Below are 57671 nucleotides of genomic sequence, written 5' to 3'. Positions count from 1 at the left end.
TCCCTATACGACAGACGATCTGATCGTCGCCGGGCGGCTGCTGGAAGCGGGTTGCGAGGTTTTGATGCCATGGTGCGCGCCGATCGGCTCGGCTCTCGGACCGCTCAATATGCACGCACTGCGTTCATTGCGGGGCAATTTCCCCGACGTTCCGATGATCATCGATGCGGGTCTCGGGCGGCCATCCCATGCCGCGACGGTCATGGAACTCGGATTTGATGCCATCCTGCTTAACACGGCCGTGGCGAAGGCCGGCGATCCGGTGGCAATGGCCGGGGCTTTTGCCAAAGCAGTTGATGCGGGGCATGAAGCCTTTCATGCGGGCATGCTCGAGCCTCGCGACGTTGCCGTACCGTCAACGCCCGTGATCGGCAGGGCGGTATTTACGTGATAGCCTGAGGCTCTTAGCTGTCGAGCAGTTCAGCGACCTTGGCATTGCCGCCGTAAATGAGGCAATCGGCGATTGTCGTCTTGTCCAGGACCGCACGGGTGACATTGGCGACTTCATTGAAGACGTGGCGTATCTCGCATGTCGCTTCGTCCTGGCAATCCTCGCAGCGGCGATAGGCGATCTTGCTCAAGCAAGGCAAAGGGGCAATCGGACCATCAATGAGGCGCAGCACCTCGCCGAATGTAATTTCTTCGGCCGGCTTTAGCAGCAGATACCCGCCCATCTTGCCGCGACGGCTCATCACGATACCCTGGTGCTTCAGATCGAGCAGTATCTGTTCGAGAAACTTCTTCGGAATATTCTGTTCTTCCGCGATATCCGAGATGAAGAGAGCTTTCTCGGCGTCTGCCCTGGCCAGAACGACAAGCGCCCGTAGAGCATATTTGGCCTTTTGCGATATCATTTCTTCTTTGCCTGACTACCAGTGTGGTGCAGTCATAGTCCCTCGCACTACATTTTCTAGTGTAAAAATGTTAAAAAATGAGTTTTTTTACGGCGGCGAAATGTCTTAAAAATGGTGTGTAAGGCGCTGAAAAATAATAATTCATTAAGAATTTGCTGCAGACGGCGGTGCGGGAACGGTGAATCCAATACACGATTAAATCGGTAGAGATTATTGACAAATGATTTCAAGGCGTCATCATTAGCTAACTCTGCAACCGGATTGTTTGATGGAGGTCGCAATGTACAGTGAAGTATCAGGCATATTTAACCGGGCAGAACGCCTGTGGCGGGATGTTTTTGTAGCTGAAACTCTCGACCGGAATGCCAGCGATCCCAAGCAGCGTGATCGCGAAGAAGCTGCGGCCAAGAAAAACCGCAACTGGACCGAGGAGGATTTCCTCTGGTGCTGGCAGCATCGCGGATTTTGGTGAGTGCCGCTAGAGCATTTCAGGTTTTGGCTGAAACGCTTCTCCCTCGCCGTCATCCTCGGGCTTGACCCGAGGACCTAAATTTTATTGAAAAACAAGAACCACGCCGTGCTGTTCAACGTTCCGATGGGTCCTCGGGTCAAGCCCGAGGATGACGGAAAGGTGGCCGAGGGGATGGCGGAGAAGTGAACGAAATCGGCAGCTGATCACGCTGCTCGTTGAGCGCGAAAATCCTGTCGGGGTCTACGCATTGAATCGGCCAGAATATGGGCTTCCGGCCATGAGCCGAAGCCGCTTTCAATGTTGATGTGTCCAGCGTTTTTCATATCGACAAAGCCTGAGCCCCAAACCTGCGCCAGAGCTTCTGCCTTGTTGAATGACATATAGGGATCGTTGCGGCTGGCAACGACAATTGACGGAAAGCCGAGCTTGTGGCGTGGCAGGGGTGCAAAGCTGCGAAATTTGGAATCCTGAACGGCCATACGTTCAGCGTCGGCTGGCGCAACCAGAACCGCACCCGCGATATGCGCTGCCGATGGACGGCTGGCGAGATGCGTAACGAGTACGCAGCCGAGGCTGTGCGCAACGAGGACTGCACCGGGTGTTTCGGCAAGGGTTGCTTCAAGAACGTGAAGCCATTGGCAAAGGACCGGATTGTCCCAATCATCCTGTTCGACAAGGCGCGCCGTTTCATCCTTCAGCAGCCATTGCTGTTGCCAGTGGCCTTTTTCGGACCCGCGATATCCCGGAATGATCAATGTCGTCATGCGCCACCACTCCTTTTGTGCCATTGCTTGGAGAAGAATTCGTATGTGGCCTCAAAATAGGGTGGTTGCGCAGATCCATGAAGGAACAGCGCACTAAACTCGGTCAGAAATGGAAAATATTCCCTGCGCGAATTGTGGCTATCGTAAAATGACCCGTCAAGTATCGCTATCTTTCTTGTACCAGCGCAACAGCAACTGCGAGCGTTCAAAATAAAGGACTACAAGCAGCGAAAGGGCAAATGGAATCAACAGGTAGAACAAGCGGAAAATAATCAGTGCCGCCAATACGTCGGCCTGATTCATATCGGGCAAACCGGTGAGGAAAACCAGTTCCAAGACGCCGAGGCCGCCGGGCGCATGGGAGATCAGAGCCGCGGAAAAGGATACGAGAAAGATCCCGAGAATAATGAGAAAGCCGGGATTGCCTGCTGTCGGGAGCGTAAAATAAATGATGGCGGCGGCACCGATGAGCTCCAATGGTCCGACGATCAGCTGCTGGGCGACGACCGGCAAACGTGGATATTCGAGCGTGAAGCGCCGGATGCGAAGCGGCCTGAAATGCAGCCAACTGCCGAACACATAGAGCAACACGATTGCCAAGGCACCGAAACCCAGCACGTAGCTCAGGGAAGGCGGCAGTTCCGCGTTGAAACGCTGAAGGAGATGCGGCTCGATGAGAAGAACGACTGCACTCAGCGTCAATACGCCCAAAATGAAAGTGAATGAACAGAAAGCGATGAGCAGCGCAATTTCAGGGCCGCTCATGCCTTGCGAGGAATAGGCGCGATAGCGAACCACGGCTCCAGAGAGGACCGAGGCGCCGATATTGTGCGAAAGTGCGTAGGTGGTGAACGAACAGAGCGCGATGAACAGCCAGGAAATCTTGCGGCGCAGGTGCAGTAGCGCAATGCGATCATAGCCGGCCAAGGCGGCGTAGGCGACGAGGGATGCAAAGCCTGCCAGGATCCAGCGGTGTGCAGGAATGGCATAAAGGCTGTGGATCACGTCATCCAACGAGATGCTCCGCAGCTCCTTGTAAAGGAGCCATACGGAAATCCCGACGGCGGCCAGCCCAACAACCGGCCATACGTAATCCTTCAATTTCATGCTTTTTCCCGCTCGCCCATTCTGACTCTATACCGCTTTTGTTGCTTCTATACGGTTCGATTTCTCCGGCTTGGGGTCTTCAAGATCAAGGATGTGGGCGACGATTCCGCGCGCTATTTCACGTTCACCCATGATAACCGCGTCCGCACCGAGATCCTGCAAATGCTGGACCTCCGCATCCGAGTGAGCTCGCGCCAAAATGCTGATGACCGGGTTTGCGGCGCGGGCCTTGACCACGATCTGCCCGGCTTCAAATGCGTTCGGGATGGCGATGATCAGTTGACGGGCCTGGGCGAGATTGGCGGCGGCGAGGATATCGCCATTGGCTGCGTTGCCGACGATCGTTTCAATGTTTTCCTCATGCAATTTCGCTACAGTTTTGTCGGCGTCCTCGATAACGAGAAATGGCTTGCCGACTTCTTTAAGCGCCTCACCAACAAGACTGCCGACACGGCCATAGCCGACGAGAACGGCATGGTCAGTAAGTGTGGTCGGGCGAATTTCCACATCGGGTGTTTCAATTGCTACCAAATCTTCGGTCGAGGGTTCTTCGGTTGGCACACGCTTTTCGAGCCGCGGCTTAAGATACGTAACCCCCGCGAACACCAATGGGTTGAAAAGTATCGACAGGATGGCACCGCCGAGAATGAGGTCGCGGCCCTCCTCGGGCAACATTCCCAACCCGACGCCAAGCTCGGCGAGAATGAAAGAGAATTCACCGATCTGCGCCAGGCTGGCTGAAATGATCAGGGCGGTGCCCGTTGGATAACCAAACGCGCGGACGATGAAAAATGCCGCGAGCGATTTGCCAACGACGATGATTGCGAGCGTTGCAAGCAGCGGCAAGGGATCATTGACGATTGTCATTGGATCAAACAGCATGCCGACCGAGACGAAAAACAGCACTGCAAAGGCGTCGCGCAACGGCAGGGATTCTTCCGCTGCGCGGTGGCTAAGTTCGGATTCGCTCATGATCATGCCAGCGAAGAACGCGCCGAGCGCCAGCGACACGCCGAACAACTTGGCCGCACCGAAGGCGACGCCTAATGCGATCGCCAGCACAGCCAGGCGGAAAAGCTCGCGCGATCCGGTATGTGCGATCGCATGCAGGGTCCAGGGGATTACCCTGCGCCCCACGATGAGCATGACTGCAACGAAAGCTACAACCTTGCCAAGTGTCAGCGCGATGACGCCGCCGATGCCAAGATCGAAATATCTGACGATTGGGTCGCTCGCGGCCCGAACCATATCGCCCGTTTCGCTACCGCCGTTGATCGCGCCGGCAATAGCTGGCAGTAGGACAAGGGCAAGAACCATGGCAAGATCTTCGACAATCAACCAGCCGACCGCGATGCGCCCCCGTTCTGTCTCGATCAGTCGCCGCTCCTGCATGGCGCGCAGGAGAACCACGGTACTTGCCACCGAGAGCGCGAGGCCGAAGACGAAACCCGCCTGCATGCTCCAACCGAGAATCCAGGCAAGGCCGGCGCCAAGCAAAGTCGCTACCAAAATCTGCACGATAGCGCCTGGAATTGCGATGGCACGAACCGAAAGCAGATCTTTCAAGGAAAAATGCAGGCCGACGCCAAACATAAGCAGAATGACGCCGATCTCGGCGAGCTCGGAAGCCAGCTCCTGATCGGCGACAAAACCGGGAGTATGCGAGCCGGCCAAAACACCGGCTACGAGATAACCGACAAGGGGAGGAATACGCAGACGATTGGCAATCGCACCGAAAATAAAGGCCAGAACCAGACCTATGACGATTGTCGCAATCAGCGGCGTTTCATGAGGCATATGTCGGCGTCTCCCTCGTAAGATGATCAATGGTTAAAATCAATGGGTCCTGCGAACAGGTGCTGTCGCAGCAGTATTGCGTACCTCCGGTGGCTTGCAAACCGATTTCATCGGCTCTGCGGCGCAGGAAACGCGATTTTTTCCCTGCGCCGCAAATAGTTAGCGTTGAACGCTAAGTTGGCAGCCGATCAGCTCTGGATGGCCGGCTTTTCGCCCGAGCCGATGCGCGAAGCATGGTTCTTTTCCCACCAGGTTCCGAGCAGCAAGAGAATCGGCGCTGCGATGAACAGCGACGAACTCGTGGCAATGACCACGCCGAAGAGCATCGGCAGAGCAAAGTTTTCCACGGCCTTGCCGCCCCAGATCGCCATGGGAAGCATGGCAAGGAACACGGTCAGCGAGGTGTAGATACAGCGCGCCAAGGTCTGGTTGATACTCAGATCGATAATCTGACGCAGCGGCATCTTCTTATGGATGCGCAAATTCTCACGCATTCGATCGTAAACCACGACCTTGTCGTTGACCGAGTAACCGATAATGGTCAGCAGAGCGGCAATGGCCGTGAGGTTGAAATCGAGCCCCATCAGCGCAAAGAAGCCGACAGTTTTCGTGGTATCGAGGATCAGCGTGGCGATTGCACCAAGCGCGAAGTGCCATTCGAACCGCCACCAGATGTAGAGCAGCATGGCAAGGCTGGCGAGGGTAACGGCGAGGACGCCGGACCGTGCAAGCTCCTGACTGACCTTTGGTCCGACGACTTCCGAACTCTCGATCTTTACACCGGGATCAAGCTGCTGGACGGAAGCCCTGACCTTGGTAACGGCCGCGGTCTGCGCTTCTTCGCCGCCGTCCTGACGCTGAACGCGGATAAGCACCTTGTTGTCGCCGCCGGCCTGCTGGAGGGCGACTTCACCGAGACCGAGGCCTTCAAGAGTCGAACGCATTGTGGCGAGGTCCGCAGGTTTGGACGTCGTAACTTCCACCTGGATACCGCCCTTGAAGTCGATACCGTAATTCAGACCGGGATGGATGAAGAGGATGATCGAAGCGATAGACAGGAAGATCGAAACGCCGATACCGAAGAAACGCGCGTTCATAAACGAGATGTTGGTGTTTTCCGGTACGAGCTTGAAGAGGTGTTCGATCCGGATCGTCTTCATCTTCCGGCGGCGGACTATCGCGGTCATCATGACACGGACGACGGTGACTGCCGTGAACATGGAAACAAGTGCACCGATGATCATGGTGATAGCGAAGCCACGTATCGGGCCAGTGCCGAAGAGGAACAGCAGTAGCGTCGCGATAAGGTGCGTGGCCTGCGAGTCGATAATGGTCGAATAGGCGAGCTTGAAGCCGCGATCGACCGCAGCCATCGCGCCAATACCCTTGCGGGCTTCTTCACGGATACGTTCGTTGATGAGGATGTTCGCATCAACAGCAAAGCCGATACCGAGGATGATGGCGGCGATGCCGGGGAGGGTCAGTGTCGCTCCAAGCAAGCTCAGTATGCCGAATGTAAGAATGACGTTGAGAGCAAGCGCCAGATTGGCAATCAGACCCCAGCCGCTATAGAGGACGAATATGAAGCCCACTACGAGCGCAAAGCCGATAAGGCCAGTGAGAACGCCCATCTTGATGACGTCACCACCAAGGTCCGGACCGACGGTACGTTCTTCGATGACGGTCAGCGGCGCCGGCAAGGCGCCAGCGCGAAGCAGCGCAGCGGTGGTGACCGTATCCTGAACCGTGAAGTTACCGGTAATCTGGCCGGAGCCGCCGGTGATGGGAACCTGGATAACGGGAGCCGTCAGAACCTTGCCGTCGAGCACGATGGCAAAGGGACGACCGACATTCTGGCTGGTGATATCGGCGAACTGACGCGCACCGACATTATCGAAGCGGAATGAAATGATCGGCTGGTTGGTTTGCTGATCGAAGGCCGCGCGGGCATCAGTCAGGCGTTCGCCGCTGAGTGCCACGCGATCTTCAACCGGGTAGGTAATGGCGGGATCTTTCGCATCCGGCAAGATGGATACGCCGGGAGGCGGCGCAGCGCCAGAATTGCGATCCGCAACCATGTGGAAGGTCATCTTGGCGGTGCTGCCGAGTAGGGCGCGCAGCTGGCTCGGATCCTGCAATCCTGGGAGCTGAACGACGATACGATCGGAACCGACGCGCTGGATGGAGGGCTCGGCAACGCCGACCTGATCGACGCGGCGACGGACGATTTCCAGACTTTGCGTTAGTGCATTGTCTAGCTTGTCCTTCATTCCGGCTTCAGTCAGCGTCAGACGTATCTGGTTGCCGTTTGTGGTGATATCGATGTCACTGACAGGTGCGGCAAACCCGACTTGTGCGACTTGAGTGGTCAGATCGCGCAGGGCTGCAACGGCTGCATCGCTTTGTGTCGCGTCCGCCAACGTTACGATGACGCTGTCACCCGCGACACGGACAGATTGCGGCTGGATTTTTGCCGTGCGCAGATGACCGCGCGTATCGTCGAGAATTGAGCGAATGCGGTCTTTCTTGAGTGCTGCCGCGTCCACTTCGAGCACGAGATAGGAACCGCCGCGAAGATCGAGGCCCAGGGCGACCTGCTTCTTGGGGAACCAGCTTGGCATAGCTTCGAGCTGCGCCTTGGTGAAAGCGTTGGGAAGGGCGAGGACAATACCCACCAGGATAATAGCAATGTAGGTCCAAAGGACCCATCTCGACGTACGCATATCTTAAATTCCGTTATGGAGTGCGGGCGCGCTGCCGAGAACTGATCTACGAGTTTGCCTGGCGGCCGCCGGATTTGTTTTCGTCGTTCCCGATTGGAAACGGTGATGTCAGGCCGCGGTCAGAGGCGGAGCGCGGGCGTGAAAAACAGAATTACAGTCTAGCGCCGGGGTCGTTCCGGACTGAACCGAAATGACGCTTTTCCTGTTTGCAATAACAAGCGCATGCCCTTGAGGCACCAAAGCATCCAGTGAGCTGCTATCGGACCCAAGTCCACTTTTGATCTTCAGGTGCAAAGCTTCAAGCGCCGCGACACGCATTGGGCTCTGCACGGGGGTGGACTGATTGTTGGTTTCGTGGGCCAAGCGCGTTTCATTGCGCGTCGGTGTACCGGCATCCTTTGCCGCAATATTGGTCTCCGCGCCGGTCACATACACCGTGCCCAGAGCGGCGCTGATCGTGGATACAAGCCAGAAAATAGAAATCAGGAGCGGAGCAGCGCTTCGCTTTCCTTTTTTGCTATTTCCGTGAACGCTCATCCTGTCATCCAATATCAATACGTCGCGGCGCAAAGCACCTCGCTGCGACTCTCTTTATGAAGTCTGAAAGCGTGAGTCACTTAAAATCGTCGCGTTTCGCCACCAATGGCTGGAAAATATGTCGTTTTGCAGGAAACGGGTGGAACGAAATGACCAAGTTGTCCACTTTGCTGAAGATTAGTTCGAAATGGAGGTCATCATGGCTGACGCAATCAGCAGCACATCGACCATTCGATGGGATACGATAGAAGCGGAACTGGACAGTTTCGGCTGCGCCATTTTGAAAGGCATTTTGTCGAAGGCACAATGCGAAGGAATAGCCGGAGGCTATCCGGACGATAACCAATTTCGCAAACGCATTGTCATGGCGCGGCATGGGTTTGGTCGGGGTGAGTACAAGTATTTCAGCTATCCTCTGCCCGATGTTATCGGCGATCTGCGCCAATCGCTCTATCCTCCCTTGGCCGGCATCGCCAATCGCTGGAACGAATTGATGGGCATCACTGTCCGGTATCCGGACCAGCATCAGGCATTCATCGAGCGGTGCCACGCCGCCGGGCAGAATCGTCCGACACCGTTGCTGCTGGAATATGGCGAAGGCGACTACAATTGCCTGCATCAGGATATCTACGGCGAACATGTGTTTCCACTGCAGGTGGCGTTTCTGCTGTCGAAACCCGGGGAGGATTTCACTGGTGGCGAGTTTGTCCTGACGGAGCAGCGGCCGCGTATGCAGTCGCGTGCGGAGATCGTGCCACTACGACAAGGCGACGCGGTGATCTTTCCGGTCAGCCAGCGTCCGGTGAAGGGTACACGCGGCTACTACCGCGTGAATATGCGCCATGGCGTCAGTCGCCTGCGCAGCGGAAAACGCCATACGCTGGGCATCATCTTCCACGATTCTCAATAGTTGCAACGCGATTCGGGTCAGGATGGCCTGCAAATGGCGCTTTTCTGCGCTCCGGTGCTCATGAACCAAAAGTTCACTCCGCTCCGGTTCTCGAAAATCACCATTTTCGTCGCGCCCTGATCCGAATCTCAGCTCACCTTTGTCTCCCCCAGTTGCGCCGATACGTGAAGAACAGCATTGTAACCTCAAGTTTCAAAATGGGGCCTCAATGGATTACCTGATCTTCTGGGAATGGCTGAGCTTCGCCGCGCGGTGGCTGCATGTGATCACGGCGATCGCCTGGATCGGCTCATCTTTCTATTTCATCGCTCTCGATCTTGGATTGCGGAGGCACGCAAATCTCCCACAAGGTGTCAATGGCGAAGAGTGGCAGGTTCATGGAGGAGGGTTCTACCATATCCAGAAATATATGATCGCGCCGCCTCATATGCCGGAACACCTTATCTGGTTCAAATGGGAATCCTATTTCACCTGGTTGTCCGGATTCATGCTGCTCTGCATCGTCTACTACGGCAGCGCCGATCTATTTCTGATTGACCGCAATGTCCTCGATGTTTCGACGCCTGTGGCTATCCTGATCTCGCTCGCGTCGATTTCAATCGGCTGGTTGATCTACGACCTTCTCTGCAAGTCTCCGCTCGAGTCCAATGATACCCTGCTGATGCTCATTCTCTATGGCGTGATCGTATTCATGGCATGGGGTTATACGCATCTGTTTACTGGACGTGCCGCACTCTTGCACCTTGGCGCATTCACTGCGACGATCATGACCGGCAACGTGTTTTTACTGATCATCCCAAACCAGAAAAAAGTCGTAGCCGATCTGATCGCGGGCAAGACACCTGATCCCAGGCTCGGCAAACAGGCCAAGCAACGCTCTACGCACAACAACTATCTGACGCTTCCGGTTATCTTCCTGATGCTATCGAACCATTATCCGCTTGCGACGTCCACCGAGTTCAACTGGATAATTGCCGCGCTGATATTCATCATCGGCGTGCTCATCCGGCATTATTTCAACTCGAGACATGCAGGAACAGGCAATCCGCATTGGACATGGCTTGCCAGTGCCATTTTGTTTATCGTTATCATATGGTTGTCGACGGTTCCCAAGGTCCTGACAGGCGAGGAGAAAGTGTCCCGCGCTGCTAAACCTTTTCTCGCTGCCCAGAATTTCGAACAGGTTCGCGATACCGTAATGGGACGTTGTTCGATGTGCCATGGAGCGGAGCCATCGTGGGAGGGCATCATGCAGCCACCGAAGGGTATTCGCCTCGATACGGATGAAATGATCGCGACCCATGCAAGCCAGATCTATATTCAGGCCGGAGCGAGCCATGCCATGCCGCCTGGCAACCTCACGCATATCACCGATGACGAGCGCGCGCTGATCGTCGCGTGGTATCGCGGTGCGACGGCTGGAAAAGCGACACCATGACAGAATTATTGCTGCGTGCCCGTATTCTGACATTTCATGATGAGCCGTTGAACGGTGAGACGAGCGCCGAGACATTCACATATCTTGAGGACGGAGCGCTCCTCATTCGCGACGGCAAGATCGTTGCAATGGATGAATTTGCAACGTTGCGGGCGGGAGACGGCCAGAACGCCGAAGTCATCGACCATCATCCGCATCTGATCATGCCGGGTTTCATCGACTGTCATATTCATTATCCGCAGATGCAGGTGGTCGGCTCCTATGCCGGTGCCTTAATGGAATGGCTCGACAAATATACATTCGTCGAAGAGCAGAAATTTTCCAATCAAGGCCATCCGGAAAAGATCGGCTCTGCGTTTTTCGATGAGTTGATCCGCCATGGTACGACAACTGCAGCAGCATATTGCTCGGTGCACAAAGCCTCGGTGCATTCATTTTTTACGGAGGCGCACCGGCGCAACATGCGCATGATTGCCGGTAAGGTGATGATGGACCGCAATGCGCCGCCGGGTCTACTCGATACGCCGCAATCCGGATATGACGATAGCAAGGCGCTTATCGCGGACTGGCATGGCAAGGGGCGTCAACTCTACGCAATCACGCCGCGTTTCGCTCCGACCTCCTCATCAGAGCAGCTGGAGATGAGTGGCACGCTGGTGCGCGAGTTTCCGGATTTGCATGTGCAGACGCATCTTTGCGAGAACACTGCCGAGATTGCCTTCGTTGCTCAACTCTTCCCGTGGAGTAGGGATTACACAAATGTGTATGAACACTATGGCCTGCTGGGGCCAAAGACGCTGCTTGGCCATTGCATCCATTTGAGCGATGCCGAGGTGAGTACGATTGCCAACAGCGGATCGATTGCCGTCTTCTGCCCGACGTCAAATTTGTTCATAGGCAGCGGATTGTTTGATCTGGCGCGCATTCTGGCGTCAAACATTCGCAACGCGATCGCGACGGATATTGGCGGCGGCACATCATACTCCATGCTGCGAACGCTGGATGAAGGCTATAAAATTCTCAATATCCAGGGGCAGCGTTACCATCCACTCCGGTCTTTTTACCAGGCAACCCTGGGCAACGCGCGGGCTCTTGCGCTGGAGGGTATTATCGGCTCGTTCGTGACAGGTGCGGAAGCTGACTGCGTTGTTCTAAATGCACGCGCCACACCTGCAATGCGCGTTCGCATGGAAACCGTCGAAACACTGGTGGAAGAACTTATGCTGATGCAGACCATGGGCGATGATCGAACAATCGCCGAGGTTTACATCGCCGGTGTCGCAGCCAAGAGTACTTTGCCGAACTAATAGCGCAGGGAACCAAAGATCGCATTCGGCCGTTCGGCTCGATCAATGCCTCGTCTCCGGGACCCTTCATGACAACACAGCATCGGAATTTGCGAACCGGCCAGCCCATCTGGCTTGGCCGACGGGCTGCAGGAGTTGAGTTCAACCTGCTACTTGAAGATATAACAATAGATATCGCGATCGTTGGCGCCGGCATCAGTGGTGCTCTCATGGCCGACAGCTTGAGTGAAGCCGGGTATTCGGTGTCCATTTTTGACAGACGAAAGCCTGTGACCGGTTCAACGCCTGCAAGCACAGCACTGCTGCAATTCGAAATTGACACACCTTTGCATCAGCTTGCGCAACAACTGGCTCGCAACGATGCCGAGCGTGCTTGGCGGAGATCAAAACTTGCGGTCGATGCACTACGCGAAAGAACCTGTGAGCTTGGAATAAACTGCGAGATGCAGAACCGGGATTCGCTTTACCTTGCGGGCGATCTTCTCGACGAGAAGGGCTTGCAGCGAGAGTTGTTGGCGCGTCGCCGAGCTGGCTTTGAAACAAAACTTTTGAACCGGGCCGAACTAAATGCCAGGTTTCATATTGATCGGCCGGCGGCGTTGATGAGTTTTGATAATATTGAAGCCAATCCGCGCAAACTGGCACTAGGTTATCTGAACGTTGCAATCTCGCGCGGCGCCAAGATCTTCGCGCCGGTTGAAATCGTGTCGGTCGAACCAAGGTCGCGCGATGTAATTGCGGCGACAAAGGAGGGGCGAAAAATACGTTGTAAATATCTGGTTTTCACAACGGGCTATGAAATACCCGAGCAAGTGCCGCAGAAAGGACACCAGATCATTTCTACCTGGGCACTGGCGACACCGCCCCAGAAGCAAAAACTTTGGCCCGAAGAATGCCTGATCTGGGAAGCGTCGGACCCATATCTTTATATGCGCACGACTCAAGACGGGCGGATCATCGTCGGTGGCGAGGATGAAGAATTCGAGGACGAGGAAAAGCGCGACGCGAAATTGCCAGCTAAGACCAAGGCAATTCTCGCAAAGCTCAAGAAGTTGTTGCCACAGGTTAACGCCGAAGCAGACTACGCCTGGACCGGAAGCTTTGGCTCGAGCACAACGGGTTTGCCCACAATTGGCGCCATCCCAAAAATGCATCGATGCTTTGCCGTCCTCGGATATGGCGGGAATGGGATCACGTTTTCCATGGTCGCGGCGCAACTCGTTCGTGGGCTAATAACCCGGACGGGCGATCCGGATGAAGACCTGTTCGCTTTCAAATAATCCTATTCCACGTGGTAGCCGACTTCCTCCGCCGCATGTCCCAACGTCTGCCAAAACGAGCGGGCAAAGGTGCGGAACACGTAAAGATCGAAAGTCTCGTCATCGATCCGCTGTATGTTGGCATGAATGTCGTGATGCAGCGTGGCACGTCCATAGGCGATCGGGAAGGCATGCTCGGAAAAGTCGATGGCGAAGAGTTTCGACAATATCCATTCCGAGCGCGGTCCGCTGATCCGAATGACGGTGCGGCCATGGGTTAGGTCAACCATCGTCCCGAGTTCCGGAGAGGTGGCGGAGCGCAACCGGGATTCGAGATCAGGTGTTGCGCTGACGACGAAATAACGACCGGGCGCAAAGCCAAAGACAGATTTCTCGCCTGCGACGCGGCCGAGCCCCGGCTTATTCTGAAGAACAAGACCCGTAGCACTGCCGATTGCAGTCAGCACGGTCGGTATCGTGTCTGGCCATGCTGTAACCTGAATGATCGAGAGGTTGTTTCGCTCGCGCAGCGTGACACCAACACCGGCAGCGGAATTGCCGTGGTCGCCTGGAGTGAAGGTTCTGCCGAGTGGAGATTGAGATTCAGCCATGCATCCGGCTTCCTTCTGGATCGAACATGTGGTGACTGACAATCTCTACTGCGCAATGTTTGTCTCGGAGCAGGTCCGTTGCAAAGGCACGATTGCCAATCATCGACGTCCCGTGTTTGACCAATGCGAGTGCGATATATTTGCCAAGCGCCGGTGAGTAACAGGCCGCTGTGACGTGGCCAAAACTGTCGGCGGGTTCGCGCGGTTTAGGGTCGGTTACGATGTGGCTGCCACCATTGATCGATTGATTGTCAAGCGCGATCAAACCCACGAGCGACAAACGGTTTTCATCCTTGAGCCCTTCACGACCGATCATGGCGGAGCCGATATAGGGCTTCTTCTTCGACAGCATCCAGTCGAGATGCAGGTCATGCGCTGTGGTTCTGCCGTCAATTTCGGCACCGGTGACATGACCTTTTTCGATACGCAGCGTCCCGAGCGCCTCGAGTCCGTAGGGGACGATGGCAAAGGGCTTACCAGCGGCGAGGAGGGCTTCCCATACCTGCGTTCCAAAACCGGCACCGCAATAAACTTCGTAAGCAAGCTCCCCCGAGAAAGACAGGCGGCAGACCATGACCGGCACATCGGCGATTTTTCCGTGAATGATCCCCATGAAAGGGAGGGTGTCATTATCAACTTTTGATCCAGTCACGCAGGACTCGAGTACAGCGCGCGACTTTGGACCAGAGATGGCCGAACCCGCCCAGACGTCAGTGACCGACGTCAGGTGGACGCGCAACTCCGGCCAAATACAGTCGAGATAATACTCCAGATGCTGCATGACAGGGCCGGCGTTGGCGGTGGTCGTCGTCATCAGGAACTGTGTTTCGCCAAGGCGCCAGGTTGTGCCGTCGTCGAAGGTAATTCCATCTTCACGCAGCATCAGACCATAACGCGCCTTACCTACCGGCAGGGTGGAAAACATGTTTGTGTAAACGCGGTCAAGGAGTTCCGCTGCATCGGGGCCTTGTATGTCGATTTTGCCGAGAGTCGAAACATCGACGATACCGACACTCTCGCGAACTGCCCGGGCCTCACGTATATATGCCTGTTCAATTGTTTCGCCGTGGCTGGAATAAATCATAGGGCGATGCCAGAGGCCCGCTTCATAGGTCTTCGCACCGTTTGCCAGATGCCAATCATGCATGGGCGTCAGACGATGCGGACGCAAGTCTCCGTATCTTTCGCCAGCCAAAGTACCTAGCGAAACCGGTGTGAATGGCGGACGGAACCGTGTTGTACCTGCTTCGGGAATCGAGATGCCGCGCACGTCGGCCATAATGGCAAGGCCGGGAACATTGGAGGTCTTGCCCTGATCGGTCGCCATCCCCAGCGTAGTGTAACGCTTCAGATGCTCGACTGAGTGAAAACCTTCGCGGTAGGCGAGGCGAATATCGTCAGCCGTGACGTCATGCTGAAAATCGACGAAGGCTTTCTGGGATTTGACCGCGGGCTCAATTTCAAACACAGGTGCAGGAGACGAGTCCAGCATCGGCGCTTCGACCGGCGGGAGAATGAGCCTGCTCTTGGCTGAACCCTTGGTTGCCGCGTCGGACATGACGCTGATCGTATCCATGTATCCGGCTGCGGAACCAGTCATCACCCAGTTCTGGTTTGGCTCCGGCGGCAGGAAAGCCTGAAGATCCGCATCCCATTCGGGCTTGCCGCCTGCCTGACTTGCAAGGTGGATGGCGGGTGACCAGCCACCCGAAACACCAAGACAATCGGTCTTGATTTCGCGAGGCGCGCCTGAAACACGGCCGGTCTCGGCGTTGAAATGCTGTACAGAGATCGAACTCAACGTCTTGCCAGCATGGGTCGCCGTAACTGCATGACCGAGAAGTAGTTCGGCGCCGGCTACACTCGCGATATCCCTGCACGTGCCGGATACGTCGGACCGAACGTCGATGATCGCGATCACATTGACACCGGCAATCGACAGCGTTCGTGCCGCATCATAAGCGCTGTCATTATTGGTAAAGAGGGTGACATTATTTCCGGCCGCAACACTATATTCGACCGCATAGCGGCGCACGGCATCGGCGAGCATGACACCTGGACAGTCATTGCCGGGGAAAACGATCGGCCGCTCGAATGCGCCAGTCGCTAGAATCACCTTGCCGGCGCGAATTACCCAATGACGCTGGCGTGGCATCCCCTTGGTCCGGTTCGGCTTGTAGTCAGTAACATGTTCGACGGCTGTGAGAACATTGCCGTCGTAGTAGCCCCAGACAGACGTCCGGGTCAGGAACCGGACATTTGATAGATTCGCCAAAGCGTCAGCCTTTTCGCGAGCCCAAACGGCAGGGTTGCGTCCATGGATCATTTCGCCGGAGCCAAGCAGTGAACCGCCGGGCAGCGGGCGTTCCTCCGCGATGATGACGCGCGCGCCGGTTGCGGCGGCCGCTTCCGCAGCAATCAGGCCGGCAGGACCACTGCCGACGACAAGGACGTCGCAAAAGGCGTTCATGCGCTCGTAACGGTCTGGGTCCGGGGCCGTACCGGCTTTGCCAAGTCCGGCTGCACGGCGGATGAATTTCTCACAAAACATCCAGAAGCGTGTGCCTTTCAGCGGGCCGATCGCCGGTCCCATGAATGTCTTGTAATAAAATCCCGCCGAGAACAGGGGGCCAGCCAATTGGTTGATGGCCATGAAATCGTGTTCCAACGACGGAAACCGATTTTGACTTTGGGTGACCAGGCCGTCAAAAATCTCAAGTTCCGTTGCCCGGACGTTCGGTTCGCGTACATCGCCGGAAAGAACTGTGACAAGGGCGTTGGGCTCATCACTACCGGCGGCGAACACACCGCGCGGGCGATGATATTTGAACGAGCGTCCGAAAAGCGTAATGCCATTGCCAAGGAGCGCGGAAGCGAGCGTGTCTCCCGGATGCCCGCTATAGGCCTTTCCGTCGAACGTGAAACGGATGGATTTGGAGCGGTCGATACGTCCACCCTTCGATAGCCGCGAACTCGTCATGAACGGTCACCACTCACGGTGCCGCGCGCAAATACGACGGATGAAATGGTATGAGTCGTCATATCCCGCGTGACAAGGAGATGCTGGCGGCAACCGCCCGTATGAAGCCAGAACTCTCGATGGGGACCGCTGGGGTTGGTGCGATCAAAGACGTAGGAATTCCACGCGTCCTGATCGATGGATGCCAGATCTGGTCGTTTACGCGTTGCATCGCCTTGATAGGTGAATTCGATGACATCCCGAGGTCCGCAATAGGGGCATTTGATTATCATGATCTCATTTGTCTCGATGGCGAAACGAGTGACTCGCGAGTAGTTTGCTTCAAGGACCAATCAACAGAATGTGTCGCGACTGGTCAAGGTTGACGACGGGAATATAGACGTTGGGATGCACATTAAAAAAAATACTTCACGCCCCGATTATATTCTTCATTATAGTAAGACTACCGTCAAATTATCATCCGCATCGTAACCATAACGTCAAGCAATGTCGCTCCGCCGACTGGTTTGGACGGGTGAGTTGTTGCATCCAATTCGTCTGGGTCATTGGGCATATCCACAACCGAAAATGATTCAATGATGGTTACGGAGCTGCCCAACTTGAAAAACCCCTGGCCGTTCAGTTGCCGTTCAACTTGATCCCGTTATAACTGTTGTCAAAGAGCCCGTTGGGGTTCCGTAACAGAGGCGGTGGAAGCACCGTAGAGATATGAACAAGTTTGTTGTTGCCGTTCTTTTGTCTGCCGTTTCAGCGGGATCAGCATTTGCCGCCAGCGTTAAGAACGATGAGGCAAGCGCCCAGACTATCGTTGTTACTGAAGGCTCGAGCAAAACCGAATTGCAGGTCGGCGCCGGCGAAACTGTCGAGTTCTGCAATGGCGGTTGCTTCGTTACCTTTCCGAATGGCGACCGCGAAGCCTTGAAAGGCAGCGAGACCGTCGAAATCAAAGGCGGTAAGGTTTCGATCAAGTAAGCTCAGCGATTTGCAGCATTACATGCGAAGTTTACGAACCGGCTGGAATCAATTTTCGGCCGGTTTTTTTAATGCTTCATTCACTGTTGATACTACTTTTCAGATTATCTTTCGCGCGGCCGAATCAACTTCACTTTTCATTTTTACTTTCCCGATAAGTCATCGACTGATAGGCAATATTCTTGCCAGCTTGAATAGGCGCGTGATTTCAGGGATATGTTGTGGTGGATGCTCGTTCTGACAACAAAACTGTTGACCTCGTAGTAGATCTCGACGGCACGCTTATAGCCACTGATCTTCTATGGGAAAGTACGTTTCAACTGCTCAAACAGAACATGCTGTATCTCTTTCTTCTGCCCCTTTGGGCTTTAAAGGGAAAAGGTCATCTCAAACATCAGATATCGCTTCGCGTCGCGATTGACCCCGCAATACTCCCTTACCGGGGGGAGTTCGTCGCTTACCTGCGCGAGGAGCACCGCAAGGGTCGAAGGCTGGTGCTTGCGACTGGCGCGGCGCGCAAGTTTGCCGAGAGCATTGCCGCATATCTGGGTTTTTTCGATGCCGTCTATGCGACAGATGAAACGCGCAACCTGACGTCTGTGCACAAGACCAAATTTCTGCTGGAGACTTTCGGTGACGTCAAGTTTGCCTACGCGGGAAACAGCCGAGCGGATGTTCCGGTGTTCGATGCGGCAAGCGAAGCGGTCGTTGTTGCACCGGATCGGGCCGCAGCGAAATGGCAGCGCACACATTCCGCGAAATTGTTTGAAACGCCGAAGACCGATTGGAAAACCTTCTCCAGGATGTTGCGCGTGCATCAATGGATGAAGAACACGCTGATTTTTGTTCCGCCGATACTCGATCACCAGATCATGAACTGGCAGATTCTCATCAACTCGATCATTGCATTCTTTGCTTTCTCATTCGCTGCTTCGGCAATCTATATCGTCAACGACCTGTTTGATCTTCCGTTGGACCGCCAGCACGCGCGAAAGAGGAATAGAGCTTTTGCCAGCGGCCTATTCTCTATTTCCTTCGGTCTGAAAGTTGCTGTCGCGCTGCTTGTCCTTGCCGGTCTGCTTGCCACGCAATTGCCTTGGGTGTTTAGCGCCGTGTTGCTGGTCTATCTCATTTCGACGACGGCTTATTCGCTATCGCTGAAGCGTATGTTGCTGATCGATGTCTTGACGCTGGCAGGCCTCTATACGCTCCGAATTCTTGCGGGCTCAGCGGCCAGCCAGATCGAGGGTTCATTTTGGCTGCTGGCGTTTTCGTCGTTCTTCTTTCTTTCACTCGCGCTCGTCAAACGTTATGTCGAACTGCAAAACACGGCACTTGTCGAAAAGAACCGTATCGCGGGCAGGGGATACCGACAGGCCGATCGAGAAGTCGTGGCGCAATGCGGCGTCTCGTCAGCCTTTGCCGCTGCACTCGTCCTGGCTCTCTACGTAAATAGCGATGCTGTTGTTAGTCTCTACTCGTACCCATGGTTGATTTGGCCACTTTGTCCGATCGTGCTCTATCTCAACATCCGCATCTGGATTCTGGCGCATCGCGGTGAGATGCACGACGACCCTGTCGTGTTCATCATTTCTGACTGGCGCAGTCAGATTGTTATAGCTATTGGCGCGGCGTTGCTGCTCTACGGTGGCATGCGCTCATGATGGTTGGCTATGACAGTTTCGGGCTTATCGACAGGCATCCGCGTGCTGGGATTTCGCTCGATGCTGCTCGACGGATTTTCGAAAGTGGTGCTCCGGATCGGGATGGGTTTCTGCCATTTGGCAATGGCAAATCCTATGGCGACAGCTGTCACAATGATCGTGGTACGCTGGTCGATATGCGGGAGAGCGACCAGCTTATCTCATTCGACCCGCAAACGGGTCTGCTCGCCGCCGAAGCTGGCCTGATGCTGTCGGATATCATTGCGCTCGCCGCGCCGCACGGGTATTTCCTGCCGGTGACACCAGGTACGCGTTTTGTTACTTTGGGCGGCGCGATCGCGAACGATGTGCATGGCAAAAACCACCATCGCCGCGGCACGTTCGGTTGCCATGTCGAACGCTTCGACCTGTTGAAGTCCGATGGAACGGTCGTCACCTGTTCTGCATCGATGAATTCCAAGTTATTTGCCGCGACAATCGGAGGGCTTGGACTAACAGGCATTATCCTTTCTGCCAGCATCAGATTGATGAAAGTGAATTCGCTTGATGTGGTGGAGAGCGTAAAGCCGTTTGCAAGCCTTGCCGAATATTTCGAAATGGCGCCGCAGGCCGACAATGACAATGAATATGCCGTTGCCTGGGTCGATCAATTGAGTTCAGGGAAACGTGCAGGACGCGGCGTTCTTCTCACAGGAAATCATGCAGAAAATGGAAGTTTTGAAGCCACAACGGAGGAATCCAGGCTGGGCGTGCCTTTCGAGCTTCCCATATCGGCACTGAACTATCCGAGCCTCAAACTGTTCAACGCGGCCTACTTTCATTTCAAAGGCCGTAATCGAGAACCTCATCTCAGCACCTATCAGACCTTCTTCTATCCACTCGACAGTGTCTCGAACTGGAATCGGCTTTATGGAAGGACCGGGCTTTACCAACATCAAAGCGTCATTCCGGAAGATGCCGCTTCAGCAGTAATTCCGCAGATGCTGGCCGCCACGCGCGAGGCGGGACAAAGCTCATTTCTGACTGTGCTAAAACGTTTCGGGGACGTCACTTCACCCGGGATCATGTCGTTTCCGCGGGCGGGCTACACGTTAACGGTTGATTTTCCCAATCGCGGAGCGCGCACGCTGGCGCTGCTGGAGCGCCTCGACAGTATGACGATCGATGCGGACGGGCGGGTTAATCCCTACAAGGACCAACGCATGAGTTCCGCGGTGTTCAAAGCCGGATTTCCGGGATGGCAAGAACTGGAGAAGGAGCGGGATCCCGCATTCAACTCCAATTTTTGGGCGCGAACTGCACTGGCAGGTGGAACTGCTTGATGCATCAAATTTTAACAATGTGCTTGGGGTCTTTTCAACGCAGCTTTGCTATGCACTCGACGAACTAGAGGGGCCGTTCTGACATGACAAAATACATTCCATTTATCCTGTTCACCGTCATGACCAATGCGGCGGCACAAGTCATGCTGAAATACGGCATGATAACGCTGGGGCCGATCAGCTTCAGCGCCGATACGATTATCCAGCGAATATTCCAGATCATTTTCAATCCTTGGGTTTTCGCCGGATTGACCATGTTTGTCATCTCCATGGCCTCACATCTTTATGTGCTTTCCAAGGTCGATCTATCCTTCGCGTACCCGTTCCTGAGCCTGGCTTATGTGGTCGTCGCACTATTCGCCTGGGCAGTCTTCAAGGAGGAACTCGGAACGTTCAAGATTGCGGGCATCGCCTTCATCATGATCGGAACCATTCTGATCGCCCAGAGCGGACGTCATGAAACGCCCGGAGAGCAAACGCCACCAGCTTCCACAACATCCTCGTAAGTGAGTTGAGTAAATGAGACACGTTATTTTTGGTGGCGACGGTTTCGTCGGGCGGCATCTGGCACCGAAGCTGATTGCCGGGGGAGAGGAAGTCGTTGTTGCGGATATCGTCAAGGGCGATCTGCCCCATTATGGCGATGTGACATTCGTCAAATGCGACGTGACCGACCCGAAGTCCATCGCAGCAGTCGGTATCAAGGCCGACGACATGGTCTACAACCTGTCAGCCAAGATGCTTTCGCCGCTACAGGTGCGGGCGAAGCGTCACGATTTCTTCTTTCCGGTCAATTACTTCGGTACCGAGAACATCATCAAGGCGATGGACAAGGCGGGAGCCAGGAAGCTCGTGCACTATACGACCGACATGATCTATGGCCACACCTATGTCTGGCCTCAGACCGAAGACCACCCGGCGGCGCCGCTTGGTGAATATGGAATGTCAAAATTGAAAACCGAGGAACTGGCCGCAGAATGGCGCATGCGCGGAATGAATATCTCCCTGTTTCGCCCGCGCCTGATCATTGGGCCGGGCCGACTTGGTATCCTCGAAAAGTTGTTCAAATTGGTCGACTACAACCTGCCGGTACCGATGATTGGCTCCGGCAAGAACCCTTATCAGTTCATTTCGGTGTTCGATTGTGCCGAAGCGGCACGTGCGGCATGGAAGGCTGGCGTGCCAAATGAGGCATATAATCTTGGTTCGCTGAACCCGCCGCCTGTTCGCAAACTGCTCGGCGATCTGGTGAAATTCGCGGGATCGAGATCGATCCTGCTACCAACACCCGCCTGGGCGGTAAAACGCACACTCGACTTCTTCGACTGGATGAACAAGCCGATCATGGATCCGGAACAATATTTGATCGCGGACGAAATGTGCGTACTCGATGTGTCGAAAGCGGAGCGTCAACTGGGCTGGATACCGCAATATCGCGATGAGGATATGCTGATTGCAGCATATAAGGAGTATCGCAATATCAAAGACGGCAAAGCCGTGCAGCAACCATCGTCGATAGCGGCGGAATAACGGGGAATGGCGATGAATCAGGTTACAGCGGCATCACAGCACGAGGCGGTCCAGGGACTTATAGGCAAGCCGGATCTGCTTACGGTCGAAGAGGCCAAGGCCATGACGCTGCCGCGCATGACCGAGCTTTTCACCAGGCATCTCAATCCCGGTCAGCTGCATTTCATGAAGCTTCTCGGTTTTCACAAGGTGAAAATCGACCGTGCGGAAGGCATGTATTATTATGATCAAAACGGCCGCGCCATTCTCGATTTCTTTGGCGGCTTCGGCTCTCTTGCTTTCGGCCATAATCACCCGCGGATTGTCGGGGCGCGCAAGAAATTCCAGGATGAACAGCGTCAGGAAATAGCCATTGCCTTCATGTCGCAATATGCGACCGCCTTGGCGCATAACCTTGCCGCTTGCTCACCCGGCGATCTCGACATGGTGTTCCTCGGATCCTCTGGATCGGAGGCGATGGAGGCGGCTATAAAGGTTGCCGAGCGTGCGGCCGGCCCCAAAAAACCCAAGATCGTTTATGCCGAGAATTCATTTCACGGCAAGACCAAGGGCGTTCTCTCGATTACCGACGGTGGGCTCTATCGCGGTGAGTTCAAGCTGGTGGAGAATACGGTTCGTGTTCCATTTGGCGATATTGATGCTGTCGAGAATGCCTTCCGGTCTGATCCTGAAATCGGCGTCATTGTACTGGAAACCATCCAGGGCGGTGGTGGCATCATTCAAGCGCCGAAGGAGTACTGGCAAAAACTGCGCGCGCTATGCGATCAGTATGGCGTGCTTTGGGTTGCCGATGAGGTCCAGTGTGGCTTTGGTCGCTCCGGCCGGTTTTATGCTTTCGAACATGCGGGCGTTGTGCCCGATGTGACCGCCTTGGCCAAATCATTGGGAGGCGGCAAGGCGGCTGTCGGCGCGATGATCGCGCGGCGCGAGGTTTATATGAAAGCCTATGGCACGCCCAAGACAGCAATGATCCATGCCATGGCCACATTTGGCGGGATTGGCGAAGCCTGCGTCACTTCAATCGAAGCGATGAACATTCTCTACGACGAACACTTGATCGATAATGCTGCAGCAACGGGCGACTATCTGCTGCAAAAGCTCGAAGAGCTGAAAGTCAAATATCCGACGATGATCAAGGACGTACGTGGCAAGGGCCTGATGGTCGGTCTCGAATTCCACGATTTCTCCAAGACGGTTCCAATGGTGTTGCGCCCCGTGCTTGCTGTACTGGATGACAAGCTGAAGGGATCGCTTCCGGGCTTTGTGGGCAGCCACCTCTTGCGCGATCATGGAGTGCTGGTCGCATTCACCGAGTACAATCGAAATGTCATCCGCCTGGAGCCGCCACTGATTTGCGGCCGGGAACACGTGGACGCATTCATCAAAGCGCTCGATGAAGTCCTGTCACGCGGTATCGTTCGAATCGTAAAAGACTTCGTCAAAGCGCAGGTAAAGTAAAATCAGAATTCCAGGAGAGCCGGGCTTTGGTCCGGCTTTCTGCTGTCAGGATTGGCCGGAAAGTTTGATCCCTGGCCTCAGCAGCAGATCCCAGCAATCGTCAAGCTTCACGACGATCCGGTCTGCCAAGGCTTTTTCATAGATACGCTGCAGGGAAAGCCGCGCGCTGGTTGTCGGGCAGGATGGGCGCAAAACGCCGTCCGTCTGGCGCAGTGAGGTTTCTTCCGCTTCTGTCAGATCACCGACAGTGCGGAATGGGTCGGCACCAATCTGAACATTTCGGCTTGCATCGCGATCGAGTATCCACGGAAACGGATTGACGAAATCCAGTGTCATCAAACTGTTCAAATGGACACTATTCGTGCTCTCGAACTGCTTGAGCGCTTTGACAGCGCGATCGGCGGAGACCACCCAGAACATCTGGTAGTCAAGTTCAGAATAGAGCTGCCAGCTCGGCAGTTGTCCCGCCTCCGCCAGTTGGCGGTAGGCCCCGGCATTAGAGGCATAGTGGGATTCCAGCAGGTTCACCCGTTCCATGATATCCTTGCGGGTAGAAACGAGGCCCATCGTTTTTACATCAGTGACCGGCGCTTCCACATAGGTCGGCGCCACAGCGACAAAGCGTAGAGTGCCCTGCATAACCTTGGTGATCGTCGGGATCGCGGTAAATGCGACGAGACAATAGACAATCAGTCGGCGGCTTTCGGGCAATTTCGGTGTTTTGAGCAGCACCGCCAGAAGAACCGGCCAGAGAAAGATGAATTCCTGGCTGCCGGTATTCTGCGTCTCAAGGAATATGCCAGCGACCAGCGTGATGCCGATCCATAGCCAATCGCGATCGAGCAGAACGGCGATATTCGCTGTTGCCGGTTTCTTGCGAAGATTGTGCCAAGGGTCGTCTGTAAGGGGATTCCAGTCTTGCCAGAACAGGAAAAGTATCAGAGCGGCCGCCGCAAGGATGACGTCGAGCTTGATTGAAAAAACAGTCAGAAAGCGAGGCAGAAGCAGGCCCTCGTTTAACCTGACCAGCGCTGCGATGCTCTCGACATAGGCAGACACCATTCCATGATTGAACTCGAGTACCAGAAGCGCCACGGCAAAGATGCATAACGCCAGCAATACATAGCGCCACAGGAGACGGCCTGAGAGGACTGCAAAGAGACCGATCAAGCCACCTGCCAAAAACCCCGTTATCTTGGTGAGGAACAACGCAAGCATCGTCAGCGATGCGATGCAGGCGAGCTTTCGGCCATTCGGCAAGAAAATCAGCGCACTGACAAGAACATAGAGCAGCAGGGAGGTGTGGCGATTGTAAATGCCGAAACCGTTGACGCCAGGGTAGGAGTGAAAGCTCTGTGTGTTGGTCGGGCACAGCGCAAAAACAAGAAATGGAACAAGGATCGCAAAGGCGATCTTTCGGCTCTCCTTGTCGATTTCGGCAAGAATGATCGCCATCAAAGGTGCGGCAGAAATCAGCACGGACCATTGTGCAATCAAGGTAGGTTGCCCGCCGGGGAAAAGTTTCTGAAGCCAGTAGAATTGATAGTATTCAAGGGCGCCGACGGGTGCGAGAAAATCCACAGCCGGCACCTGGCCAAGTTTTATGCGCTGGGCTGCATCGAGATAGATATAGGTATCCCAATACATCGGGCCGATTGGGATGACCAAGGGCAGCGACAAGAGAACGACAAGGAACACCAGAACAAGCGCGAGCAACACCAATGGTGAGAACATTCGTGCTGAAGTTCTGGTGGAGCTTCTGGAAATATCCGGCATTCGACTTCGACTCAGGTTCCGCGGCGCGTGACCACTATCCTTAGAGCTTTAATCCTCCACATTGCGTTAAACGCCTCCCGAAATTTGTCGAATGCTCCTATAAAATACGGCCTGTTTACCAGGCGTCGCGGCGTGTTTTCGCCATGTCGCAAACAGGCCTTAGCGATGGACATACGAAACGCCATAGTGCAAAAAATTGTTGGAGCCGTTCCGGCCATCGATCGATACCAAAGGACAGAGTGAAATGAAGACTGAGGCGCGTGTTGTCGTTATCGGCGGTGGGGTAGTAGGTGTGTCGACACTCTATCATCTGGCCAAGAAGGGCTGGAGTGATGTTGTCCTGATTGAGCGCAAGGAACTGACATCCGGTTCAACCTGGCACGCTGCCGGGCTCTTGCCGTTGTTCAATATGAGCTATTCTGTTGGCCAAATTCACAAATATTCGGTCAAGTTCTATCAGGAACTGCAGGAAGAAACCGGCATGAATGTCGGCTTCACCAATTGCAGCAATATTCGCCTTGCTCGCACCAAGGATCGGTGGGACGAATACATGTATTATGCGGGCGTGGCCGAAACAATCGGCGTTCCGGTCAAGCTCCTGACGCCAGAGCAGGTCAAGGAGATCTGGCCGCTTGCAGAGATGGACGGCATTATTGGCGCTATCCAACATCCGGAAGATGGCTATATCCAGCCGGCGGATCTGACGCAGGCGCTCGCCAAGGGTGCGCGCGATCGCGGTGCAACGATCTATCGCTATACGACCGTGCTTGGCATTGAACAATTGCCGTCCGGCCAATGGCTGGTCAAAACCGACAAGGGCGACATCACCGCGGAACACGTGGTGTCCGCAACCGGCAACTTTGCCCGCAAGACCGGCAAAATGGTCGGCCTCGATGTGCCGGTCATTCCCGTCGAACATCAGTATATCGTGACCGAGCCACACCCGGCAATTCTTGAACGGAAGGCAAAAGGCTTGCCCGAAATGGGTGTTTTACGCGAAAGCGACAGTTCCTGGTATATGCGCGAGGAAAATGGCGGCTTGCTGCTTGGGCCATACGAGCGGGGTGCCCCCGTCTGTTACGTCGACGGCCCTTCGGATGCCAGCGAATATGAATTGTTCCAGGAAGATCTCGACCGCCTCGAACCGCATATCGAAACCGCGATCGCGCGTGTCCCGGCATTTGGTGAAGTCGGTATCAAGAAGGTTTACAATGGCGCCATCGCCTATACCCCCGATGGCTCACCCATCATTGGACCTGCGCCACGCCTTAAAAACTTTTGGTTGAATGAAGGACACTCCTTTGGTGTCACCGCTGCCGGCGGTGCCGGTTGGCAGCTGGCCGAATGGATCGTCGAAGGAGAACCGTCTATCGATATGATGGGTGTCGATCCACGCCGTTTCGGTCCTTACGCGACCGAAGGGTACCTTAAAGAAAAGAATGAAGAGGCTTATGCCGAGGTCTTCTCGGTCCATTACCCAGACGAGGAGCGAGGTGCTGCCCGGCCGTTAAAGCGTTCGCCTTCCTATGATCGCCAGAAGCAACTCGGTGCCGTGTTCGGAACTGTTTATGGCTGGGAGCGCGCCAATTGGTTCGCACCGCAGGGTTACGGGCTCGACGTTGCCAAACTCGACAAGCCAGATGTTCTGATGAACCACAATCATCCGAAACCTGATGCTGACGGCAAGATCAAGGAGCTCTGGTCGTTCCGGCGTTCCAACTATTTCGAACATGTCGGTCATGAGATCAAAAATGTGACGAACAATGTCGGTCTTCTAGACATGTCGGCTTTCGCCAAGATGGAAGTGTCCGGACCAGGTGCCCGCGCTTGGCTCGACTCGATCCTGGCTAATCGCATTCCGAAAAAGCAGGGCCGCATCGCGCTTTGCCATCTCTTGACGCCACTTGGTGGGGTTCGTTCGGAATTCACAGTCTATGAGTGGTCGCCAGGGAAATTCTATCTCGTCTCGGCGGGCGCTTACGAAAATCATGACCACGATTATCTGCACAAGCTGCTGCCGAACGATGGCTCGGTCACCTTGCGTCCTATTACGCAGATGTATGGTGTTCTCGTTCTGGCGGGACCCAAGAGCCGCCAGGTTCTGGAGAAACTAACGCGTGCCGATCTGTCCAACGAGGCGTTTCCGTGGCTTTCCGGCAAGGAAATCAGCGTCGGTACGGGGACAGCGCATGCATTGCGTGTCAATTTCGTTGGCGAGCTTGGCTGGGAACTACACCATCCAATCGAACAGCAAAACACTATTTATGATTTGTTGCTCGAAGCTGGCGCTGAGTTCGGCATCAAGCCCTTCGGTATTCGCGCCATGACGGCGATGGCAATCGAGAAATCATATCGCTTGATCCCGCGCGAATTGTCTATCGAATACAATGCCTTTGAAAGCGGTCTTGATCGCTTCGTTCATCCCAACAAGGGAGAGTTCATCGGTCGTGACGCTGTGGTCAAGGCGCGTGAAAATGGCCTGAAATGGAATTTCGTGACACTCGAAGTGCTCGTTCCGGGTGTATCGGATGTCGACGCGCGCGGCAGTGAACCGATATATGTAAAGGGTGAACTTGTTGGCCGTGCCACTCATGGCGGCTATGGCTGGCGTCTCGGCAAAAGTATAGCGCTTGCAATGGTGAAGCCTGAATACTCTGCTGTAGGCACTCAGGTCGAGATCAAGATATTGGGAAAGACACACAAAGCGATCGTGATTTCGGAATCGCCCTTCGATACCGAAAATGAGCGCTTGAAGGCTTAAACCTGTCGAAAACTGATCTTGAGAATGGCGCCGACGGGCGCCATTTTTGCTTTAGTGCCTTTGTTCAACAGAATGTGATCGCGCTGGAAGTCGCTTTGCGTTCCTGCGATTTGAGTTACACTTCATGCATGTCATCGCGTATGAAGACTCTTTGTAGTTTTCTGTCACTGGCAGCTTTGTTAGCCAGTTTTTCGGTGCGCGCGCAAGCAGCGGATACTGAGGTCGATGTAGAGTTGGTCTTGGCCGTCGACGCATCCCGATCTATGGAAACTTTCGAGCAGAAGATTCAACGCGATGGCTATGTCGCGGCGCTTCGGCGCAAGGAAGTCGTCGATGCCATTCGCGACGGTATTCACGGTCGTGTAGCCGTTACTTATGTTGAATGGGCCGGATCGAACGTACAACGAATTATCGTTCCTTGGACGTTGGTCGATGGCGCCGACTCTGCGGAAAAACTTGCGGATGCGCTCGATCAGCCAATTCCCGCAACTCAAAGTCGTACATCGATCTCCGGGGCTATCGATTTTTCCAGTACCCTCTTCGACAACAACGGCTTCAAGGCCTCGCGAAGAGTTATCGATATTTCAGGCGACGGCGCCAACAACAATGGTCGCCCGGTGGCAGACGCTCGCGATCAAGCCATCGCCAAGGGCATTACGATCAACGGATTGCCGTTGATGACGCGTGGAGATTTTTACTCCGACTGGGCCGTGAAGGACCTCGATCTCTATTACAGCAGCTGCGTCATTGGTGGACCGGGTGCTTTCATGGTCCCGGTCAATTCCTGGGACCAGTTTCCGGAGGCTGTGCGCCGGAAACTGGTGCTGGAGTTGGCGGGCGATACTCCTACCACGCAGAAAGCAGATTGGCTGCCGTCACAGACGTTGCCGCTGATCCTGGCCCAGGACAAGCCGCAAATCGACTGCCTTTCAGGCGAGCGAATATGGCAGAGGCGGATGCAGGATTGGGAATCGAGATGAGTTACGCTGCAATCAACTGCTTGCGATCAGCGCGTTCCTGCTGAGGCGAACGGCCGTAGAGTTCACGGTAGCATTTTGAAAAATGCGATGCCGAGACAAATCCGCATGCAACAGCCACCTCTACGATCGGCATGGATGATTGAATCAACAGATGCCGGGCACGGTCCAAACGGATCTCGAGATAGTAGCGGGCTGGCGAGCGCCCCATTTCCTGGCGGAACAGGCGCTCGATCTGGCGGCGCGACAGTCCAACGTGATCAGCGATTTCGATCAATGATAGTGGTTCGGAAAGCCGCGCTTCCATCAATTCGATTATTGTCAAAACTTTGGAGTTTTGCACGCCGAGACGCGCGCGTAACGGCAGTCGCTGACGGTCGTGTGGGCTGCGCACGCGGTCGGTCAGTGCCTGTTCACAGACACGATTAACGATATTGTCGCCGAAATCATCGCCGATGAGCTTGAGCATCATGTCCAGCGCGGCGGTCCCGCCGGCGCAGGTGTAGATGTTGCCGTCAACCTCGAACAGGTCGGCGTATACATCGGCCTTTGGAAAGGCCTCAGCAAAACCTGGAAGATTCTCCCAATGGATCGCGCACCGCTTGCCAGAAAGCAGGCCAGCCGCTGCGAGAATATGCGCCCCGGTGCAGAGTCCGCCAACAGCGACGCCGCGGTTGAATTCTTCGCGAAGCCAGGCAAAGACTGATTTGTTGTGGAATTTCTCGACGTGAATACCGGCGCACACAAAGACCATGGATGGCCTTTCTTCGCCGGTCAGGTACCGCCTCTCGTCTTCCAACGATGTGTTTGCGGCGCATTCCACACCGTTCGAGGCCGTGACAGGCTTCGCATCCACAGAGGCAAGACGCCAGCGATAGGCTTCATATCCGAGCATGCGATTTGCGATGCGCAGTGGCTCGATGGCTGTCGCAAATGCGATCATCGAGAAATTCGGCACGAGAAAGAAAACGAATGAGCGCTTATTGAGACCAATGTGATCCATGGTAATTCCAGGTTCCCGTATCTGGCTTTAAGGCCATGTCGCAACTGAAGTAACAACTTCAACTTACGGGCGTGGTCTCTAGAGCTTTTTTTCAGATAAAACCATAGAATTATTCTAAATGGAAGGGCGAAAACCTGTGTCGCAAAAGCGCAGGTATCACATATGATAAAAGGGAGCAGATGGACCGTTAGCTGCTCCCTTGAGTTGATTGCTTCATGATTTTACGACCGCGAGTTCTTTAGCTGATTGTATTCGCTGACTTGGCGCTCATAGAGATCTGGCCAGCCGATGTCGCAACGCATGTTTTCCGGCAACCCGTCAAGTGCCATTTCCGTCGCGCGTAAGCGGCGTTCCCGCACAAAAACATCGCGGGCGGTTCTGATTCGTGCAGCCAGGTCATTCGCATGATTCGCGAAATAGGTCGCAAGCCGTTCGGCGAAACTTCTCGTGTCGCTCTGATACAGGTTATCGCAAGTGCTCATTTTCCTTCTCCTTGATTCAGCAAGAGCATCATTTTGCATGATGTCCTTTGATCAACTTGACTATCGCCCCAAGTTGATGTTCAATCAAACGAAATTACGAAACACTATGTTTCAGAAAAATTGATGAAGGAGAATGCGCCATGTCAGCCCCGATGTATCATCCCATTCCGATCCTCGACCTGGATGTGTTGCGTACCTTTGCAATGATTGCCGAAACAGGCAGTTTTTCGAGCGCTGCAAATGCTGTGTTTCGTACCCCCTCGGCCGTTTCCATGCAGATCAAGAAACTGGAGGAGACCTTAGGCCACGTGCTGCTCGAACGGGACGCGCGTTCGGTCAAACTGACACCAAGCGGCGAGGTTCTCCTTGGTTACGCAAGGCGCATGCTGGCGCTCAATCGCGAGACAGTGGCGAAATTTATAGCGCCGACGGTTTCCGGTGTCGTGCGGCTCGGTGCGCCAGACGATGTCGGCGAGCGGGTGCTTCCGTTTGTCTTGAAGCGCTTTGCGGAATCTCACCCGGATGTAACCGTCGATGTGGTCATTGATCAAAGCAATAGTCTGCGCAAACGCCTTGATGAGCAGCGTCTCGACGTCACGTTGGTCAATGTCAATGAGACACTGGCCAAGATGGATGACATAGAAGTTCTCATGACTGAGGAGATCATCTGGGCCGGCGCCAAATGTGGGACTGCCCATGAGCGCAACCCACTGCCGCTTTCAATGTGGGAAGAGGGGTGCATCTGGCGCGCCAACGCGATCAGTGCGCTGGAAAGTGCGGGCCGTGAATATCGCGTTGCCTATATGAGTGCCCATACGATGGGCCAGCGTGCGGCAATCGTTGCGGATCTTGCCGTTGCACCTTTTTCGAAATTCCTTTTGGAAGACAACATGGTACAGCTCGGCGCTGAGCACGGTCTGCCGCCACTTGGCGAATCCAGGCTCGGCATGCTTGTTGCGAAGAATGCGGGTGCACATGTCAAAGCTGTCGCGCAGCATCTACGGGTTTATTTCGAGGGGTATGAGCGGACGGGCAAGCTTAGCTGCTAGAGACCTTTGCCAATCCATCCTGGTGGCCATCTGATGCGATTTTCTGCGCTTCCGATGCTCACGGACCAATGAGTCCGCTGCGCTTCGGTTCTCGAAAACCACACCAGCTGACTCATCGTGTTGAATTCTCAAAAGGTCTCTTATCTGCTAGCGCAATAATCCTTCAACGCCCTGACGAGTTCAACGCTCGTTTGCCTCTGTGATGCGCTTTCGAAGCCGAGCTGTCTTGCTGCTTCGCTGAGCACAGGCGCGGTCGCTGCGCAAGATGAGTGGATTTCCTCAAGCGGAATGCGATCCCGCAGAGCACCGATATTGCCAATGTTAATGCCGGAACCGGGCATGATCTTGATCCTGCCCGCGGTAAGTTCGAATGTCGCTTCCAGGTCATCGATCCCGTCAAGCGCGGTCAGTGACCGTCCCGAAGTCAAGATTCTTTCAAATCCGAGCTCGATCGCCATATTGATGGCCTCGGCAAGATCGGGGACGAGATCGAATGCGCGGTGCAGTGTAACACCAAGACCGCCGCATTGCCTGACGAGGCGTTCGAGCGTCGTATGGTCCAGTTGGCCATTGGTGAGGTTGGCGCCGAAAACCACACCAGCAAGCCCAGCGGCGCGCATCACATCGATCTCTCGCAGCATTGCGTCAATGTCGGCTTCATCAAAAACGAAATTGCCCGGACGCGGACGGATCATCGCGTATATGGGAATAGGGGAGACAGCAGCCTGTCCGATCAGTCCCGGTGTCGGCGTCAGACCGCCCAGTTCGAGCGCTGAACAGAGTTCGATGCGGTCGGCTCCTCCCGTGATAGCCGCTGCCAGACCGCCGGGGCTGTCCACACAGATTTCCAAAAGGATGCTCATTTTGAGATTTCCATCAACCCAAGAACGCCCGCACCGATGAGACCGGGTTCAATCTTCAATTCTGCAGGAATAACCAGTGGTTTATCTGTTTTCCGCAGGATACGTGCTCGAACTGCCTCATCCAGGCGCTTGATGAGCTCCACAGAATTGGCAAGCCCCCCGCCAACGGGCACGATAGATGCGCCAACAATGTTGATCGTCATCGCGAGCGGGCCACTGACGATATCGATATAGATTTCAATAGTGCGTTCAGCGGTTGCGTCTCCGGCATTCCATGCCGCTATAATCGCGGTACTTGGCAAATCAACACCATGCAGGTGAGCGTGCAGTCTTTCCATGCCACGCGCCGCGCCGACCGCATCAACGCAACCTATCTGGCCGCAGCCACAGGCATAGCGCGGAATGGCGACGGGCGGATTACCCGCAAGCGTGGCGGATACCGGGCCGTGGCCCCATTCGCCAGCAAAGCCGCCAGCCCCCTCATGAATCTTGCCATCGATAATGATGCCACCACCGACACCGGTGCCGAGGATGACACCGAATACAATGCGGTGACCGCGTCCGGCGCCAACAACGGCTTCGGATAACGCAAAGCAATCGGCATCATTGGCCACGAGCACTGGCCTTTGTAGTTTCTCGCTTAGATCGGCAACCAATGTACGGCCATGAATGCATGGAATATTGGCGCAAGTGATCTTGCCCGTATCGGAATCAACCACCCCCGCGATGGAAATCGATATCAAGCTTTTGGGGTCAGCGCCGCCGTCTGCTGCGATCTTTTCGATGGCTGACGCGAAGGTATCAAAATCGTTCAACGGCGTCGGTATTTTCGGTTGCGGCCTTATATCTTCGGGCGAGTAGGCGATTGCGCCCTTGATGGCAGAACCGCCAATGTCAAAGCAGGCTATCATGGCAAGCTATTTCCGGAATCAATCATAGATGTTTGATAGCGGAATTTGACAGCCGGACAAAGCTAATCGCGGTTGCGCCGTGCTGCGCGTTCTTCGCGCGACCTCCGACGTGGAGTTGCATCGCCAGCGATGCCATCCTCGCTGACATTCTTGCGTGGGGGCAGCGTTACGGCCTGCGACAGTTTTGGGAACGGGTCAATCTTGTTCGGCATTGCCATGGCATTCACGAAGAGTTGCTGGAAATTCGGCTCCAGTGCAGTCTCTATCTTTTCGATGCTGGCAACTTCTATTTCTATCTCGCGACGATGGTTGCGGTTGAGCAATGCCATCAGCGCGCCCGTACCCGCCGCATTGCCCACAGCCTTCACCTCGGACAACTCGCAGTCGGGAATGAGGCCGAGTACCATGGCATATTTAGGATCGATGAAAGAGCCGAAGGCGCCGGCAAAACGAATCGTGTCCACTGTCTCGACGCCCTGCTTTTCCATCAGAAGCTTTACGCCGGCATAAAGGGCCGCCTTGGCGAGTTGTATGGCACGGATATCGTTCTGAGTAACGGTAATGCGCGGTTCGCCGTCACGTAGGAGGTAGGAGAAGGTGCGCCCATTAGCGATAATGCGCGGGCTGCGCTCGGCCATCGTGCCATCAACGACACCGTCTTCTGAAATGACGCCGGCAAGATACATTTCCGCGACCACCTCGATAATCGCCGAGCCACAGATGCCGGTGACCCCAGTCGTCTTGGCGGCTTCGTCGAAACCTTCCTCGTCGGACCACTTGTCAACGCCAATGACACGGAACTTCGGTTCGAGGGTCTGCGGGTCGATGCGTACGCGCTCGATCGCGCCCGGGGCAGCGCGTTGTCCTGACGAAATTTCGGCGCCTTCAAAGGCTGGGCCGGTAGGCGAGGATGCGGCGACCACTCGGGTGCTATTGCCGAGCACAATCTCGGCGTTGGTGCCGACGTCGACGAGCAGCATCATCTTGTCCTGCCGATAGGGCCCTTCCGATAGCGTGGCACCCGCTGCATCGGCACCGACATGGCCGGCTATGCAGGGCAGCATATAGAGGCGCGCTCCGAGGGCGACCTCGATGTCGATCTCCTGCGCCCAGTACTGTAGCGGTCCAGAGACGGCAAGCGCGAACGGTGCTTGGCCAAGCTCAGTCGGATCGATACCCAGGAACAGGTGATGCATGATCGGATTGCCGACGAAGACACAGTCGAAGATATCGTGTCGATCGACGTTGCCTTCCGCACAGACCTTGCCGATCAGCTTGTTGACTGCCTCGCGGACGGCCTTGGTCATTGCCTCGCGCCCGTCGGGATTCATCATCACATAGGAAACGCGACTCATCAGGTCTTCGCCAAAGCGGATTTGCGGGTTCGATGTGCCAGAGGAGGCGACGATGCGGCCAGACAGCAGCGAAACCAGATGCATAGCGATGGTTGTTGAGCCGATGTCGCATGCTATGCCGTAGGCTTCGTTCTTCAGACCAGGGTACAAACCGATGATGAAGGGCCGCGAGGAATCCATGTCACGGTGGATGGCGGCGGTCACGCCCCAGTTGCCCTTACGCAAAATGCCCTGAACCTGGGGGATCAGATGCGGTGCGATGAGCAGGTCCTTCCAGCCCCAGTCTTTTTCCAGCACGGCTTTCAGGCGGTCGAGATCGCCCAGAGGTTTGTGCATATCGGGTTCCTCGACCTCGACATAGCAAAGCTGCACGGCCGCATTGCGCTCGATAACGCGGTCGGTGGCCGCTTTGCGGACCACCTGCGCGTTGACCTGGACATCCTGGGGTACATCAACGACGAGATCGCCCTGTATCGTGGCGGAACAGGAGAGACGGCGCCCTTCGGGCAGGCCGCGCACCCGGTTATAACGATCCTCCTTCGGACCTCTGGGGGAAATGTGGTCGAGCGAGGAGACGATCTTGTGCTTGGCAAAACTGCCTTCCTGCACTTCCACCTGGCAGCGTCCACAGGTTGCGCGGCCGCCGCAGACGCTCTCAACGTACACGCCAAGGGTGCGTGCGGCCTCCAAAATGGGTGTACCAACGGCGAAACGTCCGCGTTTACCCGATGGCATGAAGAGAACGAGCGCTTCCTTTGCCGACGCCTCTGGTGCTTTGACGGGTGCGTTCACGATCGATACTCCAAAACCTTCAGGCGAGGGGCAGTTTAGTTGCCTCCCGCCTTTCTATGCTGGTCAGTTTGCGTAACGCAAACCGTCAGCCTGCGGCGCCGCGCCGCGCCTCGCGTCCGCCACGGCGACGCCCGCCGCCAGCCGAATCTGCAGGGACGGATACCGATGCAGCTGCGCCGGGGGTAGCCGGCTGGTGATCGCGATATTTCTTGATCCAGTAGGTGCAATTGGCATCCGTACCGTTGAGAACATTCGCGGCATGAACGGCTTCCATTTCCTGCGGACGGCAAGGATTCATGATTGCCGACGTCATGCCCGCACCAATCACCATAGGAATGAACCCGGCATTGATGCCGTGACGATGGGGGAGGCCGAAGGAAATGTTTGACAGGCCGCAGGTGGTGTTAACCTTCAATTCTTCGCGCAGACGGCGTAGCAGAGCGAAAACCTGACGACCGGCATCGCCAAGCGCACCGATCGGCATGACCAGGGGATCGACTACGATGTCATGGGCCGGAATGCCGAAATCGGCGGCGCGCTCTACGATCTTCTTGGCAACGGCGAAACGAACGTCCGGATCCATGGAAATGCCGGTCTCGTCGTTGGAAATCGCAACGACTGGAACATTGTACTTTTTAATGAGCGGGAGAATGGCTTCGAGCTTCTCCTCTTCACCCGTCACGGAATTGACCAGCGGACGGCCCTTGGCGACTTTCAATGCCGCCTCGATGGCAGCGCTTACCGAACTGTCGATCGACAAGGGAACATCGACCAGATTCTGAACGATTTCAAGCGTTTGAACAAGAAGGCCCGGCTCTGTTGCGTTGGGATCCACCGCAGTGACACCCGCGTTGACGTCCAGCATCGTCGCGCCTGCAGCGACCTGCTCCAAAGCATCCCTGATGACTGTATCGAAATTGCCCGTGATCATTTCGGCGGCCAGTTTCTTACGACCGGTCGGATTGATCCGCTCGCCGATGACGCAGAATGGCTGATCAAATCCGATGATTATTTCTCTGGTCGCCGAAGCAACGATCGTACGGGTCATTCAAGGATCCTTAATTCGCGACTGCGTTTGCAGAATAGTGTGCGGTATTCAAATTCCATGAGCCGCGATCGACAAGCCATTCAGACGACTTCTTCAATCCACCGAACGGGAAGATATGAATTTGCTTGATTGCAGATGTCGGGTTAGCCAAAACGTGCTGCTCGATGGGGCCGACAACACCCTCCGGTGAGTGGCTTGTGGCGAGCGCTGTCAGCGACAGGGCATTCTTCTTCAGGAAGCTGATCGAATTGCCGACACCGCACATGGCTGCATATTTGATCAGCGTCGTAATCTTGGCAGGGCCAGCAACGCCGAGATGCACGGGAAGTTCGACGCCATGCTGGCGCAGCGATTCCGAATAGCGAATGAAGCGGTCGGCATCGAAACCGAACTGGGTAACGACGCGCAGCTTGGCACCAGTACGTTCGCCGAAGCCTTTCTTCAAACGCAGCGCTTCAATCGCGACGGCCTCGGAAAACTCCGGGCTGCCTTCGGGATGGCCGGCAACGCCCATTTCGGTGATGCCGTATTTGTCGAAGAAACCAGTCTCCAACACTTCCATCGTCGAGGAGAACTCACCGGCCTGACGCTCGAGGCCGCCACCAATGACGAGAACGTCGGTCACACCGGCTTCTTGCGCGGCTCGGCGGATGCGGGTTTCGAGCGCTGCTTTGGTCGACAGACGGCGTGAAGCGAAATGCGGGACCGGCTTGTAGCCAAGATCATAAACCCGCTTTGCAGCCGCCGTCAGCGTATCGACGCTGTCCGTCCCCATATCGGTGATGTAGACCCGGGTGCCTGTGGGGAACAGCCCCGGCAAATCCTGGGATTCGATAGCCTGGCGAGCCGCGACTTCAATGGATGCTGCGATCTTGGTCATCTGATCCTGCTGCGACTTCGCTTTGAATTCATGAATGCTCATGTCCACCTGCCTTTACGAGCGCCACAAGGCGTTCCCGATCATATTCATTGTCAATACGGGCGAGGGCGCTATCCGCCTCGGTCTCCAGATCATCACTCACAGGCACCGGAGTGCCGCGGCGCCATTCCGCCAGATAGGCATCGGAATCTTTCGCACCAATGCGCATCGCACACATGTCGATGGCCTCGGTGAAACGAATCGGAAGCTCGCGCTTGGCTGCCTGGCGTCCCTTTTTGACGGTCACTTGAGCGGGAATATCCCGCCAATAAACGACAATGAGATCAGCCATGCAATTCATCCTCCGATGACGACCCTTTTGCCGGAAAATCAGGGGCTAAGCTTGCTATCTCACGACGCGTGCGCACTCAAATGCGACGTGCATCATTGGTGTTTTTGCGACAGGGATTTGGTTCAGAAAGGCCAGAAGGTTGCGGCATAGGCAAGCACATTTGCGGCAACGAAGGCAAAGCCAGTGACAATGCCGATCGAGACGACACCGAGTATCAGTCCGCCCAACATCAATCTGCCGTCACGCTCACAAAGTGCGATGCCGATAATCGCAGTAGCGAAAGCGGGCAGCCAGTTGGATAGCGGCATTGGCAGAACCACTGACAGACCAAGAATGGTGGTGAAAGCACCGAGCCAGCGATCACCCTGTTTGCGGCCAAACGGCCAATTGCGCGGCCGGATAAACTTCTCCAGCCATTCCAGCCACGGAACGACTTTGGCCGATATCAAACGGAACCGGTCTGGCGAAATGGTTTTCGTTCGCATGAAACTTGGAAGCCAAACGGATTCACGCCCCATCACCATTTGTACCGAAACGAGCACAAGTGGAATTCCGGTGATGACCCCGGTACCTGGCGGTAGCGGGATAAGATTCAAAATGGCAAAAAATGTGAGGAGCGCGGCAAAACTGCGATCTGTAAAGGCTTCTTCGAGTTCATCGAAAGATACCGGGGCTGTTGCAGAAAGCGACAAATCCCGGAAGACTTGCGATAGCGGGCGCGGGTCATTGTCTGGCGTCAAACGTACAGGGACACGGTTTGGCTTGCTTTTGTCTTCTGCGTCGATTGCGGCCATTTTCTCATCTTTGTTTGCATTTTTGACGCATATGGCGCGAGGTTGGTGACATTGCAATGACGAATACACCTCAACGTTTCAGTTCGAGGATATCCATGACAGATTCGCGAGCCGGAGCTGGAAACTCAATTCGAAACTCATTTTTCGCTGTGCGGTATGCGTATCCTACCTGATCAACGTCGGGACCTGCGCCATAATTCCTGGGCTTTTCACCCGCGACAAAGCCGACACCAAGATAGGTCAGGCGGTTGTCGCTCTCTGTATAAAAGCGTCCCTTCGTGCGTTGTGAACCGCTAGTCTTTTCCAGCATCCAGCCTGACCCATCGTCCGTGACACGGCATTTGAACCAGCTATAGATTACCAGCGGCGGTTCGTTGCCAAGCTTTGCCGTTCGGCATTTCCATTCGCCAGTCATGTCAAAATCTTCACTGAAGGACAGGTGGGGCTTGGCCAGGATTTCCTCCAGCCATTTTATGTCGGTTGGAGTGCCGCCTTCTTTTGCTTCATCGACAGCCGTGCCCATCGTCTCTTCATACTTGTCGAGCTTCGCTTGATCAGGCTTTGTGATAATCCGCGTTATCGCACCATCTGCTTGGGCGACAGTTGTGCAAGCAATAAGGATAATCGTGGCGAATCCAGCGCGAAGCATAATGAATTGATACCTGTTTCGATTTGGTATTCAGGCATACAGACGAAGAAGTCGTTCATCTGATGGCGATCAGGAAGAGAATCTAATCGGGAGCCGCAGCCGAGGTCAAGGCGGGAACGAGATCACCATAACCCGTCAGGCGCCGTTCGTAGGCGAGGCCAAGAAAAGCTGCCGCTCGTTCGGCCTTCGCGCTCAACTTAGGATCATCAGTCTGCGCCATGTAGATCATCTTGGTGTAGTTGCCAAAATACATGTCGCGCAGTTCCGGGTGCCGATCCAGTCCCAGCGGTTTGACCATGAACGCTTCGAAATGGCGGGCGAGGAAATCCGTCATGAAAAACGATGTCATGTCGTCGTCCCACTGTGAGGAGAAGGCTTCGTTGCCGGCATAGAATGAAAAGCAATGCGGGCCGGCGATACGTTCGACGCCATGTTTCTCACAGACGCGGTCAAGCATGCCACCCGTACCGCAGTCGGCATAGCCGACAAATATGCGTGTTATGCCTTCTGCCTTGGCTTTGACGATTGCGCGATCTACCGATGGCGCAATCTTATCCGGATAGTGATGATAAATCGCGGGGAGGCACTTGAGATCAATATGCTCGAGGCCAAATTGTTCGCGTATCGCGAGGATTTCGCGCGCAATCATCCCGCAAGCAATGACCCGCACGATCTCTGGTGACTTCGTCGACTTTCGGCTTGCATTCATGGAACTGATCTTGCTCTATCGCGTTGTTCCAGCGTTGGATTTAATTTTAGCAGAACGGGAGATACCGTCCATGAAACTATCACATATCGCTCCGATTGCCGCTGTACTTGCAGTCGTCGCACTTGCCGGCTGTGCCAATACGATTCGCGGCATGGGTCAAGATACGGCCAATACGGTCAATGCGACCCAGAGCGCTGGTCATCGCGTGGCAAAGTCAGCCAATTAATTAACGCTTAGGGCCGTCTGGGCCTCAGCCGTTTATTGATTTCTTGCTAACAAAACGGTCGCATGCTCATGCGGCCGTTTTGCACGCCATCAAGCTCCCGAAAGCTGATTGTGTTTGCGTTTCATGTAGGCTTTGGCGGTCTCAACAGCAACCGCCGCATCGCGGCAATAGGCGTCCGCGCCGACGGCCTTGCCGAACTCTTCGTTGAGAGGTGCACCACCCACGAGCACGATATAGTCGTCGCGGATGCCCTTTTCCTTCATCGTGTCGATGACGACTTTCATGTAGGGCATGGTGGTCGTGAGTAGTGCCGACATGCCAAGAATGTCGGGCTGATGTTCTTCGATTGCCGCCAGATACTTTTCGACCGGATTGTTGATACCAAGGTCGATGACATCGAAGCCGGCACCTTCCATCATCATGCCGACCAGATTTTTTCCGATGTCATGAATGTCGCCTTTGACGGTCCCGATGACGAGCTTGCCCTGCTTCGGTGCCCCGGTTGCAGCAAGGAGAGGGCGTAGGATAAACATGCCGGCCTTCATCGCGTTGGCTGAGAGCAGCACTTCAGGTACGAAGAGAATGCCGTCCCGGAAGTCTTCGCCAACGATGCGCATGCCCTCGACCAAGGCTTCGGTCAGAACCTTGTAGGGCACCCAACCGCGTTCAAGCAGAATGTTGGTGCCTTCCTCGATTTCTTCCTTCAGGCCGTCATAAAGATCGTCATGCATTTGCTCGACGAGTTCATCGTCAGAAAGCTCCGAAAGAATGATTTCATCATCGGCCATTTTTATGCTTCCTCTCAAGCGTTATGCAATGTCACTAACATAACTGGTGTTTCTTTAACATATCGGGCAAGTTGCTGAAAACGCATCGCTTAAATGCGACCTAGTAAATGACGAAAACGACCGGCAGTTTGTCTCCGATGCGCCACCCGGTGCCGCACACGGAAACGCTCTCGCTGGTGCCACGTTTAGATTTGACCTGCTTAAGAAGAAGTCTGCGCTTGTGAAGCGCTGAGGAGACAGAAAATGGTTGAGGAAACGTCAGTCGATGCACCTGCAGAAGCAGAGACAAGCAGTGGACGTCGCGGCCGCGGCGCTGGCGCGGGTGCAGCTGCACGTCGTGCCGCGCGTTCGGGTGGCGGTCCTGGTAAGTCGCTGACTTATATTACGCGCAAGATACGAACGTTCGAAGTGTTGGACGAAGAAGGTTTGGCGATAATTGAGGCGAACGCCGATACGGTGCTTGAAGAGATTGGCATCGAGTTCCGCGACGACGCGGAAGCACTGACGCTATGGAAAGAAGCGGGTGCCGACGTCAAGGGCGAGCGGGTGCATTTCCCCAAGGGTTTGCCGCGTTCTCTGCTGAAGACTGCTCCGCCGATCTACACGCAACATGCGCGCAATCCGGAGCGCTCCGTCCAGATTGGCGGCGATGCTACCGTTTTTGCACCGGTCTATGGGCCGCCTTTCGTTCGCGATCTCGAGGGCGTTCGCCGCTACGCGACGATTGAAGACTTCAATAATTTCGTCAAGCTGGCTTACATGGCGCCGTCTATTCATCATTCCGGCGGTACGGTATGCGAACCGGTCGATGTGCCCGTCAACAAACGCCATCTCGATATGGTGTATGCGCATATCAAATATTCCGACAAGCCTTTCATGGGATCTGTCACCGCACCCGAACGTGCCGAAGATACGATCTCCATGTGCAAGCTGGTCTTTGGCGAGGACTATCTCGATCAAAACACTGTTTTGACCAGCCTGATCAATGCGAATTCTCCCATGGTATTTGACGAAACGATGTTGGGCGCATTGAAGGTCTATGCACGTAACAATCAGGCTTGCATCGTCACGCCGTTCATTCTTGCCGGCGCCATGAGCCCGGTTACGGTGGCAGGTACGCTCACACAGGTCCTGGCTGAGGTTCTTGCGGGTGCGTCTTTCACTCAGCTGATCCGTCCGGGCGCCCCTGTGATTTTCGGCACGTTCGCGTCGTCGATCTCCATGCAATCAGGTGCGCCGACCTTTGGTACGCCCGAACCCTCGTTGGTTTCCTACGGTGCCGCGCAGCTGGCACGCCGCTGCGGATTGCCTTTCCGCACCGGTGGTTCGCTCTGTGCTTCCAAGGTTTCCGATGCTCAGGCAGCTTATGAGAGCGCGAATACATTGAATTCGACGCTTCTTGCGGGCACGAATTTCGTGCTGCATGGGGCGGGCTGGCTCGAAGGGGGACTGGTATCTTCCTATGAAAAATTCATGATGGATATCGATCAGCTCGGCATGGCCCAGAAGATCGCCCAAGGCGTCGACCTCTCCGAGAACGGTCAGGCAATGGATGCTATCCGGCAAGTTGGTCCTGGTAGCCACTATCTTGGTTGCGACCACACGCAGGCGAACTTCCAAACGGCATTCTATCGTTCGAATATTGCAGATAACAATTCGTACGAGCAATGGCTCGCCGAAGGCGAAAAACGTGCGGATCAGCGCGCCAACGAACTTGCTCGCCGCTGGCTGGAGACATACGAGGCGCCTTATCTCGACCCGGCCATCGACGATTCTCTTAAGGAGTTCATCGCCAAGAAAAAGGCGTCCATGCCCGACGCTTTCACGTGAAAGAAGCCCGAAGACGGCCGGGCTAAAGTGGCCGATCTGATCCACCAGGAAGTCTGGGCCTCTGCTGTAAAGGGTTCAGATGCAGGATGATCGTGAAAACCTGATCCCCAATCAAATCGCCGCCGCGCTGGAGCCATATGGTTTGGTCCCGCGCGGCGGTTTCGTTTTCGACGAAGAGAACGCTCCTTCGCCCTTGATTCGAGGGGGGCATTTTCGAAGTGTTGTCTTGGTTGGCCACTTCGGGTCGGCCATTTGGCCGCATTTCACGCGGTGGTGGCAAGACCACGCGGATTCCCAGGATCCGCTCGATCAATGGTCCAAGGATGTTCTGAGTGCCGTTGCAATGAAATTCGGTGCAATAGCCGTGTTTCCCTCCGATCGGCCCTATCTGCCGTTTCAACAATGGGCGATGCGCGCCGAGGGACTGCGCCCTTCTCCACTCGGAATACTGATCCATCCACAATACGGGCTTTGGCAGGCCTTTCGCGGGGCGCTGCTATTCGATCGCGCGCTCGATTTTGCTAGCGGTGGTCCGCAACGTCATCCCTGCGACGATTGCCAGGACAAGCCATGCCTTTCGGCTTGCCCAGTGAATGCTTTTGCCGGTGACGGATACAATGTCGTCCGTTGTCGTTCTCATCTTGCTTCCGGAGAGGGGAACGAGTGCATGAACGGCGGTTGTTTGGCGCGCCGTGCCTGTCCTGTGGGACACGAGTATGCTTACAGCGCACCGCAGATGCGTTTTCATATGAAGGCCTTTGCGAAGGGCTGACGTACATCTCCAATAAAGAAATATAAAAGCCAAATCATACGTTTAGGCTGGACTCTCGCTAAAAGATATATCTTTGACTTGCTTAAAGACATATCTTTGTGTAGATATAACGTATGAAAGATATAACTAGGAGATATTTTATGTACGGTCATTGTAGAAATCACCACAACTACGGCGGCGATCACTGGTCGCGCGTTGAGGCAATGTCAGGTTCGCAGGAGGGAGGCGGTCGCTTTGGCGGACGCGGACGCGGCGGTCCGTTCGGGCGGCATCGAGGCGGTCCTTTTGGAGGGCGCGGTCCGCGTATGTTTGATCCAGGCGCATTGCGTCTTGTAGTTCTCGGCTTAATCGCGGAAGAACCACGTCACGGCTACGACGTTATCAAGGCGCTGGAGGCAAGATTTCAGGGCGCCTATACCCCGAGTGCCGGTGCGATCTACCCGATGTTGCAGATGATGGAAGAGACCGATCTTGTCACTTCCACCATAACGGGCAACAAGCGGCTCTATACTATCACAGATCAGGGGCTTGCCTATCTCGACGAGAACCGGGCGGAGTTGGACAAGATCAACGGCCAGCTCGACAGCGCTTCAGGCGAGATACACGGTGCTGCTCTGGGTGAAGAGATGCATGCATTGAGTTTCGCGCTTCGCTCGAAACTTCGTAGTGGATCGCTGACAACAGAAAAAGCGGAGCAGTTGCGCGAAATCCTGAAGAGGGTCCGCCGCGAGATTGAGGATCTCTGAGGTCTAAAAAGACTGGCGCAAAAAAACCGGCCGGTCAAACCGCCGGTTTTTTTGCGTCAAGTTAGTCTATCCCCGCCGTCCGCGGCGTTCCCGCTTCGGCATGTCATCAGCGTGAGCTGCAAGCTTGTTGCGCATTGGTCCGATGGTCTCGATGATTGTCTCGACAGAAGGGCGCGCGCCATGCGTGTGACTGTCGAGCGCTTTGCGCATTGCCGCCAGATGTTCGAATGATGTGCCGCAGCAGCCACCGATGATCTTTGCGCCGCCATTGATTGCGAGATGGGCGTAGTCGGCCATCAGTTCCGGAGTGCCGGAATAGAAGATTTCCGCGCCGCGAAATTCCGGTATGCCGCAGTTGCCTTTGATAACGATCGTTGCGGAAGGATCGGCTTCGCTCATGTCGAGGAGAGACGCCAAAATATCCGAGGCACCGACGCCACAATTTGCGCCAACGGCAACCGGACGTTGCGCAAGTCCATCGACTACACCGTGGATGTCCTTCGGCGGTAGGCCCATCATGGTCTTGCCGGCGGTATCGAATGATCCGGTATAGACATAAGGAAGGCCTACTTTGACAGCTGCCTCTGCAGCTGCGCGTATTTCGCCCGGAGCTGACATCGTCTCGATCCAGGCTACATCCGCACCACCAGCCTTCAAGCCTTCCAGCTGTTCGGTGAAAGCCGCGACCGCATCTTCTTCGGTCAAGGCACCGAGCGGTACTAGCAATTCGCCTGTTGGACCGACGGAACCTGCAACAATGACCTTGCGGTCTGCCTTGTCAGCAACGCTACGCGCAAGTTCGGCGGCTTTCTTGTTGAGTTCGAATACACGATCCTGTGCATGATGCAGTTTCAGACGATGACGTGTGCCACCGAAGGAATTGGTCAGGATGATGTCGGCTCCAGCATCGACAAACCCTTGATGTAACGCAATGATTTTCTCGGGCTGCGCTTCGTTCCAGAGTTCCGGAGCTTCGCCTGCTTCAAGCCCGGTTGCAAAAAGATTTGTACCTGTCGCGCCATCGGCCAGCAAAACGCCCTTCTCGGCGATGAGATCAGCAAGTGGGTTTGCAATGGTCATGGCGCACGTTTCCCTTGGATGAATTAAATAACGATATAAGGAAGTCTTTATATGCGGTCAATAATCATTTGCGACAAGGCCTGCCGCATGGTCAACCGACCTTCAGCGATGAAATGTATCCAGCCACTTCGTGGGCATTGACTTTGGCAACCCGGATCAATCCGTCAAAGTGCCGTTGCATGGTCAGCACCGCCTCCGTTGTGTACAGGACCAGATACATTTCCCCGACAAATATAGCGGCGCGGTAAGGACCAAAAACCGTATAGGGAACAGAGAAGCGCTCGCGCCCGTCAAAGAGATAGAGCCGAAATGACGGATAAAGCTCATCAATCAATTCGGCCATGTGGTTGAGCTGTTCGAGACGGACCTTGCGCGAAAGATCGCTCCAGATGCTGCAACCGGCGGCGAAGTCGCTTAGCGTCTGAAACGGCATACAGACTTCCATGTCGGTGCCCGGTTGTCGATTATAATCAAGCCGGAATGCGGTCTCGCTCAACTGGGTTGCCGGGTCGCGGTGGACCATCGATGTTTCGTACGCAACCACGGCCTGTGTCCGCAACAGGTCCGGGATGCGCGCGGGAACGTACCGGATTTTGCTGCCTGTGGCTTCCGCGTGCCATTTGACGAGAAGAGTACGTTCGAAATTGTCCGAGCCTTCTTCGATTTCCATGCTTGGGCGAAGTTCGCCGGTAATACCCTCATCCTGACTCAGTCCCAGAAGCCAATCGAGCGACACGGCGTGGCGCTCGGCAATGTTGAGCAAAGTCTCGACGCGCGGCAGCCTGGTAGATTGACCGGAAAGCAGTTGTGACAGGGCTGAACGGTCAATACCAACTGATGCAGCAAAGGCTGACTGGTTTTCACCACTCCGGACAAGGAGACTTTTGATGCGCTCCTGAAACAGACGTGAAAGGTCGCGCTTATCCATATTCGCACCACATTGTTTATAATACACAACAATTGCTCTATTTGGTGCGCAAAATCAACACTTACTCACAAAAATCGCATTGCTGACAGCTCCTGACAATGAGACCATGAAAAACATGGAATCAGAACGACATAACAAAATACCCTCTTCACAATCCCAGAATTCGCGCAAGCGCACCGGCATTGAATGGCCAACGATTGGCTTGATGACAGCCTGCTACGGGCTTTGGTTTTTCTCCGGTTTTTACGTCTACGACACCATGCCATTGGTTGCTTTGGCAGCGATGGCCATTTCTGTCGCATTGCATTCGTCCCTGCAGCATGAAGTTCTGCACGGCCACCCAACGCGCAGTGGTCTTGTCAACGAAATCCTGATTTCGTTGCCGATTGGTCTCGTTTTTCCTTACCGACGGTACAAGCATCTTCATCTCAAGCACCATGCGGATGAGCGGCTGACAGACCCTTATGACGATCCTGAGAGTTATTTTCGCGCCATGGGCGACTGGGAAAAACTGCCTGCATTTGTCAAATCACTCCTAAACTGGAACAACACGCTGAGTGGCCGGATTATTATTGGCCCGATTCTGATGGCGATTGGCTTTGTCATCGCTGAGGTGAAACTGGTTGCTGGAGGCGACAGGAAGACGCGCACCGCCTGGCTTTTGCATGGCGCCGGACTTGTTCCAATGCTCGGCCTGGTATGGCTGGTCTTCGGCATTCCGCTTTGGATTTATGCGCTGACAGCTGTTTATTGGGGTCTGTCAATCATCTCGATCCGCAGCTACTGCGAACACCAATGGTCGGAGCGTCCGGATGGGCGCACGATTATCGTAGAGAAATCGCCTCTCGCTCTCATATTCCTTAATAACAACCTGCATTTTGTGCACCACAAGCGGCCAACTGCGCCTTGGTATGATCTGCCGGAGCTCTATCGCGAACAGCGGGAGGAATGGCAGCGCATGAATGGTGGTTATGTCTTCCGCAATTATTTCGAGATTTTGCGTGCATATGCATTCCGCAAGAAACAGGAAGTTGTTCACCCCGTTCTTCGTCGTGAGCCAGCTCCAGGACGGGCCTTCCGGCCACGCCGCCATGGCATCAGTCTGCAGGGTGGCTCAACAATGCCTATTCCCGCCGAGCCGCCGAAAGAGTAAACAAGCTACATGACTCTTGTGGCGGCTTTGCCGATGTATGACTGGCCGGAACGGCGCGCTGAAGTTGATGCGCAGTGGGCTGTGTTGCGTAACGCATTGCGATCGAACGGTTTTAATGCGCCGGATTTTCTGGTGCGCCGCAATGCTGATCTGCCGGCGGTTCCTGGCGGCATCAAGGATAAGGCTGGCAATTTCATCGCGCCGGATCCAGCCCTACTTCCACCCGACGATTTAGATCGGCAGGCGCTGTGGTGTCATCCAGGTTTACTCTTTGCCCAAGCCTGCTGGGGCCCGCTGGAACTGGGTCTTCAAGCATATGTCCATGTTGTCGGGCAAGATGACTATTCTGGCGTTGATGGTGGAAATGGCGAACTTTACTCAAGCGCACTGGTTATGCGGCGAGGCGAGGGGACGCCTGTCAAGGCGCCAGTCGGCGGAGAGGCCAGCCTGCCTGTGGAAGTAATGCGGCGGAAACGGCTCGCGTTCAATAGTCATGACTCCATGTCTGGGTACCTCGCTCTTCAGCGGGACCTTGAAGCTCAGGGAGAGACGCTGGATCTGTTTATCAGCCATACGGAGACCGGCGGGCATCGCCATTCCGTTGACGCTGTTGCGGCTGGCCGGGCAGACATCGCTTCCATCGATTGCAAATCCTGGGAACTGGCGCAGCGCTATGATGAAGCAGCCAGCGCGTTGGTCGTCGTCGGCTGGACGGGCAAGCGCAAAGGCCTGCCCTATATTTCAGCCTTTGAACTACCCGCGCATCTTTTCGCCTGACGGATCGAACGGCGGCTCCAGATTGATCCGGGCGGCCCGGCGAACGCCGAGGATTTCCACTTCAAACAAGCCTTGCTCTTCACTTTTGGCGAGTTCTGCCGGCACGTAGCCTTGAGCCATTGACTGGCCGACATAATGAGCATAGCCGCCGGACGTGACCCAGCCTACGACGCGCCATTCGCCTTGCACAGCTCCCTTGTCGCCCTCATCGGAAACCACCGCCCCTGTTGCGTCAAAGCGCGGAGCGCCGACACCATGACCTGCCTGAACCGTCCCGTAATCCTTTGAAGTTTTGGCCCAGATCGGCTCGTCGCCCATCACATCGGCCGCATCCTCGCCATGCGGCACGTCAATCAGGAAGGAGACGCGGCGCAGCTTCGTGCTGGTTCCGGCATCAAGCTCCGCCTTTTCCCTGGCGGCCATTTCGCGGCCGATGAAATCGTTCTTGGAGAGCTTGATGAAGCGATCCATCGAACCTTCATACGGACCGTAGATTGGACGCAATTCGCGGAACCATGTGGGGAAATTTTTCTCCAGTCGCATGGCGAGCAATGCGCGCATGCCAAAATCCACAATGTTGTATTCGGCGCCCGCCTCCTTGATCGCCTTGTACACAAGGCGCTGGTAAGCGGGCTCCATCCAGATCTCATAGCCGAGGTCGCCAGTGTAGGAGATGCGATTGACCTTGCACGGTGCTCCACCGACAGCCATCTCGCGGAAATCCATGAAGCGGAAAGCCGCGTTTGAAACGTCCTCGTCGACGAGTTTTGCAAGGAGATCGCGTGCTCTGGGACCGGCAATCGCCAGACCCACCAGCGTCTGATCGAAACGATGGATGCGAACCGAACCGTCCCCCGGCTGCTGCTTCTGGAACCAGCGCATGTGATAGCGTTGCGCGGCGGACGATCCCCAAATCAGGAATCGGTCATCCGCTGCCTTGGCGATGGTGAAGTCCCCGATGAGTTTGCCTTCTTCGTTCAGCATGGGAGTGAGGACCAGACGTCCAGTCTTCGGCATGGTGTTGGTCATCAGATGCGACAGAAAAGCCTCGGCACCTGCGCCCGTCACTTCATACTTGGCGAAATTGGCGATCTCGGTGACGCCGACATTTGTCCGTGTTGCTCGCACTTCGTTGCCTACATGCTCGAAGTCGTTCGAGCGATGATAGGAGACGATATCGCGGGCTTCCGTGCCTTTAGGCGCGAACCACAGCGGAGTTTCGAGGCCCCAGGAATCACCCATGACGGCATTCTGTGCGACCATTGTGTCGTAGAGCGGCGTCGTCTGCTGAGGACGCGCAGCGGCCAGTTCTTCGTTGGGGAAGCGGATGGAAAAGCGGCGCGAATAGTTTTCGCGAACCTTGGCATTGGTGTAGCGCAAGGTTGCCCATTCGCCGAAGCGGGCGACGTCCATGCCCCAGACGTCGAAGCCAGGCTCGCCATGCACCATCCAGTTGGAAAGGGCGAGGCCAACGCCCCCGCCTTGGCTGAAACCAGCCATGACGGCACAGGCCGTCCAGTAGTTGGTGAGACCAGGGACCGGTCCCACAAGCGGGTTGCCGTCCGGCGCGAACGTAAAGGGGCCATTGATGATCTGCTTGATGCCGGCCTTTTCGATACCCGGAAAATGCTTGAAACCCACTTCGAGTGAGGGAGCAATGCGATCAATATCTGGCGCCAGCAGTTCGTGGCCGAAGTCCCATGGCGTGTTCACGGGCGACCATGGCTTTGCCGCCTTTTCATAGGTGCCGAGCAGGATTCCGTTGCGCTCCTGACGGGTATAGATCTCGCCCTTGAAATCCATGACGCCGATGAGTTCGCGTCCTGTGGATTTGTTGAACTCCATGACCTCCGGGACGTCCTCGGTGAGGAGATACATGTGCTCCATGGCGAGGACGGGCAGTTCCAGGCCAACCATGCGGCCAACTTCACGGGCCCACAGTCCGCCGCAATTGACGACATGCTCGGCTTTCACAGTGCCTTGCTCGGTGATGACGTTCCAGGTCCCATCCGTTTCCTGTGTCAGTTCAACGACGCGGTTTCGCAAGCTTATTTCCGCGCCAAGCTTGCGCGCAGCTTTGGCATAGGCGTGGGTCGTGCCGGATGGGTCGAGGTGACCTTCGACCGGGTCCCACATGGCGCCGACGAAGTTGGTCTCGTCCATCAGCGGGAACATCGCCTTGGCTTCCGATGGCGTGATCAATTCCGTATCCATGCCAAGGTAACGGCCGCGCGCGTGAGCGAGGCGCAAAAAATCCATACGCTCCGGCGAGTCGGCCATCATGACGCCGCCGGTCAGATGCAGGCCGCATGACTGTTCCGAAAGTTCCTCGATCTCTTTGTAAAGGCTGACCGTATAGGCCTGCAGTTTGGCCACGTTCGGATCGCCGTTGAGGGTATGAAAGCCGCCGGCTGCGTGCCAGGATGAGCCGGATGTCAGTTCAGAGCGTTCTATCAGCAGGACGTCGGTCCATCCAGCACGCGCAAGGTGATAGAGGACAGAGCATCCAACAACACCGCCTCCTATGACAACTGCTTTAACGTGCGATTTCATATTCTTATGCCTCGTAATTGGAAATTTGATTCAACGTGTCGAGAGTCTGATTCAACGGATCAGAAATCAGTGGGCGCGCCGCCTTCGGCCTTGCGCCTTGCAACGAAGGCATTGATTTCCTCTTCGATTACTGGGTCGATCGCTGGTCTCACGTAAGTTGCCAGTCGCTCTTTCCAGACTCGGTTGGCCCGCTCGATCGCCGTTGGTGAACCGGCTTCTTGCCAGCTCTCGTAGTTGCGCCAGTCTGAAATAATCGGTGCATAAAAAGCGGTCTTGTAGCGGGATTGGGTGTGGGCAGTGCCAAAGAAATGGCCGCCCGGACCGACATCGCGCATGGCATCGAGACCCAACGCATCCTCCGACAGATCTAGCGGTGTCAGGAATTCCGCGACCATCTGCAGGAGATCGAAATCGAGGATCATCTTTTCATAGGAACAACATAGTCCGCCTTCCAGCCAGCCCGCGGAATGCAGCATGAAATTGCCACCGCCCTGGATCGCGCCCCATAGCGAGAACACGGATTCGTAAGCTGCCTGTGCATCAACCGTATTGGCCGCGCAAACATTGGATGTACGGTAGGGGATGCCATAACGGCGAGCCAACTGACCGCCAACCATCTGGGCCTTCATGTATTCGGGAGTGCCAAAGGCGGGAGCACCCGATTTCATGTCGACATTGGAGGTAAATCCGCCATAACCGACGGGCGCGCCCTTCTTGACCATCTGCGTGAAGGAGATACCGGCCAATGCTTCGGCATTCTGCTGAACCAGCGCACCCGCGATCGTGACGGGCGCCATGGCGCCCGCAAGAGTGAAGGGCGTGACAATGACGATCTGACCATTGCCGGACATCTGAATAATGCCCTCCATCATAGGGATATCGAGCTTCAAAGGCGAATTGGTGTTGATGATCGTGTAGCAAGACGCCTCGTTCTGTAACTGCTCGTGGCTGACACCGCGGGCTAGACGGGCGATTTCAATTCCGTCCTGATTGCGTTCCTTGCCGAGAGAATAAATGTGAAACGGCTTGTCGGTGAGAGTCGCAAGATCACGGATGCATTCGAGATGGCGCACTGAAGGATGGATATCAATGGGTTCTACAGGATATCCCCCAGTCGCATTGATGATATTGTGCATCTGGGCCAGTTTCAGGAAATTGCGGAAATCCGCCTGATTGCCCGAACGCCTGCCATTGTCGGTGTCGGAGCAATTGGGTGCCGATCCCATTTGGGCAAAGATCAGATTGTTGCCGCCAAAACGCACATTATGTGCGGGGTTGCGAGCATGCAGCGTGAACTCGGATGGCGCGTGGCTGACATACTCAAGGATCATTTCTTTGTCGAAATGAACGCGCATTGTGCCAGGAGTAACGTCGGCTCCGGCCCCTTTCATGATTTCGCGTGCACCGTCGTGCAGCACGTCCACCCCAATCTCCTGCAGCACTCTAAGCGATGCATCGTGGATCGATTCAAGTTCATCGTCAGAAACGATCTTTGTCGGTGCAAACGGGATTTTGAGCTGCCGAAACGGTGGCTGATCGAAAGCACCGCTTTCAACGCTGCGTGGCCGCGCCCGCCCGCCACGTCTGCCATGGTCCCGGGCTGATGCGTTTGCGTCGGTCTCAACTGCAGGTTCACTCATTGCTCATGCCCTCATTCGCACCTGTCACAGGCGATGGTGCACTATCGCCAGAGCAGGGCGCAGGGTGCGCGGCGTGAGCGACGCCGAGCGCAAGGGAAGCGACACCTGGTGCGTTGGTTATTCCGCCGCAGCTTTCGATGTCAGATGGCTAATCGGCGTGACCATCGCTTGAATCAAACTGTTCATGCTGATGACGCCAGTCGGTTTGCCATTGTCATCAATAACCGTAGCGTATTGCTGGTTGGCGTCGGTCATTGTCTTGGCAGCTTCTTCAAGGATCGTGCCGGTTTTGACAGTCACGCCACCTGTGGTCGATGGCGCACCAGATTGAGTGGCAATCGTGTCGACCATGATGACGCGGCCGCGGTTAACCTCTTTCACGAAGCTCGAAATATATTCGTCCGCAGGCTGCAAAACGATGTCCTGGCCGGTTCCCTGTTGAACGACTTCGCCGTCACGAAGGATCGCGATGCGATCGCCCAGCCGCAAAGCCTCATCGAGATCGTGGGTGATGAAGACGACCGTTTTCTTGATTTCCTTCTGCAGATCGAGAAGAACCGATTGCATGTCCATGCGAATAAGCGGGTCGAGCGCCGAAAATGCTTCATCCATCAGGAGGATAGGAGCATCATTGGTCAGCGCGCGAGCTAGACCGACACGCTGCTGCATGCCACCTGATAGCTGGTTGGGATAATGATCCTCAAACCCTTTGAGTCCCACCCGGCCAATCCAGCGCCTGGCCTGTTCCTCCTGCTTTTCCCGCGACAGGCCCTGTATCTCAAGGCCATAGACGGTGTTATCCAGCACTGTGCGATGGGGCAGCAAAGCAAACTTCTGGAAAACCATCGCCGTCTTGTGGCGCCGGAACTGACGCAGATCGTTCTGATTCATCTTGCAGACATCGGCGCCATCGATGATCACTTCACCGGCCGTTGGATCGATCAGACGATTGATGTGGCGGATCAATGTGGACTTTCCTGAACCGGAAAGCCCCATGACCACTTGTATGCAACCGGCCGGCATATCGATGTTGATGTCTCGCAAGCCAAGAACATGTCCATGGTCTTCATTGAGTTCGGTCTTTGACATGCCTTTCTTCACCGCCTCGACATAGGCCTGCGGTCTCTGGCCGAAAATCTTGTAGAGATTCTTGATCTTGATGCCTGCTCCCTGAACCGAACGATCAGCCATGGACAACCTCCTGGTGCTTCTGAAGACGCTTGCCATAGGCCTGACTAACGCGGTCAAAAATGATGGCTATACCAACGATGGCAAGGCCGTTGAAAAGTCCAAGCGAGAAGAACTGGCCGTTCACCGAACGTAGCACGGGCTGTCCAAGACCCTGGACACCGATCATCGACGCGATAACCACCATGGCTAGCGCCATCATGATTGTCTGGTTGATACCAGCCATAATTGTCGGAAGAGCAAGGGGGATCTGGACGTTTCTCAATCGCTGCCAACTCGACGAACCGAATGCGTCAGCTGCCTCCAGGACGTCCTTGTCAACGAGCCTGATACCAAGATTGGTCAGGCGAATCATCGGCGGAATAGCGTAGATCACAACGGCGATAAGGCCTGGGACCTTGCCGATGCCAAGCAACATTACGACTGGAATCAAATAGACGAAGCTCGGCATTGTCTGCATTACGTCAAGAATGGGATTGACCATTCGCTGGAAACCGTCAGAACGCGCCATCACAATGCCAATCGGGATACCGACGACGATCGAAACGACCGTCCCGACGAAGATCATGGCAATGGTCTTCATTGCATCGCTCCACATATCGAAATAGCCGATCAGGAGAAGGGTCAGGATAGTGCCGCCTACGATCTTCCAATTGCGGCTAGCAATCCAGGCAATGCCGCCAATGAGAACGATCATGACCGGCCATGGTGTCGTCGTCATAAAACGTTCTGCCTGAATAAGGAAATACTGCAGGGGTTGAAAAAACGACTCGATAACATCGCCGTACTGACGGGTGAAAGCCTTGAAACCCTCGTCCATCGCCTTTTTCAGGTTGCGCAGCGTGTCGTCATTCATATTGGGAAATGAGTAAAACCAATCCATTTGTCGGTGCCCCTTCCATAGCCACCCAAGCGCTAGCTCCTGAATGGCTGAAGCGGTTGAACGTGATGGCGTTCAACCTATCAAGAGTGGGATACGGCGAAGCCTTGCTTCGCCGTATCTGACAATTATTGCACGGCAGCTTTGATCTTCTCCGCGGCTTCCGGCGAGACCCACTTTGTCCAAACCGCCTCATTGTTCTTGAGGTAATATTTGGCGCCATCTTCACCCGTAGCCTGGTTGTCGACCATCCAGGCTAGCAGCTTGTTGAACTCTACAGTCGAAAGCTGCCGCTTTTTCAGATAGTCGAAGGCGGGGCCAGCAGAATCGGAAAATTTCTTCGTGACAACCGTATAGATATCTGACTTTGCCCATCCATTCGGCTTTGGATCGGGGCAATCGGCAACGACAGTGCAGCGTTTCCATTCGGCTTCATCAAATGGTACGCCATTGTCGAGCTTGACCATGGGATACTTACCGAGGATTGCGGTAGGGCCCCAATAATATCCGAGCCAAGGCTCTTTGCGCTCGTATGCCTTGGCGATCGAGCCATCGAGACCCGCTGCCGAGCCTGTATCAACAAGCGTGAAGCCATTTTTGTCGCCACCATAGGCCTTGTAGAAGTTGGTGGTCGTAATCTGGCAAGCCCAACCCGACGGGCAATTATAAACCGCGCCCTTCTTAGGATCTTCCGGTGCGGGGAACAATTCCGGATGCTTCATCGCGTCCGCAATCGTCTTGATATCCGGGTGCGCATCGGCAAAATATTTAGGGATCCACCAGCTTTCAGTGCCGCCTTCAGTAATGGCAGGCGCTGCCAGGACCAGTCTGTCTTCCTTGACGGCCTTCTCAAGGAGATCACGGACAGTGTTGAGCCAGCCCTCGGGCGCGATGTCCGGCTGACCCTTTTCCAACATCGACGTGAAAGTTGGAACCGTGTCGCCAGCGACCAGCTCGGCGTCGCAGCCATAACCTTCTGTTAGTATAATCTTGTCCAGATTGGCCAAAGCTTCGGCCGACGGCCAGTTCATATTGGCGATTGTTACAGAGCCGCATTCTGCAGCCGATGCCGATCCAGCGTAGCCGAAAAGACCAGCGGCGAGTATAGTTGAAGCGAGTAGCTTCTTCATGTGCTTTATCTCCCACTCTTTGACAGTTCACCCGAATACGAATTCTAACTTGGTACTGTCCTACCCAGTTGTTCGCTTATGTGCCATTTGGCATCCTTATCCCGGCAGAATGCAATGCTTTCTTTGAATAAATGCGGTGCATCGCGACAAGGCCTGTCGATATAACGACGCCGGGACAATGAATGAGAACCAATGCACAATGTTCATCCCGGCATCGTAACAAACCAATAGATGAAAGATCAACGCCTTAGACAGTTTCCTTTATCAATTCATTTGGAAGCGCCGCGCTTTGCCAGATTGTGATTGTGCGGCGAGCTCTTCTGTTAACGCCACGCAATTATTTGGGTGCCAACGGTACAATCGTATGGCAGGCAAGCAATTTCGCATGCCAGCCATGCAAATTTGCCTGAGCGAATGCAGAAAATGCGACACGTCATGGCGAATTTCCCTGATCAAACTTTAGGCAAGAAGCGCATTTGAAAGGCAACAACAGTTTTCTCTTCGAGGTGCAGGAATGCTCTACATTTTTAACCGTAACAATCGTGTTCACATTTCGTGGAATGCCACCGAAAAGCGTAACGCGCCGTCCGGCAATCTTAAGAGCGGTATCGCCTCTGCGGTGTCGTTCATCTGGACGCGTTCGGCGGGCTGATTTACAAGCTGATCTATGCAGACCGCTGCCTTTTCAGGCGGCGGTTTTTCTTTGCGTTTCGGAACCGGAGCATTTGAAAAAAACCGCCCTGTCCGGGTGGGGCAGTGCGGTCTTTTTATACTGGATATAGTCCGAAGAAGCAGCAACTCCGGTACGCAGTACCTGATCCGGAGCAGGTAAGCAGGGTCTTGGTCTGCTTACCTGTAAAGTTTTAACCGGACATCGTTACCGCGAGGTTAGCGAGAGCTTAAGCAAATCTAAATTTGGAAGTTTTCTGGGCGTTTGCCTCTGTGTTTTCAGTTATTGCGTTTGGATTCGCGCAAGAAATTTACAATTCCTGAAAAATCAGAACCCTCATTGCCAGCTGAATTGAACGTCGCATAGAGCTCTTCGGCATGGGCGCCAAGCGGTGTCGCTGCTCCCACGCTCGCGGCGGCTTCCTGCGACAGCTTCAAGTCCTTCAACATTAGTGCTGCAGCAAACCCCGGCTTATAGCCATTATTGGCTGGAGAAGTCGCAACCGGGCCAGGCACCGGACAGTATGTGGTCAGCGACCAACATTGCCCGGACGAAGTCGAGGCTACATCAAATAGTGCTTGATGCGAGAGGCCAAGTTTTTCCGCCAGTGTGAAAGCCTCGCTGACGCCGATCATCGAGATACCGAGGATCATGTTGTTGCAGATCTTTGCGGCTTGTCCGTTGCCGGCTTCACCGCAATGCACTATGCGGCCCGCCATGGGTTTAAGAATGGGTTCAGCTGTCGCAAACGCTTCAGCGCTGCCACCAACCATGAACGTCAGCGTACCGGCTGCTGCGCCGCCAATACCGCCAGAAACAGGTGCATCGACCGAAAGCAGCCCATTCGCTTGAGCAATCTCGTGAGCATTTCGCGCCGAGTGGACGTCTATTGTGGACGAATCTATGAAAAGTGCGCCTTTTCGCGCTTTTTTTGCAACAGCTTCATAAACCGTCAATACGTGTTTGCCTGCAGGAAGCATCGTGATGACGACATCGGCTTCAGCGACCGCTGTTTCGGCGCTGTCTGTAATATCCACGCCGTTACCTCGGGCTGTTTCAAGGTTTTCCGGCAGTAGATCGAAGCCCAGCACCTTTTGTCCCGCTTTGACAAGATTGGCCGCCATAGGATTGCCCATGTGCCCGAGACCAATAAAAGCGACAGTCGCCATTGCAGTTTTCTCCTGATGAAATTGTTCAGTGACTGGTCATATGCCGTGCGATGATA

At 55.0% G+C, this 57671-nt stretch carries 52 protein-coding genes and 1 pseudogene (2 of these 53 cut by a window edge); 22 read left to right on the top strand and 31 right to left on the bottom strand.

The window, feature by feature from the left end:
* Positions 1-391, top strand: the 3' portion of a protein-coding gene (locus LB462_RS12870; RefSeq protein WP_224508444.1) for a thiazole synthase. The gene continues 383 nt to the left of window position 1, outside the view; 391 of the gene's 774 nt are visible here — the last part of the coding sequence; the start codon falls outside the window, past its left edge; it ends in the stop codon at positions 389-391.
* Between the two features lie 13 nt (positions 392-404).
* Here LB462_RS12870 and LB462_RS12865 read toward each other — a convergent pair whose 3' ends face one another.
* Complete coding sequence (locus LB462_RS12865; protein WP_112528755.1) at positions 405-854, bottom strand: RrF2 family transcriptional regulator; 450 nt, start codon at positions 852-854, stop codon at positions 405-407.
* Between the two features lie 280 nt (positions 855-1134).
* Between LB462_RS12865 and LB462_RS12860 the strand changes: the two genes are divergently transcribed.
* A complete protein-coding gene (locus LB462_RS12860; RefSeq protein ID WP_224508442.1) occupies positions 1135-1326 on the top strand; it encodes a hypothetical protein in 192 nt (63 codons plus the stop codon).
* 203 nt (positions 1327-1529) lie between these two features.
* On the opposite strand, the gene LB462_RS12855 is transcribed toward LB462_RS12860, so the two are convergent.
* The 5 genes from LB462_RS12855 to LB462_RS12835 form a co-directional block, all read right to left on the bottom strand.
* Complete coding sequence (locus LB462_RS12855) at positions 1530-2090, bottom strand: alpha/beta hydrolase (RefSeq protein ID WP_224508440.1); 561 nt, start codon at positions 2088-2090, stop codon at positions 1530-1532.
* 156 nt (positions 2091-2246) lie between these two features.
* Complete coding sequence (locus tag LB462_RS12850) at positions 2247-3197, bottom strand: lysylphosphatidylglycerol synthase domain-containing protein (RefSeq protein WP_224508437.1); 951 nt, start codon at positions 3195-3197, stop codon at positions 2247-2249.
* 27 nt (positions 3198-3224) lie between these two features.
* Positions 3225-4994 carry a YbaL family putative K(+) efflux transporter gene (gene ybaL, locus LB462_RS12845; RefSeq protein WP_224508436.1) on the bottom strand — a complete coding sequence of 590 codons (1770 nt, stop codon included), beginning with the start codon at positions 4992-4994 and terminating at the stop codon, positions 3225-3227.
* Positions 4995-5182: 188 nt separating this feature from the next.
* On the bottom strand, positions 5183-7717 hold the full coding sequence (secD, locus tag LB462_RS12840; RefSeq protein WP_224508434.1) for a protein translocase subunit SecD: 2535 nt from the start codon (positions 7715-7717) through the stop codon (positions 5183-5185).
* Between the two features lie 108 nt (positions 7718-7825).
* The gene (locus LB462_RS12835; RefSeq protein ID WP_224508432.1) at positions 7826-8254 is read right to left on the bottom strand and encodes a hypothetical protein; all 429 of its coding nucleotides are present in this window, start codon (positions 8252-8254) and stop codon (positions 7826-7828) included.
* Positions 8255-8453: 199 nt separating this feature from the next.
* Between LB462_RS12835 and LB462_RS12830 the strand changes: the two genes are divergently transcribed.
* The 4 genes from LB462_RS12830 to LB462_RS12815 all read left to right on the top strand — a co-directional run bounded on the left by LB462_RS12830 (position 8454) and on the right by LB462_RS12815 (position 13189).
* A complete protein-coding gene (locus LB462_RS12830; RefSeq protein ID WP_224508430.1) occupies positions 8454-9164 on the top strand; it encodes a 2OG-Fe(II) oxygenase in 711 nt (236 codons plus the stop codon).
* Between the two features lie 208 nt (positions 9165-9372).
* Complete coding sequence (locus LB462_RS12825; protein WP_224508428.1) at positions 9373-10602, top strand: urate hydroxylase PuuD; 1230 nt, start codon at positions 9373-9375, stop codon at positions 10600-10602.
* A complete protein-coding gene (guaD, locus tag LB462_RS12820; RefSeq protein WP_224508426.1) occupies positions 10599-11909 on the top strand; it encodes a guanine deaminase in 1311 nt (436 codons plus the stop codon). The genes LB462_RS12825 and guaD overlap by 4 nt, the downstream gene beginning before the upstream one ends.
* Before the next feature lie 68 nt (positions 11910-11977).
* Positions 11978-13189 (top strand): NAD(P)/FAD-dependent oxidoreductase, encoded by a 1212-nt coding sequence (locus tag LB462_RS12815; protein WP_224508423.1) that lies wholly within the window; start codon positions 11978-11980, stop codon positions 13187-13189.
* Positions 13190-13191: 2 nt separating this feature from the next.
* Here the strand turns inward: LB462_RS12815 and LB462_RS12810 are convergent, their stop codons facing one another.
* From LB462_RS12810 to LB462_RS12800, 3 genes are read right to left on the bottom strand one after another with little or no spacing between them, the layout of a single operon-like run.
* Positions 13192-13779, bottom strand: a complete 588-nt coding sequence (locus LB462_RS12810) for a sarcosine oxidase subunit gamma (protein WP_224508422.1) — start codon at positions 13777-13779, stop codon at positions 13192-13194.
* Positions 13772-16759 (bottom strand): sarcosine oxidase subunit alpha family protein, encoded by a 2988-nt coding sequence (locus LB462_RS12805; protein WP_224508420.1) that lies wholly within the window; start codon positions 16757-16759, stop codon positions 13772-13774. Before LB462_RS12805 ends, LB462_RS12810 begins: the two co-directional genes overlap by 8 nt.
* On the bottom strand, positions 16756-17031 hold the full coding sequence (locus LB462_RS12800) for a sarcosine oxidase subunit delta (protein WP_224508418.1): 276 nt from the start codon (positions 17029-17031) through the stop codon (positions 16756-16758). The genes LB462_RS12805 and LB462_RS12800 overlap by 4 nt, the downstream gene beginning before the upstream one ends.
* Positions 17032-17467: 436 nt before the next feature.
* Between LB462_RS12800 and LB462_RS12795 the strand changes: the two genes are divergently transcribed.
* The 6 genes from LB462_RS12795 to LB462_RS12770 all read left to right on the top strand — a co-directional run bounded on the left by LB462_RS12795 (position 17468) and on the right by LB462_RS12770 (position 23705).
* Positions 17468-17731, top strand: coding sequence for a hypothetical protein (locus tag LB462_RS12795; RefSeq protein ID WP_183662371.1), 264 nt, complete (start codon positions 17468-17470; stop codon positions 17729-17731).
* A gap of 224 nt (positions 17732-17955) precedes the next feature.
* A complete protein-coding gene (locus LB462_RS12790; RefSeq protein WP_224508416.1) occupies positions 17956-19395 on the top strand; it encodes a UbiA family prenyltransferase in 1440 nt (479 codons plus the stop codon).
* On the top strand, positions 19392-20717 hold the full coding sequence (locus LB462_RS12785; protein WP_224508414.1) for an FAD-binding oxidoreductase: 1326 nt from the start codon (positions 19392-19394) through the stop codon (positions 20715-20717). Before LB462_RS12790 ends, LB462_RS12785 begins: the two co-directional genes overlap by 4 nt.
* An 83-nt stretch (positions 20718-20800) precedes the next feature.
* Entirely contained in the window at positions 20801-21223 is a 423-nt protein-coding gene (locus LB462_RS12780; protein ID WP_224508412.1) for an EamA family transporter, read from the top strand.
* 13 nt (positions 21224-21236) lie between these two features.
* The gene (locus LB462_RS12775; RefSeq protein WP_224508410.1) at positions 21237-22247 is read left to right on the top strand and encodes an NAD-dependent epimerase/dehydratase family protein; all 1011 of its coding nucleotides are present in this window, start codon (positions 21237-21239) and stop codon (positions 22245-22247) included.
* A gap of 12 nt (positions 22248-22259) precedes the next feature.
* Positions 22260-23705: an aspartate aminotransferase family protein gene (locus LB462_RS12770; protein ID WP_224508408.1), complete on the top strand. Its 1446-nt coding sequence runs from the start codon at positions 22260-22262 to the stop codon at positions 23703-23705.
* A 45-nt stretch (positions 23706-23750) separates the two neighbouring features.
* On the opposite strand, the gene LB462_RS12765 is transcribed toward LB462_RS12770, so the two are convergent.
* A complete protein-coding gene (locus tag LB462_RS12765) occupies positions 23751-25439 on the bottom strand; it encodes a hypothetical protein (RefSeq protein WP_224508405.1) in 1689 nt (562 codons plus the stop codon).
* Positions 25440-25725: 286 nt separating this feature from the next.
* Between LB462_RS12765 and LB462_RS12760 the strand changes: the two genes are divergently transcribed.
* Both LB462_RS12760 and LB462_RS12755 read left to right on the top strand, forming a co-directional pair.
* Positions 25726-28242: a GcvT family protein gene (locus LB462_RS12760; RefSeq protein ID WP_224508403.1), complete on the top strand. Its 2517-nt coding sequence runs from the start codon at positions 25726-25728 to the stop codon at positions 28240-28242.
* Positions 28243-28370: 128 nt separating this feature from the next.
* Positions 28371-29222: a DUF1194 domain-containing protein gene (locus LB462_RS12755; protein WP_224508401.1), complete on the top strand. Its 852-nt coding sequence runs from the start codon at positions 28371-28373 to the stop codon at positions 29220-29222.
* Between the two features lies 1 nt (position 29223).
* On the opposite strand, the gene LB462_RS12750 is transcribed toward LB462_RS12755, so the two are convergent.
* Together LB462_RS12750 and LB462_RS12745 are read right to left on the bottom strand one after the other, a co-directional pair.
* Positions 29224-30222, bottom strand: a complete 999-nt coding sequence (locus LB462_RS12750; RefSeq protein WP_112528712.1) for a GlxA family transcriptional regulator — start codon at positions 30220-30222, stop codon at positions 29224-29226.
* Positions 30223-30443: 221 nt separating this feature from the next.
* A complete protein-coding gene (locus tag LB462_RS12745) occupies positions 30444-30704 on the bottom strand; it encodes a hypothetical protein (protein WP_224508399.1) in 261 nt (86 codons plus the stop codon).
* Positions 30705-30844: 140 nt separating this feature from the next.
* Here LB462_RS12745 and LB462_RS12740 point away from each other — a divergent pair, with 140 nt between their 5' ends.
* The gene (locus LB462_RS12740) at positions 30845-31753 is read left to right on the top strand and encodes a LysR family transcriptional regulator (RefSeq protein WP_224508397.1); all 909 of its coding nucleotides are present in this window, start codon (positions 30845-30847) and stop codon (positions 31751-31753) included.
* A 140-nt stretch (positions 31754-31893) separates the two neighbouring features.
* On the opposite strand, the gene LB462_RS12735 is transcribed toward LB462_RS12740, so the two are convergent.
* The 9 genes from LB462_RS12735 to LB462_RS12695 form a co-directional block, all read right to left on the bottom strand.
* Positions 31894-32616, bottom strand: coding sequence for a copper homeostasis protein CutC (locus tag LB462_RS12735; RefSeq protein ID WP_224508395.1), 723 nt, complete (start codon positions 32614-32616; stop codon positions 31894-31896).
* Positions 32613-33527, bottom strand: a complete 915-nt coding sequence (locus LB462_RS12730) for an ROK family protein (protein ID WP_224508393.1) — start codon at positions 33525-33527, stop codon at positions 32613-32615. The genes LB462_RS12735 and LB462_RS12730 overlap by 4 nt, the downstream gene beginning before the upstream one ends.
* A gap of 62 nt (positions 33528-33589) precedes the next feature.
* Positions 33590-35617: an ASKHA domain-containing protein gene (locus tag LB462_RS12725; RefSeq protein ID WP_224508738.1), complete on the bottom strand. Its 2028-nt coding sequence runs from the start codon at positions 35615-35617 to the stop codon at positions 33590-33592.
* A 142-nt stretch (positions 35618-35759) separates the two neighbouring features.
* Positions 35760-36722 carry a methyltetrahydrofolate cobalamin methyltransferase gene (locus LB462_RS12720; RefSeq protein WP_224508390.1) on the bottom strand — a complete coding sequence of 321 codons (963 nt, stop codon included), beginning with the start codon at positions 36720-36722 and terminating at the stop codon, positions 35760-35762.
* A 10-nt stretch (positions 36723-36732) separates the two neighbouring features.
* A complete protein-coding gene (locus tag LB462_RS12715) occupies positions 36733-37644 on the bottom strand; it encodes a methylenetetrahydrofolate reductase (RefSeq protein ID WP_370637128.1) in 912 nt (303 codons plus the stop codon).
* Entirely contained in the window at positions 37631-37933 is a 303-nt protein-coding gene (locus LB462_RS12710; protein ID WP_183662365.1) for a virulence factor, read from the bottom strand. Before LB462_RS12710 ends, LB462_RS12715 begins: the two co-directional genes overlap by 14 nt.
* Positions 37934-38055: 122 nt before the next feature.
* Complete coding sequence (locus tag LB462_RS12705; RefSeq protein WP_224508388.1) at positions 38056-38727, bottom strand: exopolysaccharide biosynthesis protein; 672 nt, start codon at positions 38725-38727, stop codon at positions 38056-38058.
* A gap of 70 nt (positions 38728-38797) precedes the next feature.
* The gene (locus LB462_RS12700) at positions 38798-39379 is read right to left on the bottom strand and encodes a DUF4893 domain-containing protein (protein WP_370637142.1); all 582 of its coding nucleotides are present in this window, start codon (positions 39377-39379) and stop codon (positions 38798-38800) included.
* A 79-nt stretch (positions 39380-39458) separates the two neighbouring features.
* A complete protein-coding gene (locus LB462_RS12695; RefSeq protein ID WP_224508384.1) occupies positions 39459-40085 on the bottom strand; it encodes a DUF1638 domain-containing protein in 627 nt (208 codons plus the stop codon).
* 70 nt (positions 40086-40155) lie between these two features.
* On the opposite strand from LB462_RS12695, the gene LB462_RS12690 reads away from it, so the two are divergent.
* On the top strand, positions 40156-40311 hold the full coding sequence (locus LB462_RS12690) for an entericidin domain-containing protein (protein ID WP_112528692.1): 156 nt from the start codon (positions 40156-40158) through the stop codon (positions 40309-40311).
* Positions 40312-40400: 89 nt separating this feature from the next.
* Here LB462_RS12690 and LB462_RS12685 read toward each other — a convergent pair whose 3' ends face one another.
* Entirely contained in the window at positions 40401-41099 is a 699-nt protein-coding gene (locus tag LB462_RS12685; protein ID WP_112528690.1) for a cobalamin B12-binding domain-containing protein, read from the bottom strand.
* A 243-nt stretch (positions 41100-41342) separates the two neighbouring features.
* On the opposite strand from LB462_RS12685, the gene LB462_RS12680 reads away from it, so the two are divergent.
* The 3 genes from LB462_RS12680 (at position 41343) to LB462_RS12670 (ending at position 44447) form a co-directional block, all read left to right on the top strand.
* Positions 41343-42929, top strand: a complete 1587-nt coding sequence (locus tag LB462_RS12680; protein ID WP_224508382.1) for a trimethylamine methyltransferase family protein — start codon at positions 41343-41345, stop codon at positions 42927-42929.
* Between the two features lie 79 nt (positions 42930-43008).
* Positions 43009-43701, top strand: a complete 693-nt coding sequence (locus LB462_RS12675; protein WP_224508381.1) for a hypothetical protein — start codon at positions 43009-43011, stop codon at positions 43699-43701.
* Positions 43702-43841: 140 nt separating this feature from the next.
* Positions 43842-44447, top strand: coding sequence for a PadR family transcriptional regulator (locus LB462_RS12670; RefSeq protein ID WP_224508379.1), 606 nt, complete (start codon positions 43842-43844; stop codon positions 44445-44447).
* 66 nt (positions 44448-44513) lie between these two features.
* On the opposite strand, the gene bmt is transcribed toward LB462_RS12670, so the two are convergent.
* Together bmt and LB462_RS12660 are read right to left on the bottom strand one after the other, a co-directional pair.
* A complete protein-coding gene (bmt, locus tag LB462_RS12665; RefSeq protein WP_224508377.1) occupies positions 44514-45527 on the bottom strand; it encodes a betaine--homocysteine S-methyltransferase in 1014 nt (337 codons plus the stop codon).
* Between the two features lie 91 nt (positions 45528-45618).
* Positions 45619-46455: a helix-turn-helix domain-containing protein gene (locus tag LB462_RS12660; RefSeq protein ID WP_224508375.1), complete on the bottom strand. Its 837-nt coding sequence runs from the start codon at positions 46453-46455 to the stop codon at positions 45619-45621.
* A gap of 205 nt (positions 46456-46660) precedes the next feature.
* On the opposite strand from LB462_RS12660, the gene LB462_RS12655 reads away from it, so the two are divergent.
* Together LB462_RS12655 and LB462_RS12650 are read left to right on the top strand one after the other, a co-directional pair.
* Positions 46661-47608 carry a fatty acid desaturase gene (locus LB462_RS12655; protein ID WP_370637127.1) on the top strand — a complete coding sequence of 316 codons (948 nt, stop codon included), beginning with the start codon at positions 46661-46663 and terminating at the stop codon, positions 47606-47608.
* A gap of 9 nt (positions 47609-47617) precedes the next feature.
* Positions 47618-48385 (top strand): PhnD/SsuA/transferrin family substrate-binding protein, encoded by a 768-nt coding sequence (locus LB462_RS12650; protein ID WP_224508371.1) that lies wholly within the window; start codon positions 47618-47620, stop codon positions 48383-48385.
* Here LB462_RS12650 and LB462_RS12645 read toward each other — a convergent pair.
* The 5 genes from LB462_RS12645 to LB462_RS12625 all read right to left on the bottom strand — a co-directional run bounded on the left by LB462_RS12645 (position 48362) and on the right by LB462_RS12625 (position 55776).
* Positions 48362-50938 (bottom strand): GcvT family protein, encoded by a 2577-nt coding sequence (locus LB462_RS12645; RefSeq protein WP_224508369.1) that lies wholly within the window; start codon positions 50936-50938, stop codon positions 48362-48364. The genes LB462_RS12650 and LB462_RS12645 overlap by 24 nt on opposite strands.
* A gap of 59 nt (positions 50939-50997) precedes the next feature.
* Complete coding sequence (locus LB462_RS12640; RefSeq protein ID WP_224508367.1) at positions 50998-52578, bottom strand: trimethylamine methyltransferase family protein; 1581 nt, start codon at positions 52576-52578, stop codon at positions 50998-51000.
* 117 nt (positions 52579-52695) lie between these two features.
* Positions 52696-53769: a quaternary amine ABC transporter ATP-binding protein gene (locus tag LB462_RS12635; RefSeq protein ID WP_224508366.1), complete on the bottom strand. Its 1074-nt coding sequence runs from the start codon at positions 53767-53769 to the stop codon at positions 52696-52698.
* Positions 53762-54649 (bottom strand): ABC transporter permease, encoded by an 888-nt coding sequence (locus tag LB462_RS12630; RefSeq protein WP_106710122.1) that lies wholly within the window; start codon positions 54647-54649, stop codon positions 53762-53764. The genes LB462_RS12635 and LB462_RS12630 overlap by 8 nt, the downstream gene beginning before the upstream one ends.
* 125 nt (positions 54650-54774) lie before the next feature.
* Positions 54775-55776 (bottom strand): ABC transporter substrate-binding protein, encoded by a 1002-nt coding sequence (locus LB462_RS12625; RefSeq protein WP_224508364.1) that lies wholly within the window; start codon positions 55774-55776, stop codon positions 54775-54777.
* A 514-nt stretch (positions 55777-56290) separates the two neighbouring features.
* Between LB462_RS12625 and LB462_RS12620 the strand changes: the two genes are divergently transcribed.
* Positions 56291-56428, top strand: coding sequence for a hypothetical protein (locus tag LB462_RS12620; RefSeq protein WP_224508362.1), 138 nt, complete (start codon positions 56291-56293; stop codon positions 56426-56428).
* Between the two features lie 296 nt (positions 56429-56724).
* Here the strand turns inward: LB462_RS12620 and mmsB are convergent.
* Positions 56725-57627 (bottom strand): annotated as a pseudogene (gene mmsB, locus LB462_RS12615) (3-hydroxyisobutyrate dehydrogenase); the annotation flags it as partial.
* Between the two features lie 13 nt (positions 57628-57640).
* Positions 57641-57671, bottom strand: the end of a protein-coding gene (locus tag LB462_RS12610; protein ID WP_224508358.1) for an isobutyryl-CoA dehydrogenase. Its footprint extends 1136 nt past the window's final position; only the last 31 of its 1167 coding nucleotides appear in the window; its start codon lies off the right edge, out of view — the gene reads right to left on this strand; it ends in the stop codon at positions 57641-57643.

It is taken from the genome of Phyllobacterium chamaecytisi (assembly GCF_020164455.1).
Classification (GTDB): domain Bacteria; phylum Pseudomonadota; class Alphaproteobacteria; order Rhizobiales; family Rhizobiaceae; genus Phyllobacterium; species Phyllobacterium chamaecytisi.
This window is presented reverse-complemented; position numbering and strand designations above follow the sequence as displayed.

Coding starts and splice junctions, on each gene's coding strand:
- LB462_RS12865 (WP_112528755.1), bottom strand. CDS start 854: ATGATATCGCAAAAGGCCAAATATGCTCTACGGGCGCTTGTCGTTCTG.
- LB462_RS12860 (WP_224508442.1), top strand. CDS start 1,135: ATGTACAGTGAAGTATCAGGCATATTTAACCGGGCAGAACGCCTGTGG.
- LB462_RS12855 (WP_224508440.1), bottom strand. CDS start 2,090: ATGACGACATTGATCATTCCGGGATATCGCGGGTCCGAAAAAGGCCAC.
- LB462_RS12850 (WP_224508437.1), bottom strand. CDS start 3,197: ATGAAATTGAAGGATTACGTATGGCCGGTTGTTGGGCTGGCCGCCGTC.
- ybaL (WP_224508436.1), bottom strand. CDS start 4,994: ATGCCTCATGAAACGCCGCTGATTGCGACAATCGTCATAGGTCTGGTT.
- secD (WP_224508434.1), bottom strand. CDS start 7,717: ATGCGTACGTCGAGATGGGTCCTTTGGACCTACATTGCTATTATCCTG.
- LB462_RS12835 (WP_224508432.1), bottom strand. CDS start 8,254: ATGAGCGTTCACGGAAATAGCAAAAAAGGAAAGCGAAGCGCTGCTCCG.
- LB462_RS12830 (WP_224508430.1), top strand. CDS start 8,454: ATGGCTGACGCAATCAGCAGCACATCGACCATTCGATGGGATACGATA.
- LB462_RS12825 (WP_224508428.1), top strand. CDS start 9,373: ATGGATTACCTGATCTTCTGGGAATGGCTGAGCTTCGCCGCGCGGTGG.
- guaD (WP_224508426.1), top strand. CDS start 10,599: ATGACAGAATTATTGCTGCGTGCCCGTATTCTGACATTTCATGATGAG.
- LB462_RS12815 (WP_224508423.1), top strand. CDS start 11,978: ATGACAACACAGCATCGGAATTTGCGAACCGGCCAGCCCATCTGGCTT.
- LB462_RS12810 (WP_224508422.1), bottom strand. CDS start 13,779: ATGGCTGAATCTCAATCTCCACTCGGCAGAACCTTCACTCCAGGCGAC.
- LB462_RS12805 (WP_224508420.1), bottom strand. CDS start 16,759: ATGACGAGTTCGCGGCTATCGAAGGGTGGACGTATCGACCGCTCCAAA.
- LB462_RS12800 (WP_224508418.1), bottom strand. CDS start 17,031: ATGATAATCAAATGCCCCTATTGCGGACCTCGGGATGTCATCGAATTC.
- LB462_RS12795 (WP_183662371.1), top strand. CDS start 17,468: ATGAACAAGTTTGTTGTTGCCGTTCTTTTGTCTGCCGTTTCAGCGGGA.
- LB462_RS12785 (WP_224508414.1), top strand. CDS start 19,392: ATGATGGTTGGCTATGACAGTTTCGGGCTTATCGACAGGCATCCGCGT.
- LB462_RS12780 (WP_224508412.1), top strand. CDS start 20,801: ATGACAAAATACATTCCATTTATCCTGTTCACCGTCATGACCAATGCG.
- LB462_RS12775 (WP_224508410.1), top strand. CDS start 21,237: ATGAGACACGTTATTTTTGGTGGCGACGGTTTCGTCGGGCGGCATCTG.
- LB462_RS12770 (WP_224508408.1), top strand. CDS start 22,260: ATGAATCAGGTTACAGCGGCATCACAGCACGAGGCGGTCCAGGGACTT.
- LB462_RS12765 (WP_224508405.1), bottom strand. CDS start 25,439: ATGTTCTCACCATTGGTGTTGCTCGCGCTTGTTCTGGTGTTCCTTGTC.
- LB462_RS12760 (WP_224508403.1), top strand. CDS start 25,726: ATGAAGACTGAGGCGCGTGTTGTCGTTATCGGCGGTGGGGTAGTAGGT.
- LB462_RS12755 (WP_224508401.1), top strand. CDS start 28,371: ATGTCATCGCGTATGAAGACTCTTTGTAGTTTTCTGTCACTGGCAGCT.
- LB462_RS12750 (WP_112528712.1), bottom strand. CDS start 30,222: ATGGATCACATTGGTCTCAATAAGCGCTCATTCGTTTTCTTTCTCGTG.
- LB462_RS12745 (WP_224508399.1), bottom strand. CDS start 30,704: ATGAGCACTTGCGATAACCTGTATCAGAGCGACACGAGAAGTTTCGCC.
- LB462_RS12740 (WP_224508397.1), top strand. CDS start 30,845: ATGTCAGCCCCGATGTATCATCCCATTCCGATCCTCGACCTGGATGTG.
- LB462_RS12735 (WP_224508395.1), bottom strand. CDS start 32,616: ATGAGCATCCTTTTGGAAATCTGTGTGGACAGCCCCGGCGGTCTGGCA.
- LB462_RS12730 (WP_224508393.1), bottom strand. CDS start 33,527: ATGATAGCCTGCTTTGACATTGGCGGTTCTGCCATCAAGGGCGCAATC.
- LB462_RS12725 (WP_224508738.1), bottom strand. CDS start 35,617: ATGCCATCGGGTAAACGCGGACGTTTCGCCGTTGGTACACCCATTTTG.
- LB462_RS12720 (WP_224508390.1), bottom strand. CDS start 36,722: ATGACCCGTACGATCGTTGCTTCGGCGACCAGAGAAATAATCATCGGA.
- LB462_RS12715 (WP_370637128.1), bottom strand. CDS start 37,644: ATGAGCATTCATGAATTCAAAGCGAAGTCGCAGCAGGATCAGATGACC.
- LB462_RS12710 (WP_183662365.1), bottom strand. CDS start 37,933: ATGGCTGATCTCATTGTCGTTTATTGGCGGGATATTCCCGCTCAAGTG.
- LB462_RS12705 (WP_224508388.1), bottom strand. CDS start 38,727: ATGGCCGCAATCGACGCAGAAGACAAAAGCAAGCCAAACCGTGTCCCT.
- LB462_RS12695 (WP_224508384.1), bottom strand. CDS start 40,085: ATGAATGCAAGCCGAAAGTCGACGAAGTCACCAGAGATCGTGCGGGTC.
- LB462_RS12690 (WP_112528692.1), top strand. CDS start 40,156: ATGAAACTATCACATATCGCTCCGATTGCCGCTGTACTTGCAGTCGTC.
- LB462_RS12685 (WP_112528690.1), bottom strand. CDS start 41,099: ATGGCCGATGATGAAATCATTCTTTCGGAGCTTTCTGACGATGAACTC.
- LB462_RS12680 (WP_224508382.1), top strand. CDS start 41,343: ATGGTTGAGGAAACGTCAGTCGATGCACCTGCAGAAGCAGAGACAAGC.
- LB462_RS12675 (WP_224508381.1), top strand. CDS start 43,009: ATGCAGGATGATCGTGAAAACCTGATCCCCAATCAAATCGCCGCCGCG.
- LB462_RS12670 (WP_224508379.1), top strand. CDS start 43,842: ATGTACGGTCATTGTAGAAATCACCACAACTACGGCGGCGATCACTGG.
- bmt (WP_224508377.1), bottom strand. CDS start 45,527: ATGACCATTGCAAACCCACTTGCTGATCTCATCGCCGAGAAGGGCGTT.
- LB462_RS12660 (WP_224508375.1), bottom strand. CDS start 46,455: ATGGATAAGCGCGACCTTTCACGTCTGTTTCAGGAGCGCATCAAAAGT.
- LB462_RS12655 (WP_370637127.1), top strand. CDS start 46,661: ATGACAGCCTGCTACGGGCTTTGGTTTTTCTCCGGTTTTTACGTCTAC.
- LB462_RS12650 (WP_224508371.1), top strand. CDS start 47,618: ATGACTCTTGTGGCGGCTTTGCCGATGTATGACTGGCCGGAACGGCGC.
- LB462_RS12645 (WP_224508369.1), bottom strand. CDS start 50,938: ATGAAATCGCACGTTAAAGCAGTTGTCATAGGAGGCGGTGTTGTTGGA.
- LB462_RS12640 (WP_224508367.1), bottom strand. CDS start 52,578: ATGAGTGAACCTGCAGTTGAGACCGACGCAAACGCATCAGCCCGGGAC.
- LB462_RS12635 (WP_224508366.1), bottom strand. CDS start 53,769: ATGGCTGATCGTTCGGTTCAGGGAGCAGGCATCAAGATCAAGAATCTC.
- LB462_RS12630 (WP_106710122.1), bottom strand. CDS start 54,649: ATGGATTGGTTTTACTCATTTCCCAATATGAATGACGACACGCTGCGC.
- LB462_RS12625 (WP_224508364.1), bottom strand. CDS start 55,776: ATGAAGAAGCTACTCGCTTCAACTATACTCGCCGCTGGTCTTTTCGGC.
- LB462_RS12620 (WP_224508362.1), top strand. CDS start 56,291: ATGCTCTACATTTTTAACCGTAACAATCGTGTTCACATTTCGTGGAAT.